Origin of the sequence: Streptomyces sp. NPDC047525 (assembly GCF_040643025.1) — a bacterium.
In the GTDB taxonomy this organism is placed as follows: Bacteria; Actinomycetota; Actinomycetes; order Streptomycetales; family Streptomycetaceae; genus Streptomyces; species Streptomyces durmitorensis.
Genome location: NZ_JBEYTL010000021.1, coordinates 57,672 through 113,277 on the forward strand (window position 1 = coordinate 57,672; position 55,606 = coordinate 113,277).

Consider the following 55,606-nt stretch of genomic DNA (forward strand, 5'->3'; position numbering starts at 1 on the left):
ACGACCACTCCGTAGTCGTTGTCCAGGCCCCACTGGAAGCCCGCGAGATAGGCCGCGCCGAGGCCTTCCTTGCCCTTGCGGTGCAGTACGTGGACGTGGTCGTCGTCGACCGCGAGCTCATCGGCGATCTTGCCGGTGCCGTCGGGGCTGTTGTCGTCGGCGACGAGGATGTGCGCCTCGGGCACGGCGACCCGGACACGGCCGACGATGGACTGGATGTTCTCCGCCTCGTTGTAGGTCGGAATGATCACCAAGGCCATGCCGAGCGGGCCGAACTGCCTCCCCTGGTCACCGGTTTCGGAGACCCCACCGCCGTCGTTCACTACTGCCCCTTCGTTCGTACGCAGAGGACCACCATAGTGGCCGCTTCCATCAGGGCCGCGGCGGCACGTGCGGTTGAGGGGAGTACTGCGGATCGGGGCCCGGCACCCTTCGGGCCGACCTGGGGCCCGCTGGCTGCGGGTCGACCGAGAGCCGTTGTCTACTGAGCGTCCGGGCCCCACCCGGGTCACACCTGCCGGCCCGGTGGAACGTTCCCTCGCATCCGCGGCGCGGGCGCTGGACCTGGCTCCCAGTGGCGGTGCGCCGGTGCGGCACACCACCACCCATGGCCCAGCGGCGTTCGACGGTTGCGTGGAGATTCTCCGGTCGGACGTCCTGTGGTGGACCCGGCCGAACCTACCGGCCGACGGCCGCGTTCTGTCAATAGCCGTTTGACCTGGGCCGATTCCAAAGAGCTCCAGGTCAGTGCCGAGGATACGCAGGTCGTGCGACGCGCCAACGGACCGCGATCGGCGGTACGCACCGCCGGGACATCACTCTTGTGGCCGTACGAAGACCGTCTTTCCGAAGACGACCGTGCGCAGGCAGACGGGGAGTTCGGCGCCGGGGGTCAGGTCGGGCAGCCCGGGCGTGCCGGAGCGCGGATCGGTCGACCAGCGCGCGACCCGGTCGTCGGGGGCCTGGACCACCAGATCCCCGGTCCGCCAGACGGCGTAGTCGGCGGGCGCCCCCGGCACCAGGACGCCCGCGTCGTCCCGCCCGATGGCCCGCCAGCCGCCCCGGGTGTGGGCGGTGAACGCGGCGCGCACCGACACGCGGTGATCGAGGTTCTGGTGGAACGCGGCGGCCCTGACCGTGCCCCAGGGGTCGAGCGGGGTGACCGGGCTGTCGGAGCCGAAGGCGAGCGGGACGCCGGTGCGCAGGAGGGCCGCGTACGGGTTCAGGGTGCGGGCCCGCTCGGCGCCCAGGCGCTGGGCGTACATGCCGTCGTCGCCGCCCCACAGGGCGTCGAAGGCGGGCTGCACGGAGGCGGTGAGGCCGAGTTCGGCGAAGGCGGCGATCGTCTCCGGGGTGAGCATCTCGGCGTGCTCGACGCGGTGCCTCGCGGCGCGCACGCGGGCCAGGCCGACCTTCTCCGAAGCCGCGCGGAAGCCGTCGACGACGGCGGTCACCGCGGCGTCGCCGATCGCGTGGAATCCCGCCTGGACGCCCGCCTCGGTGCAGGCGACCACGTGGGCGGTGACGGCGGCCGCGTCCAGATAGGCGGTGCCGGTGTGTCCGGAGTCGGCGTACGGCTCGTGCAGGCAGGCGGTGTGCGAGCCGAGGGCGCCGTCGACGAAGAGATCGCCCGCGGCGCCGATGGCACCCAGCTCCTTTGCACGGGCGACGCCTTCCTCGCCCTGCTGGGCCCAGTAGCCGACGACGCGGGGACCGGCCTCGTCGGCGGCGAGGCGAAGCAGCCCCGTGAGGTCGTCCTCACCGGAGATGTCAGGGCCCGCGCACTCGTGCACGGAGCCGATGCCGAGGGACGCGGCATGCTTGAGCGCCGCGCGCTGGGCCTCGGTGCGCTGCTGCGGGGTGAGGGCGCCGAGGGCGGCGGCGCGCACCGCGTGGTGGGCGTCGGCGGTCAGCGGCGCGTCCGCGTGGAAGCCGGTGCGCCCTGTGACGCCGGGGACGAGGTCGAGCAGCGCCGTGCTGACGACGGCCGAGTGGACGTCGATGCGGGAGAGATAGAGGGGACGTCCGCCGGACGCCTCGTCGAGCTCCGCGCGCGTGGGCGGACGGCCGCCCACCCAGCGGGCGGCGTCCCAGCCGTGGCCCAGGAGGACCCGGTCGTGCGGCCGGGCGGCGGCGTGTTCGCGCACGCGGACCAGCGCGTCGTCCAGGGAGCGGGAGCCCGTCAGATCGAGTCCCGTCAGGGCGAGTCCGGTCGCCGTGGTGTGCACATGCGCATCGGTGAACGCCGGGGTGACAAGAGCTCCTTCGAGGTCGACGACCTCGTCCACGCCGTCGGCGAACGCGTCGGCGGCGCCCTCGGATCCCACCCAGGCGACGTGCCCGCGTTCGACGACCATGGCCGTGGCGAACGGATCGGCGGGGCTGTGGACGTCTCCGCCGCGCAGCAGCACGGTGCGGTGGCCCTGAGGGCCGTTCTGGGGGGTGGTGCTCTCGCTCATGGGAACAGTCTGGCCCCTGCGGGTACGGGCCCCGCGCACGGGGCTGCCACGGGCGGCTCAGACCTGCGGGGGCCGGGCCTCGTAGGGCGTGGAGAGCACGACCGTCGTCCGCGTGGAGACGCCGGCGAGTGCGCGCAGGCGGCTCAGCAGGTGTTCGAGCTCCAGGGGGGTCGCGACGCGCACCTTGAGGATGTAGTTCTCGTCGCCCGCCACGCTGTGGCACGCCTCGATCTCCGGGACGCCCGCGAGGCGTTCGGCGATGTCGTCGGGTGCGCTGGGGTCGAACGGCTTCACCGAGATGAACGCCGTGAGCGGAAGGCCGACGGCCTCCGGGTCCACGACCGCGCCATAGCCGCGGATGACGCCCCGCTGCTCAAGGCGGCGCACCCGCTGGTGCACGGCCGATGTGGACAGGCCCGTGGCCTTGCCCAGGTCGGTGTAGCTCATCCGCCCGTCCTTGACGAGCAGCTGCACGATCTGTCGGTCCAGCTCCTCCATGCGCTGAACCTACAGGGCTCTTGATCCCTCCGGATACCTGTGGGCACGGCAGCGGCATCTTCTCCGGGCATGTGACGAACGCCACATACCTGTGACCGTGTCCAAAGGGATGCCACGATTACCTCTACGACGGGACGGGAAGTGCTTGCTGTGGTCGAGGCCGCAGCGCCTTCTCGGCCCACCCAAGGGGGAGAATCCCATGCAGAACTTGAAGCGCCCCGGTCGCCCTGCCCGCAGCAAGCAGCAGCGCTCCGACGAATTCGCGCCCGCACCCGTATCGGAGGGCGTCGAACCGGCCGAATCCGAGTTCGACGCGTACGACACCTTCGAGATGTACCGGGTGACGTGCCCCGACTGCGCGCAGCCGATCGCGCTCCTCGCCGACGAGGACGTCCTGCCCGAGCACGCGCTGTGCGCCACGCGGTGGAACCCGTTCGGGCTCACGGTGTGCCCCGGCACGGGCCGCGCCGCGGCCGACGCGGAGCCCGCGGACGAGACGATGGAGGCTCAGGAGCAGGACACCGCCCTGCTGTTGACGCTCCCTCAGGGACTCGACTGGCGGACGCAGCCCTTCTCGCACGTCGGCGGCCAGGGCTCGCGCCCGCGCCGCGTACCGGAGCAGGACGGGCGCTCCGCGGCCTGACGTCCACCCATAGCCGCTACCAATAGCTGCCCTGCACCATGGCCGCCAGGCTGGCGTGGTGCAGGATCAGCGTGTCCGGGTCATCGGGGACCGCCGCCTCGCCGAAGTGCACCTGGCGGTAGGCGACGCGCAGCATGACGACGGCGTGCCGCAGCGCCGCGTACAGCGTGTGGAATTCCATGGACCGCGGCGTGTGGCCCGTCAGCCGGGCGTAGCGCTCCTCGATGGCTTCACGGCGCAGGAAGCCGGGCAGTCCGTCCTGCCCGAAGCTCACCGTCAGGTCCTGGAAGAAGCGGTGCAGGTAGACCATCCAGCCGAGGTCGACCTCGCGGGGTGCCAGCGCCGCCATCTCCCAGTCCAGGACGGCCGCGGGGTCGAACCCGTCGTAGATGACGTTCCCTATGCGTGCGTCGCCCCAGTTGAGGACGGTCTCGCCCTCGTCGGCGGGCCACGACTCCTCCAGCCGGTCGAAGGCGCTCTCGATGAGGGGCGAGCGGGGCAGGCCGTCGACCACCCAGTGGTAGTAGGCGCGTTGGGCGTCGACGTGGCGGCGCAGCGGGCTGCCCTCGCCGGGGAGTGTCAGGAACTGGGCCTCCGCCACGGGCACTTGGTCGTGGAGGTGAGCGATCAGGCGGATCGAGGCCTCCTCCAGGTGCGCGCGTTCGGCGTCGCTCGCCGCATGGAGCCAATTCCCCTCGTACGTATAGGGCATGACGTCCGGCGGCACGCGCCCCTCGACCCGCTCCATGACGAAGAAGGGCGCGCCGAGCGGCCCCGGGTCGTCCTCGAGCCACAGCACGCGCGGCACGGGCAGATCGGTGGACTCGGCGACGAGCCGCATCGTGCGGTGCTGGCGCGGCAGGTCGTAGACCGGGAAGATCGTGTACGCGGCCGGGTCCGCCGCCACGCGCAACGCGCAGGCCCGCAGCGGTGGTTCAGGGTGCTCGATGTCGAAGAGCAGGGTCTCGCTCGACATGCCGTTGGACTCGGGGACCCGTACGCCGGTGGCCTTGGCGCCGGGCAGGCGCACGGCGAGCCAGGCCGTGAGCCTGCGGGCCAGCTCCTCCGGGTCGCGGGTGGTGGTGCGGGGACGCGGTGCTGTCGCCATCGCCGAGCTCCTCTCAGCTGTGGATCTCAGGGGGCCACGGAGTCGAAGCCGGTGAAGCCGCTCGGGTCGTGGCGGCCGAAGCTGCCGTGCTCGAAGATCCCGTACCCCGTCTGCCCGCCCAGGGTGAAGCGGGCCGCGTGGTCGATGACCCCGTAGGCGGCCCGGGGGTGCGCCGACGGATCCGACAGGTCGTAGTCACGGCGGTCGGTCCAGCCGCGCCCCTGCCAGGTGCCGTGCTGCCAGTCGTCCGCGGGCGGATAGCCGGCGCCGACGGCGAGCGGCAGGGAGGCGAGGACCTCGACGCCGAGCTCCAGGGACTTGCGGTCGTCGGGGTCGGTGAGGTGGATGACGGCGCGCTCGGGGTGGCGGGTGCCGGAGCGGTAGGTGATGTCGGCCTGGGGCCAGCCGAGTTGGCGATCACGCGCGCCGTTGCGTACGAGCGTCGCCTCGTTGAGGGAGCGGTGGCCGTCCGCGTCCTCCTGGGCGATGACCATCAGGAAGCGGTCGTCGAAGCGCACCGGGCTCCAGATCCAGTGGAAGCCCTCGGTGCCGAACTCCTCCTCCAGGCGCCCGCGTTCCTCGCCGGGGATCGGCCGCACACCCCAGCTGCGGTCGCGGGTGGCGGTCCACTCCCCCGCGGTCACCGGTATCTCCTCGCCGCCGACGCGGATCACCCCGGCACAGCCGCCCGCCTGGACGAAGCGGCGCCCTTCGAGGGAGAGCCGGTCGCCGCGCCGCTGGATGTGGTGCGGCTCCCAGAGGGCGGGGAAGTCCGCGGTCCACGCGATGTCGTACGAGAGTGAGTCGGGGTCGTGCGGGTCGGCGGCGCACCTCAGGCGCAGCCGCCGCAGCGGTTCCTCGACAGTGATGGTCAGCGGGCCGACGGAGAGGTTCATCCGGTCGTCGCCGAGCGCGTCCGACGCCCGTACGGCGTGGAGCGTATCCCCGATGCGCAAAGTGGCGTACGCATCGATGACACCGACGTTCGGGTAGACGCCGAGACCGAGGATGAGGAGCGCGCGGCCCTCGTGGTCGAAGAGGTGGAAGATGCAGCGGTCGTAGGCGTTGCGGTCGCCCGTCGCGACCTGCTTCATGGACAGCGGCACCTGATGGATCGGGTACTCGTCGAGCGGGACGGGACGGTCGTCTGCCACGGCAAACCTCCCTGGGTGCACGGCAGTTGGCTGGCACGGGGCGGAGACCGGGCCCCCGGCGCGGAGTTGACGGTACGTCAGACCGCGTGACGGAGCCAGACACGTGTCAGCCCGCGTTCGCCGCGCCGCGGACCCCGCACGGATCGCGCGGACACGGGGCGTCGCGGGGGGTCGCGGGCACGCCCCGGGCGGCCGCACGGGCAGGTCGCGAACTGACGCTCGAATTCCGTGAGCGGTGACCAGCTCCCCGCGGCGCGCGTTGGCCACGTATGACCACCCCCACGCCGATGCCCGCCACGCATCCGCCGACCGGCCGCCGCAGGCGCACCCTCCTGACGGCTCCCCCGCCGTCCGCAGAATCGGTTCCCCAGTACCCGCAGCACCAGCAGCACTCGCAGCCGCCGCAGCGCCCGCAACCGCCCCAGCAGCCACCGCCCCCGCCTCAGCCCCAGCAGCCGCACCTGCTGGATCCACCCATCTACCGCGCCCTCATCCGGAACTGGGCCGAGCGGGGCAAGACCCTGCCGGGGCGGCACGACCCGGAGTGGGTGCGACTCGCGGCGCCCGCGGTCAGGCTCGGGCAGTTCAGCGCGAGTCGGGACCCGCGAGGTGACGGGCGATGACCATCCGCTGGATCTGATTGGTGCCCTCGACGATCTGCAGCACCTTGGCCTCGCGCATGAAGCGCTCCACGGGGAAGTCCGCGGTGTAGCCATAGCCTCCGAGCACCTGAACGGCGTCCGTCGTGACCTTCATCGCGGCGTCCGTGCACAGCAGTTTGGCCATGGCCGCCTGCTTGGAGAACGGCCTGCCCGCGTCGCGCAGCCGCGCCGCCGAGAGGTAGAGCGCGCGGCCCGCCTCGATCTGCGTCGCCATATCCGCGAGCATGAACCGAAGGCCCTGGAAGTCCGCGATCGGCCGCCCGAACTGCCTCCGCTCGGTGGCGTATCGGAGCGCCTCGTCCAGCGCTGCCTGGGCCACGCCGACGGCGCAGGCCGCGATGCCGAGCCGCCCCGAGTCCAGCGCGGAGAGCGCGATCGCGAAGCCCTGGCCCTCCTCGCCGATGCGGCGGGCGTCGGAGACGCGCACCCCGTCGAAGTGGATCTGGGCGGTGGGTGAGCCCTTCATGCCCATCTTCTTCTCGGGCAGCGCCGCGTTCAGGCCCTCGGCGTCGCCCGGCACCAGGAACGCGGAGATGCCGCGGGCGCCGTCGCCGCCGGTGCGGGCCAGGACGGTGTAGAAGTCGGCGACTCCGCCGTGCGTGATCCACGCCTTCGTGCCGCTGATCACCCAGTCGTCGCCGTCGCGCACCGCCTTCGTGCTCAAGGAGGCCGCGTCCGAGCCCGATGCCGGCTCGGAGAGGCAGTACGCGCCGAGCAGTCCACCGCCGAGCATCGCGGGGAGGTGCTCCGCCTGCTGCTCCTTCGTGCCGTACCCCGCGAGCGCGTGGCAGGACAGGGAGTGGACGCTGACGCCGAGGCCGACGGTGAGCCGGGCGGCTGCGAGCTCTTCGAGGACCTGGAGATAGACCTCGTACGGCTGGTCGCCGCCGCCGAACTCCGAGGCGTACGGAAGGCCGAGCAGTCCGGACTCGGAGAGGAGGGAGAAGACCTCGCGGGGGAAGCGCCCCGCGTCCTCCTCCTCGGCCGCGCGGGGAGTGATCTCCCGCTGGACGAGTTCACGGACGAGCGAGAACAGATCCCGCGCCTCGTCCGTGGGCAACTGACGGTCCACGGACTGCTGCAAGGTTCGCTCAGGCATGGCGATCGCATCCTCCCTTTCGGCACTGCGGCGGACCCGCGGGGTAGTGCGGCGCCACCGTGTCTTCTCGGCCCGGCCGGTGGCGCCCTTCCGGGTCGCGGAAGGCGCTGTGACCAGCGGCTGTGGCGCGTTGAGTATGCCCGATCGGCGGCGGCCAGTCACTAGTTAACGACCGCTTACTCAAAAGATAGCCGACGGCCGCAAGAGGGGCGCGGGATTGGTCCGAACCATTGACCCCACTGGTCTAGTCCTCCTAGAGTCCAGCCGAGCGCCTTTCCGCGTTCATGCCAATTCAAGATTCACTGATGTCATCTGGCACCCGCAGGTCAACAGCACCATGTCCCCCCATGCGCCCTCTCCCCCCACGAGGAGAAACGATGCTCAGACCGCACCTCCCCCGCGCCCCCTTCCGGGCGCTCATCGCCACCGCGTGTTGTGCCGTACTCGGCGGAGGTCTGCTCGCCGGCGCGGGCACCGCCGCCGCCGGTCCTGACACCGGGTCCGACAAGGCCGCGAGCTCGCAGGCCGCGGCCGGTTCCAAGGTCGTCGGGTACTTCACCGAGTGGGGTGTCTACGACCGGAACTACCACGTCAAGAACATCGAGACGTCCGGCTCGGCCGACAAGCTCACGCACATCAACTACGCCTTCGGCAACGTCCAGGGCGGCAAGTGCACGACGGGCGACGCCTACGCGGCGACCGACAAGGCCTACACCGCCGACCAGTCCGTCGACGGCAAGGCCGACACCTGGGACCAGGAGCTGCGCGGCAACTTCAACCAGCTGCGCAAGCTCAAGAAGCTCCACCCCGACCTCAAGGTCCTGTGGTCCTTCGGCGGCTGGACCTGGTCCGGTGGCTTCACCGAGGCCGCCAAGAACCCCGCGGCCTTCGCCCAGTCCTGCTACGACCTGGTCGAGAACTCCAAGTGGGCCGATGTCTTCGACGGCATCGACATCGACTGGGAGTACCCCAATGCCTGCGGTCTGACCTGTGACACCAGCGGGCGCGCGGCATACAAGGACCTGATGTCCGCGGTGCGTTCGAAGTTCGGCGCCGACAACCTCGTCACCGCGGCCATCCCGGCCGACGCCGAGGAGGGCGGCAAGATCGACGCCGCCGACTACGCGGGCGCCGCCCAGTACGTCGACTGGTACAACCCGATGACGTACGACTACTTCGGCGCGTGGGAGGCGAAGGGCCCGACCGCCCCGCACTCGCCCCTGAAGGCGTACGAGGGCGCTCCCAAGGCGAGCTGGAACACCGACTCCACGATTCGGAAGCTCCAGGGGCTCGGTGTCCCGTCGGACAAGCTGCTGCTCGGCATCGGCTTCTACGGGCGCGGCTGGACGGGCGTCACGCAGAAGGAGCCCGGTGGCACCGCGACCGGGGCCGCCGCGGGCAAGTACGAGGCGGGCATCGACGACTACAAGGAACTCAAGACCAAGTGCCCGGCCAACGGCACGGTCGGCGGGACCGCGTACGCGCACTGCGGGACCAACTGGTGGAGCTATGACACCCCGGCCACCATCGCGGGGAAGATGGACTACAAGAACCAGGCCGGTCTGGGCGGCACCTTCTTCTGGGAGCTCAGCGGCGACACGGCGGACGGCGAGCTGATCAAGGCCATCAACTGATCGCTCCTCCGGACGAGTTGGGGGGCGGGAGCCACACGGCTCCCGCCCCTTCGTCATGGCCGCGGCGGGGCGGGGAAGGACGGCTCGAACTCCTCGATGACCCGCAGGGAGTCGCCGAGGGTCCGCACGAGGAGGTCGCAGACCGTCTCGCGCGCCAGACCCCGTTGGCCGATCCAGTCGAGGGTGACGCCCTCGACGCTGCACAGCCAGCCGAGCAGCGCCGTGCGCGCCAGCTCCGGGATGTCGCGGCGGCCGTACGCCCCGTCGGCGATCGCCCCGATCAGGGCCGCCCGCACACCGTCGCGTATGGCGTGCACCTCGGCGTCGAAGCCGACGCCGCCGCTGATGATGGTGCGGTACGCCGCCTGATGGTGCTCGGCATAGCGCAGATAGCCGTCGATGGTGGAGTGCACCCGCTCCACGGGCGGCAGGTCGTCGTGGCGTCCGGCGCGCGCGACCAGCTCCGCGACGGAGTCCTCGATGATCGCGAGGTAGTAGCCGCGCTTGGACTTGAAGTAGTAGTAGATCAGCCCCTTGGCGACGCTCGCCTGCTTGGCGATGTCGTCCATCGAGAGCGCGTCGTAGGACGTGTCGGCGAACAACCTCCGCCCGATGGTGATGAGTTCGGCGCGGCGCGCCACGGAGCGGTCGGTGCCGCGCGCCTGCGGGCGAGCGTCCACGGGACGGTCGATGCCGCGCTGTTGACTATTATTCAATTTCGGCCCTAGTCTCCAACTGCCTCGGGTATCCGCAGTATGGCAGAAGCACGCCACCTGCCGTTTCTGCGCCCGAAGGCGCGCATCCACGCACTCCCCCTACGCCCATGGACCGCCGTACGGGAGGAAGACTCATGAGCGCAGCGCGTACCCCATTACGTGAAGGCAGAACCTCCTGGAAGAAAACCGCGGTCGTGGCCCTGCCGGCCGTGCTGGCCGTCGGAGCGATGGCCTCCGTGATGGCCGAGGGGGCGCTCGCCGCCTCCTTCGCCGTCTCCGGGACGAGCTTCCAGGTGTCGTCCGGCAAGCTCACCAGCCAGGGCCTGTCCTCCTACGTACAGACCGACCGGGACATCGACGGCAAGGGGCACCCGGTGGCGCTCCTCGGGATCGGTGACGCGACCCTGTCCGACATCTGCCAGGCCGCCGAGGTCAAGACCCCGGTGGGCACCGTGGTGTTCAAGCTGACCGCGGGCGGCGCCGCGGGCGAGGTCACCGCGAGCAATCTCATCATCGACGGCGAGGACCTGGAGGGCGACGCCCGCTTCGGCACCGCCGAGATCGGCCGGGACGCCTCGACCCTCGACGAGGTGTCCGGGGTCAAGGGCGAGAAGGGGAAGTTCGGGCTGCAGGCCGGGGACATCACCGTCTCCGGGGTGAAGTCCCACGCCTGGTCGGCGACCGGCGGCAACTTCCGGCTCAAGGGCATGAAGCTCGACGTCAGCGTCGGCGGCAAGAAGTGCTTCTGACCGGCGGCCGAAGAGCCGGAGTCAGAGCGTGGGGCAGCAACGGCGGCGGGTGGCTGGACGAGCGCCTGCCGTTGCCGGAGGCACGCCGGGTGCTGCGCAGGTGGCGGCGCACCCGGCCGTTCTGGGGCGGCCTGCTGCTCGTCCTGGGCGGCGCCGAACTGCTCCTCGTGCCGCTCTCACCGCTGACGGTCCTGGTCAGCCTGGGGCTCGGCGGACTCGCGGCGATCGGCATCGGCCTCGCCCTGATCGCTGCCGGGATCTTCCTGTGGCTCCTGCCGCACGCCCACCACTATGTGAGCGTCAACGCCCTGATCCTGTCGGTGCTTTCGTTCGCGGCCACGAATCTCGGCGGGTTCCTGGTGGGCATGGCGCTCGGCATCGTGGGCAGCGCGATGGGCTTCGGCTGGACGCCGGTGCCCGAGGACCCCGAGGACCCCGAGAACTCCGTGGAGGATCCCGGGCGGCCGAAGGTGCGGGACGGGCAGGGCACGCGGACGCTCGGCATACTGCTTCCCGTCGTCATCGTCGGGGCGACACTCTGGGGCGGAACCCCGGCGAAGGCCGCCCCCGGCGACGCGATCGAGGCGGCGAGGACACCGCCGACGGTCACCACCACGCTCTTCTCGCCGCAGGGCTTCCTCCTGGCCGGCGTACGCGAGATCTCCACGGCCGACGGGCCGTTGAAGGTCATGGTCCTGAGGATGAAGGCCGCCTCGCTCACCGACTACCGGCTCACGACACGCGACGGGAGCGATGAACTCGCCCTGGGCGCCGACACCTTGGACCTCAGCGGCTCCGTCACGCTCTATCTGACCAAGTTCAAGGGCTGCCTCGAAGGGCTGCTCTGTCTGACCTTCACGCCCGACAAGCTGCCGGTGCCGCCCGTCGTGCCGCCGTTCGTCTTCATGACCGACGTCGAGGCCGAACAGGCCCTCGTCACATCGGACTCGATCGTCGCGGGCGGGCTCACCCTGAAGGCATCGGCATGATCCAGATTCAGTCCGCCCTCTTCTGGGCGTACGCGATCGGCGCCACGTTCGCGCTCTCCGCGGGACGACAGCTCCAGGTGTGGGAGCGGATCAACGCGGGTGAGGGGCCGCGCACGCGCAGCCGCGCCGCCAATCCGTATCTGGCGCTCACGGCGCTCTTCGCGGCGGTCCTGATGGTGCCGACGGGTCTCTTCCTGCTCTGGCAGAACCCGGCGTGGGCGACGATGCACGTCGCGGACGGGCACGACGGGGTGTGGGCGGGGTTCGTGCTCTTCTACGCGGGCGGGATCCCCGTCGCCGCGATCATCGGCTTCCTGGTGGCGCAGGCGCTCGTCCTGGTGGGGGCGGGCTACTGGGCCTATCTCCAGTGCGTGGGCGGGTACTTCCTGCTCTTCGGGACCCTGGTCCACGGCTGGGACGGCAGGGGGTACGAGCGCTTCTTCTCCCCCGACGCCGGGGACTTCGCCGACTGGCGGCGCGGCAGCGTGGTCAACCACGTGCTGGACTTCCTGACGTCCGGGACGTTCCTGGCGCTGCTCGTGTTCGGCGCGGCCGTGATCGGCACGATGCTGCTCACGGAGATCGGCTGGCTGATGGAGGGCTGGTCGCTGCCCGGCGCGGACGAGGACCGCAAGGTGCACCGGTTCCTGGCGATCGCCGTCGCGGCGGCCGGGGTCTACGGCCTGCCGTTCGCCGGCGCGCTGGTCGCCAGCGTCCTCGTCCGCCTCCTGGGCGGCTGGATCGGCCTGCCGCTGTTCGCGGTCGTCGCGGGGCTCACGCTGCTGTCCCGGCGCTCACCCGTGCGCTGGCTGTACGGCCTGGTGGGCGTCCCGGACCGGCACTGGCGGGCGGATCTCGACCAGGACAGGGAAAACTACGAGAGCGGGGTCACATCAGACCGGTCTGCGTGACGAGCATCGCCAGGACGACGACGAGCGTCCAGCCGAGGACATGCTCGAGCACCTTCGGGCCGTCTTCCTTGGGGCCGCCGGTGCGCGTGGTCGCACGCGTCGGTGCGGTGGCGGTGGCAGTGGTCGCGGTCATGGGCATCACTCGATACGTATGCGTCACGTCTCTCGGCGTGACGTCCGGCAGTGGACTCCCCCCACTGACCCATCCACCATGCCAGCAGGACCGGCTCGTGCGAGAGAGATGTTGGTCACCCACAACTGCGGCGGGATGCTGTGCGTCTAAGCCTGTACGTCCCTCAGGACGACCGTTCGCGCACCATCCAACCGAAAGGTTTCCGATGAGCACGTACCGGACGCCCCGCCGCAGAGCACGGCTCGCTCTCGCGGCCGCCGTCACCGTGACGGCCGCCCTCACCGGCACCGTGTCGCAGGCCGCGCCCTCCGCATCCGGGACACCTTCGCCCTCACCCGGCGCGGCAGGCCTGGGCGACCCGATGTTCCCGCTGGACGGGAACGGCGGGTACCGCGTCGACCGCTACACCCTGGACTTCGACTGGCAGGCCCCGAAGACGCCGTTCGAGGCGACCGCGACGATCAAGGCCACCGCCACCCAGTCGCTCTCCCGGTTCAACCTGGACTTCGGGGGCAACACCCTGCACGGCGTGAAGATCGACGGCTCGACGGCGCGCACGTCCCGCGCCGGTGACGAGCTGACGGTCACGCCCAAGTCCCCGCTTCCCAAGGGCCGTACGTTCACCGCCAAGGTCACGTACACCGCCGACCCGACGCAGACACGGCACCGCGACGACGCCATCGAGGACTACGGCTGGATTCCGACCGCCGACGGCACGGTGGTCTATCCGCAGCCGAACGGGGCCCGGCTGATCTTCCCGGCGAACGACCATCCCAGCCAGCGGGCGCCGATCACCTTCCGCATCACGACACCGAAGGACCTGACGGCGGTCGCCAACGGCAAGCTGGTCGACCGCACGGAGCGTCCGGGCGACCGGGTGCGCTGGACGTACGACTCCGAACAGCCGCTGTCCACGCAGCTGGTGCAGCTGGCGGTCGGCAAGTTCAAGCTGGTCGACGGCGAGGGTCCGGGCGGTCTGCCGCTGCGGGACGTCGTCCCGGACGCCCTGGTCGAGCCGACGGCGGAGTACCGCAAACTCACTCCCGACCACCTCGCCTGGCTCCAGGAGAAGCTCGGCCCTTACCCCTTCGACCGCTACGGCCTCCTGGTCGGCGACACGGACCTGGCCGTCGCCCTGGAGACCCAGACGCTCTCGCTCATCCCGAAGGCCGACCTGCTCGGCACGAAGGTCGACGCCGAGCGCAACATGGTGCACGAGCTGACCCACCAGTGGTTCGGCGACAGCGTCGCCCTGAAGAGCTGGTCCGACCTGTGGGTCAGCGAGGGGCACGCCCGCTTCTACGAGCGGATGTACTCCGAGGAGCACGGCGGCGACAGCTTCGAGGCCGCCATGAAGACGGCGTACGCCGCTCACGACCAGTGGCGCCACGACTTCGGCGCCCCCGCCGAACCGACCGAACCGAACCTCTTCAAGCGCATGCGGTACGACGGCTCGGCGCTGGTCCTGTACGCGCTGCGGGAGCAGGTGGGCGACGCGACGTTCCAGAAGATCGAGCGGGCGTGGGTGAGCGGCTTCCGGGGGAAGACCGCCAGTACGCAGCAGTTCATCGACCTGGCGTCGAAGGTCGCGGGCGAGGATCTGGAGGGCTTCCTGCGGCCGTGGCTGTACGGCTCGAAGACGCCGCCCATGCCGGGGCACCCGGACTGGGTGGTGGACCCGGTCCAGGGCTGAGGCCCATCCGTCGTCTGGCGGCGGCGTTCGTGTGAAGGGGGCTGTCGGACGCTTGTGCGGCCGGATCCCGGCATGATCCGGGGTACGTTGGCTGTCCCGTCGAGCTGGGAGGTCATATGTCGGACCACGAGCAGGAACGGACGCGACCCGCGTTGCTGGGCACGGAGATGCGGGAGGCGACGTTGCCCGACGGCACGCAGGCCGTGATCGTCGTGAAGGCCGGCACGTCCCAGGCCGAGGTGGACGAGAAGGCGGCCCGGCTGCGCCGGGGCACACCCGAGACGAAGTAGCCCGGTCCGGACGACGGCCCCCTCCCACGTGCGTGGGAGGGGGCCGTCGCGGTCCTGATCAGTGTCCTGTCAGTGAATCCCCACGTCGGCCAACGCCGCCTTCTGCTTGGCGGAGAGCTTCACCGGGAAGTACAGGTAGCAGACACCCCCGGTGCCGGAGACGACCTTGCCCGTGGAGTTGTAGCGCTTGGTCCTGAGCCAGATGTTCTCCCACTCGCGCCGCTTGTAGACCCGGCGCACCGCCGGATTGCTGGGCGAGGCCGGGTCGTTGGCGATCACGTCGCCCGTCGACGTGAAGCCGATCACCGTCATCAGGTGGCCCGCCGTGCCGTAACCGGCGCCCGTCAGCTCCTCCTTGAGGAACGACTGGGACGTTATGGCCGGGATGCCCGCGGCGATCAGCGACTCCAGTTCGGTGAGCGAGGCGAGGCGGGTGACGACGCCCTGGAGGTCCTTGTACGTCGACGCGTAGGCCGCGTTGAAGGGCCAGTTGCCGCAGCCCGCGTACTGGTAGTCGAAGACGTACCGCGCCGCGTGGCACACCTGGGGGTCGGCGTAGGAGGGGTCGACCCAGGCGAGGTCGTCGGCGGTCGGCTTGCGGCCCCAGAACTCGATGATCATCTGCGAGGAGGTGGGGCTGCACCAGGCCTCGCCGCCGTTGTCGTACTCCGGATACTGACCCGCGTGGATCTCCTGTGAGTAGCGCGGGACCTTCAGTTCCTTGGTGAGCCCCGGCTTGGACGCCGGGACGGTGAAGCGGTCGGGGACGGCGGAGGCCATCGCGCCGAGCCGCCACACCGTGGGCGTCGCCGTGGCGCCCGGCTTGCGGTACAGGGTCAGGCGCAGGCGGTACGAGACGAGACGCAGGCCCGTGGTCGTGTCGTCGATGGAGAAGGTGTCCGTCCAGATGCTCGACTTGCCGTCGCTCTGGTCGTCGACCGACGTACGGCGGATGTCCTTCTCCTTGTCGTCGCCCGAGGTCCAGCGGCCGAGGACGTACCAAGGAGTCTTCTTCTTGTCCGAGTACGTGCCCTGGAGCTCGACCTGGAGCCACGTCCCGGTGGGCGTGCGGGCGTTCCAGGAGGCGACCACCTCCGTCGCGGGGACGGCGGGGCGGTGCACCGGCGAGGTCCACCGGGCGTACTCCCAGGTGGCGGTCTTGCCGGTGTGCGGATCGGCGTAGTCGGTTTGGCCCGCGGCCTCGGCGATCTCCACCGCAGGGCGGGCTCCGGAGACGGCACGGGTGCCGTTGGCGGTGCCGGCGCTCCAGTCCGCGTGCGAGGTCCAGAAGCGGTTACTCACCGGACGCTTCGCGCGCGGGGCGCCGCGCAGGCCGCCCGCCGCGAGCGCGGGACTCGCGGTCGCGGCCACCGCGGCCACGGCGGCTGCCGCGGCGAGGACGGTTCTACGGGACATGTCATCAGCTCGGTCCATGGCGGGACCCCCAGTCGACGTGGGCTCCGGACGGATCCGGAAGGGGCAGGTCAAGTGCACGGCGGTAGGCCAACTATGGCTGCTCCACGCCGACTTCTGCCAGCGCTTGGACCACCACCGCGTCCGCCAATATTGGCCTCGACCACTGGCGTGAGCTGCGACGGCGCGCGGAACCGAGCATTCCGCACCCGTACGCTGGTAGACGATGACCGCACAGCCGCACTCCACGCCCGCTCCCCTCGCCCGCCTCGCGCGCACCCTGATCCGGCTGCCGCCCTCCTGCGGCCCCGTCCGCCTCGTGGCCGTCGACGGGCACGCGGGCTCCGGCAAGTCGACCTTCGCCGACCGCCTCGCGCAGGCCCTGGGCGGTGCGCCCGTCCTGCACCTCGACGACATCGCGAGCCATGACGCCCTCTTCGGCTGGACGGAGAGGCTGCGGCGGGAGGTCATCACACCGCTCTCGCGCGGCGAGACGGCGCGCTACGAGACGTACGACTGGCACGCGCGCCGCTTCGGCCCCGAGGTCCGCACCCTGCCGCCGGCGCCCGTGGTCCTCGTCGAGGGGGTCGGCGCGGGACGCCGCGCGCTGCGCCCGTTCCTGGCGCGGCTGCTGTGGATGGAGTTGCCCCGCGATGAAGCCTGGGGCCGGGGGCGCCACCGGGACGGAACGGTTCAGAGCGACTTCTGGGACGGGTGGGAGCCCGCGGAGCGCCGGCACTTCGCGGAAGACCCTTCGCGCCCCTTTGCTCAGTCTTTGGTGCGACAGTGGCGCGAGGGATATGAGGTGCTGCAGGGCCCGAATGAGACTGCTGCGCCGAGTCAAATCGTCACGCAGGGTGAGGGACCAGAGGCGGTGCGCTGAACCCGCGGAAAGTGCCTTCCGGAAGTCCTCACGAGTTTCCATGAGTGCCCCAACTCGGCTTGACCGAGGGCCCTTACAGGACTTACGTTCTGAATGTGCGGTCTTCCGAGGCCGCCCGCAGACGCGAAGCCCCCGGTTGTTCCCCCGTGATCGGGGGCTTCGTTCTGCCCTTCGACCTCGCATTCCGGGCGCTGCGAGCCGCCTTTCGCTCACCCTCGGTGACGAAGCGATCCCCCTCTCCAGCCCGATCCCGCGCTGCGGCACCCTACGGCCGAGCACTCCCCCGCAGGTACGATGCCTTTCGGTGCGACTTACGGACGGCTGCTCGGCGCACCGGTTCAACGTCCGTCCGCAGCACGGCGGTTCAGCGAAGTTGCCGACGGGCACCGGTCCGGCGGTACACAAACGGGGGCACGGTTTGTGGGGGACGTGATGGACTTCGACGCGGTGGGCTCACCCGCCCCGGCCGACCTCGCCTGGCTGAGGGGCGTCGACGCCTACACGATGGGCGCCTATCCGCAGGCGGAGGAGGAGTTCCGGGCGGCGGTGCGGATGGATCCCGGGATGGCCGACGGCTGGCTCGGACTGCACGCGCTGCGCATCGACACGACGACGGCGCTCCTTCGGATGTTCCAGCACCGGGACAGGTTCGGAGAGCAGCGCACACGGCACGGGCGCACACTCAACTCCTGGTACTGGCTGGGCTGGTGGGTCCAGCCCGTCCTGGAGAGCACGCGCGACCTGCTGCTCGCGCACGCCTCGCACTGGCTCGACGGACGTCATGTCCCCGAGCTCGACCGGGCGTTGGCGGGTCTTCCGCCGGTCGACGCGGATCCGCAGGTGCGGTTTCTGCACGCGTGCCGGTCCTATCTGGTCAAGGACTGGGAGCAGTTGGTCCGGCACACGGACTCGCTGATCGACGACGCGATGCTGGGCATCGAGGCCGGCCTCTTCGGCGGCATGGCCCGCGTACGCCTGGAAATGTTCGGCCACGCCGAGCCGCTCCTGTCCTCCGCCCTGATGCGCTGCCGCAGCGAGCAGCCGCAGCGCAAGGAGCTGCGGTACTGGCTGGCCCGCGCGCACGAGGGCACGGGCCGCTCGGCGGCGGCCCTGCCGCTCTACCGCGCGGTGCACCGGGTGGATCCCTCCTTCATGGACACCTCGGCGCGGCTCGCGGCGATCTCGGAGGGCGACGGGTACGACGAGGTCACCGACCTGGCGGCCATCGCCCTGACCGGCTTCGGGCAGGACGCGATGGACGGCCCCGACGGGATCGACCCGCTCTTCGGCACCGAGGGCCGCGATCTGAAGGTCACCGAGCCCGAGCTGCCCGCGGGCGGCGGTCCCGCGGAGACCGACGCGGTGCGCGAGAAGGCCGTGATCCCCATCCAGCCGGGGCTGCCGCAGCTGCCGCCGGGGCCCACCGACCCCGCGCTCCTGGAGGCGGCCCTCGCCGAGCTGGAGGGGATGGTCGGCCTCGAACCGGTGAAGCGGCAGGTCAAGGCGCTCTCGGCGCAGCTGAACATGGCCCGCCGGCGAGCCGCGCAGGGACTGCCCGTGCAGCCGCCGAAACGACACTTCGTCTTCTCGGGCCCCTCGGGCACCGGCAAGACCACGGTGGCCCGCATTCTGGGCAGGGCGTTCTACGCACTCGGTCTGCTCGGCGGCGACCATCTGGTGGAGGCGCAGCGCGCGGACCTGGTCGGCGAGTATCTGGGCCAGACCGCGGTGAAGGCCAATGAACTGATCGACTCGGCGATCGGCGGCGTCCTGTTCGTGGACGAGGCCTACTCCCTTTCCAACTCGGGCTACGGCAAGGGCGACGCGTACGGCGACGAGGCCCTCCAGGTCCTCCTCAAGCGCGCCGAGGACAACCGCGACCACCTGGTCGTGATCCTCGCGGGCTACCCCGAGGGCATGGACCGCCTCCTGGCCGCCAACCCCGGCCTCTCGTCCCGCTTCACCACCCGCGTGGACTTCCCCTCGTACCGCCCCCTGGAACTCACCTCCATCGGCGAGGTGCTCGCCGCCGAGAACGGCGACGTGTGGGACGAGGAGGCGCTGGACGAGCTGCGCTCCATCAGCGGGCACGTCGTCGACCAGTCGTGGATCGACGAGCTGGGCAACGGCCGCTTCCTGCGCACGCTCTACGAGAAGAGCTGCGCCTATCGGGACCTGCGGCTCTCCGGCTATCCCGGCGAGCCGAGCCGCGACGACCTGTCGACCCTGCGGCTCCCCGACCTGATGCAGGCGTACGGCGAGGTGCTCTCGGGGCGGGGGCCGCAGGACCCGCCGAGGGTCTGAAGGCCCCCGCCCCGGCCGCTCACACCAGGGCGCCGTCCCTGGACTCCTGGGGCTTGCGCGGCACGGAGACCCGGTGCGCCGGGTCGCGGACCTCGCCGACAAGGAGTTCCAGTACGTCCTCGAGGGCGACCAGGCCGAGCACCTTGCCCGACGCGTCGGCGACCTGAGCCAGATGCGTCGCGGCGCGGCGCATCACCGTCAGGGCGTCGTCCAGAGGGAGTTCGGCGCGCAGCGTCGTCATCGGGCGCCAGACCTGCTGCGGCACCGCGCGGTCCGTGTCGGCGCCCTCGGTGAGATCGAGTACGTCCTTCACGTGGAGGTAGCCCATGAAGGCGCCGTTCTCCGCGCAGACCGGGAAGCGGGAGTAGCCGGTGCGCCCGGTGAGCTCGATGACCTGGGACGGGGTGACCCCGGCGCCCACGGTCACCAGGGAGGCCCGGTCGAGCAGGACGTCCGTCACCTGGCGCGAGCCGAGCTCCAGGGCGTCCTCCAGGCGCTCCTGCTCCTCGGGTTCGAGCAGTCCCGCCTGGCCCGAGTCGCCGACGAGCCGGTTGAGCTGCTCGCTGGTGAAGACGGCCTCGACCTCGTCCTTGGGCTCGACCCCGAAGAGCTTCAGGACGAGCCTGGCGCACGCCCCGAGCGCCACCGTGACCGGACGGCAGAGGCGGGCGAAGGCGACGAGGCCGGGGCTGAACCAGAGCGCGGTCCTCTCCGGTGCGGCCATCGCGAGGTTCTTCGGGACCATCTCGCCGACGACGAGGTGCAGGAAGACGACCACGGCGAGCGCGATGGCGTACCCGAGCGGATGGATCGCCCCTTCGGGGATGTGCGCCGCCTCGAAGACGGGCTCCAGGAGGTGCGCGACGGTGGGCTCGGCGACCGCGCCGAGCGTCAACGAGCACATGGTGATGCCGAACTGGGCGGCCGCCATCATCTGCGGCAGATGTTCGAGGCCGTAGAGGACCTGGCGGGCCCGCTTGCCGCCCAGCGGCTCGATCTGGCTGCGGCGCACGGAGACGAGCGCGAACTCGGCCCCCACGAAGAAGCCGTTGGCGAGGACGAGGAGGAGGGCGAACAGGAGTTGGAGCATGCTCATCGGGCGGCCTCCGCCACGCTCATGGTCTCTGTGGCATCTGCGGCTTCCGGGGCTCCTGTGGTTTCCCGGGCTTCTGTAGCTTCTGTGGCTTCCCTGGCTTCTGTCGCTTCCGGGGCCCGTACGAGCCGTACCCGCTCGGCGCGGTAGTGGTCCACCTGGCGCACCGCGAGCCGCCAGCCCGGGAGTTCGGCCCGGTCACCGGGGGCCGGGATGCGGCCAAGCAGATCGGCGACGAGTCCGGCCACGGTCTCGTACGGTCCCTCGGGGACGTCGAGCCCTATCCGCTGGAGCGTGTCGACGCGGCAGCTGCCGTCGGCGTCCCACGCCGGGCGGCCGTCCTCGGCCGGCGCCACGGCGAGCTCGGGCAGGTCGTGGACGTCGTGCTCGTCGTGGACCTCGCCGACGAGCTCCTCGACGATGTCCTCCAGCGTGACCACACCGGCCGTGCCGCCGTACTCGTCGACGACGACGGCTATCGGCTGCTCGCTGCGCAGCTGCTCCAGGAGCTGCTGCACGGGCAGCGTCTCCGGAACCAGGAGCGGCGCCTGCGCGATGCGGCTCACGGGCGTTCTCAGGCGCTCGTGGGCCGGGACCGCGAGGGCGTCCTTGAGGTGCACCATGCCGACGATCTCGTCGATGCGCTCGCGGTACACGGGAAAGCGCGAGAGCCCGGTGGCGCGGGTCAGGTTCACCACGTCCTCGGCGGTCGCCGACGTCTGCAGCGCGCTGACCTTCACGCGCGGGGTCATGACGTGCTGCGCGGTCAGCTCGCCCAGGGAGAGCGTACGGACGAACAGGTCCGCGGTGTCCTGTTCGAGGGTGCCGGCCTGCGCCGAGTGCCGGGCGAGCGAGACCAGCTCGCCGGGGGTGCGGGCCGAGGCCAGCTCGTCGGCGGGCTCGACGCCGAACAGCCGCACGAGCCGGTTGGCCGTGGCGTTCAGAAGGGAGATCACGGGCCTGAAGAGGCGCGAGAACACATGCTGGGGACCCGCGACGAACCGCGCGACCTGGAGCGGCTTGGACACCGCCCAGTTCTTCGGGACCAGCTCGCCGATCACCATCTGCACGGCGGACGCGAGCAGCATCCCCACCACCACGGAGGCGCCCGGTACGGCGCCTGCCGGAAGGCCGGTCGCCGTGAAGGGGCCCGCCAGCAGATGCGCGAGCGCCGGTTCGGCGAGCATGCCGACCACGAGTGAGGTGATGGTGATGCCGAGCTGGGTGCCGGAGAGCTGGAAGGACAGCTCCTTGAGGGCGTCGACGACCGTACGGGCCCGTCGGTCGCCTTCGGCGGCGGCCTTCTCGGCGTCCGGGCGCTCGACGGTGACGAGTCCGAACTCGGCGGCCACGAAGAAGCCGTTGGCCAGGATCAGCAGGAATGCCGCCCCGAGAAGCAGCAGGGAAGTCGTCATGCCGCCGCCTCCCTGGTGTGTCCAGTCCCGGTATGTCGGGAGGGGGCGGCGCATGTACTACAGGACGAACCGTCCATCGCCGGAGGGAGTCACTCCTCGGGTAGCAGGAGCCCCTGTGGACCGGGCGGGCCCGACAGGGGCGGGGCGGCACACCATGCGTGCCCCGCCACCAGATTAATCAAGACCCGGCCACAAACGTCAGCCCTGCGGGCTGCGGGCGTCGGCGAGGGCACGCAACGCGCGGGCGTCGCTGATGGCCCGCTGCTTGGCGATGCCCGGCTGGATGCCCATGGCCGGGAGGCTCGTGCCGTCACTGAGGTTGAGGAACACCCAGGGGTCGCCGGGGCGCAGATTGACCTGGACGATCTCGGCCCAGTCCAGGTGCCTGCTGGTGGCGATGTTCACGACGGTCACACCGGACTCGTCGGCGACGACCTTGGGCCTGCTCAGGAGCATCAGCACGCCCCAGAGCAGCGCGCCGGTGAAGATGAAGCTGAGCCGCTCCCCCGAGCTGAGGGTCGGGATGAGCAGGGAGACCACCGTGAGGACCACGAAGATCGCGGCGCCCGCGGTGATCAGGACGGCCCGGGTCCGCTTCGGCCGGAAGGTGACGGGCAGGGTGGGGATGTCGGTCTGGTCGCTCATGGCCGGGGTCTCCTGCCGGGTCATCAGAGGCGGCAGGCGTGAATGGCCGTGGTCAGGATGGCCCGCGCCCCGATGGCGTACAGGTCGTCCATGATCCGCTGGGCCTCCTTGGCCGGGACCATGGAGCGGACGGCGACCCAGCCCTCGTTGTGCAGGGGCGAGATCGTCGGCGACTCGAGGCCCGGGGTGAGGGCGACGGCCTGCTCCAGGTGCTCGGCCCGGCAGTCGTAGTCCATCATCACGTAGGCGCGGGCGACCAGGACGCCCTGCAGGCGGCGCAGGAACTGCTCGACCTTGGGGTCGTCGGTCTCGGCGCCGGTGCGCCGGATGACGACCGCCTCGGACTTCATGATCGGCTCGCCGAACACCTCGAGGCCCGCGTTGCGCAGCGAGGTGCCGGTCTCCACGACGTCCGCGATGACCTGGGCGACGCCCAGCTCGATCGCGGTCTCGACGGCGCCGTCCAGGTGGACGACGGAGGCGTCGATGCCGCTGTCGGCGAGGTGCTTGGCGACGATGCCCTCGTACGAGGTCGCGACGGTCTTGCCCGCGAGGTCCGCGATGGTGCTCGCGGTGCCCGGCTTCGCGGCGAAGCGGAAGGTGGAGCGTGCGAAGCCCAGCGGCAGGATCGTCTCGGCGTTCGCGCCGGAGTCGATCAGGAGGTCCTGACCGGTGATGCCGATGTCGAGCTTGCCGGCCGAGACATAGATCGCGATGTCCTTGGGCCGCAGGTAGAAGAACTCCACCTCGTTGTCGGGATCGACGAGGACGAGCTCCTTGGACTCCTTGCGCTGCTGGTATCCGGCCTCATGGAGCATCGCCGACGCAGGTCCGGACAGTGAACCCTTGTTGGGGACGGCGATGCGCAGCATGAGGACGGATTCCTTTGCGTTCAGGGGGAGTTGAGTGGAGGAGGGCGTACGGCTCAGAGGTGCGCGTACACGTCGTCGAGGGAGATGCCGCGGGCGACCATCATCACCTGCACGTGGTAGAGGAGCTGCGAGATCTCCTCGGCCGCGGCTTCCTTGCCCTCGTGCTCGGCGGCCATCCAGACTTCGGCGGCCTCCTCGACGACCTTCTTGCCGATGGCATGGACGCCCTTGTCGACCAGCTCGGCGGTGCGCGACGTGGCGGGGTCGCCGTTGGCGGCCTTGTGCTGGAGCTCGGTGAAGAGCTCCTCGAAAGTCTTCTTGGACATGATGTCGCTTACTTTACGCGGCTCCTCGCCCCCGCTCACCGCCAGGGTTCGGAGATCGTACGCAGCGTGGTCGCGGTGGCGACGGCGGCGGTGACCGCTTCGTGCCCCTTGTCCTCGCGGGAGCCCTCGATGCCCGCCCGGTCCAGGGCCTGCTCCTCGGTGTCGCAGGTGAGGACGCCGAAGCCGACGGGCACCCCGGTGTCCACCGTGACCTGGGTCAGGCCCAGGGTGACTCCCTGGCACACGTACTCGAAGTGCGGGGTTCCGCCGCGGATGACGACGCCGAGCGCCACGATCGCGTCGTAGCCGCGGCCCGCGAGGACCTTGGCGACGACCGGCAGCTCGAAGCTGCCGGGCACGCGCAGGACGGTCGGCTCGTCGATGCCGAGCTCGTGCAGGGCGCGCAGCGCGCCGTCGACGAGGCCGTCCATGACCTTCTCGTGCCACTGGGCGGCGATCACCGCGACCCGCAGGTCTCCGCAGTTCTTCACGCTCAGTTCGGGTGCACCCTTGCCGCTCACGCGCTTCTCCTGGTTGTCGTCTGTTCTCGTATGCCGGTACTTACTGATTGCCGCAGGCGGACACCTCAGGGGTGTCGAGCCAGGGCAGGTCGTGCCCCATCCGGTCCCGCTTGGTGCGCAGGTACCGGAGGTTGTGCTCACCCGCCTGGACCGCCATCGGCTCGCGTCCGGTGACCTTCAGGCCGTGCCGGATCACCGCGTCGGTCTTGTCGGGGTTGTTCGTCATCAGGCGCACGCTGCGGATGCCGAGGTCGTCCAGGATCCGCGCGCCCGCTCCGTAGTCCCTGGCGTCGGCGGGCAGGCCGAGCTCCAGGTTGGCGTCCAGGGTGTCGCTGCCGCGCTCCTGGAGCTCGTAGGCGCGCAGCTTGGAGAGCAGGCCGATGCCGCGCCCCTCGTGGCCGCGGAGGTAGACCACGACGCCGCGTCCCTCGTCCGTGATCCGCTGCATGGATGCCTCCAGCTGCGGGCCGCAGTCGCAGCGAAGGGAGTGGAAGACGTCGCCGGTCAGGCACTCGGAGTGGATGCGGACCAGGACGTCCTCGCCCTCGCCGACCTCGCCGTGGACGAGGGCGACGTGCTCGACGCCGTCGACGGTGGAGCGGTAGCCGTACGCCGTGAAGTCGCCGAAGGCGGTGGGCAGGCGGACCTCGGCCTCGCGGCGGACCTTCGGCTCGGAGCTGCTGCGGTAGGCGATCAGGTCCTCGATGGAGATGATCGTCAGGCCGTGCTTGCGGGCGAACGGGATCAGCTCCGGCAGGCGGAGCATCGTGCCGTCCTCGCCCGCGATCTCGACGATCGCGCCGGCCGGGCGCAGGCCCGCGAGCCGGGCCAGGTCGACCGCGGCCTCGGTGTGGCCGTTGCGGACCAGGACGCCGCCGGACTTGGCGCGCAGCGGGAAGATGTGGCCGGGGCGCACGAAGTCGGTCGGCTCGAAGGTGCCCGCGGCGAGCATCTGGAGCGTGGTGGCGCGGTCGGCGGCCGAGATGCCGGTGGTGACGCCGTGCGCGGCGCTCGCGTCGACGGAGACGGTGAAGGCCGTCCGCATCGACTCGGTGTTGTTCTCGACCATCTGCGGGAGCTGGAGGCGGTCCAGCTCGTCGCCCTCCATGGGCGCGCAGATCAGGCCGCGGCACTCGCTCATCATGAAGGCGATGATCTCGGGCGTCGCCTTCTCGGCCGCGATGACGAGATCGCCCTCGTTCTCGCGGTCCTCGTCGTCGACGACCACGACGGGCCGCCCGGCGGCGATGTCGCGGATGGCCGCCTCGACGGGGTCGAGGGCGAGGTCCGACGCGTCTTCTTCGTGACCCGTGCTGTACCAAACAGGTGCCGCAGTCATGCCGGGGCTCCTTCCATGACGGGCTGCGAGGACGCGGAGCGCGACCGCAGCCACCAGTCGCGCATGCCCCACAGGACAAGAGCGAGGTAGATGACGTACACGAGGCCGGAGAAGGCCAGGCCACTGCTGAACGCGAGCGGAACTCCGACCACGTCGACGAGGAGCCAGGCGAACCAGAACTCGACCAGGCCGCGGGCCTGGGCGACCATCGCGGCGAGGGTGCCGACGAAGATGTAGGCGTCGGGCCAGGGGTTCCAGGACAGGTCGGGCACGGCGGAGAACAGGGCGCCGACCGCGAGGGTGCCGACGGCCGTGCCGCCGAGCAGCACCCCGCGCTCCTTCCAGGTCGCGAACCGGACGGCGATGGAGCCGTCCTGCGCCTGCTGCTTGCCGTTGGTCCACAGGCGCCAGCCCCACAGGGCCACGCCGATCACGAGCAGCTGCTTGCCTACGCCGCCGGAGAGGTGGGCGGAGGCGTACGCGCCGACGAGGATGACGCCCGAAAGGAACTGGGCGGGCCAGGTCCAGATGGAGCGCCGCCAGCCGAGCGCGAGGGCGATCAGGCCGACGGTGTTGCCCACCATGTCGGACCAGATCACGTGCTGCCCGAAGGCCGTGAAGGCTTCGGAGTTGAGCCAGTTCACTTCGTGGCCTCCTGAGCGGGAGCGGGAGCGGCGGCGGATCCGGCGCGGTCGCCGAGCATCCGCTCGACGTACTTCGCGATGATGTCCACCTCGAGGTTGACCGGGTCGCCGGGCTGCTTGATGCCGAGCGTGGTCAGGGCGAGGGTGGTGGGGATGAGGCTGATGGTGAAGTAGTCGGGCCCGGCGTCGACCACCGTCAGGCTGACGCCGTCGACCGTGATGGAGCCCTTCTCGACCGCGTAGCGGGAGAGGTCCGCGGGGAGCGAGACCTTGACGATCTCCCAGTTCTCGGAGGGCTTGCGCTCGACGATCTCGCCGGTGCCGTCGACGTGACCCTGGACGATGTGGCCGCCGAGGCGGTCACCGACCGCGGTGGGCCGCTCCAGGTTGACCCGCGAACCTGCCACGAGGGCTCCCAGGCTGGAGCGGTTCAGGGTCTCGGCCATCACGTCGGCGGTGAACTCGTCGCCCTCGTGCTCCACGACCGTCAGACAGACGCCGTTGACCGCGATGGAGTCGCCGTGCTTCGCGCCCTCGGTGACGACGGGGCCACGGACACGGAAGCGCGATGCGTCGTCCAGGTTCTCGACGGCGGTGATCTCGCCCAGCTCTTCGACGATTCCGGTGAACACTTCAGTGCTCCTTCGTTACGAGGGTCGCGGTGACGCGCAGATCGGGACCGATGCGGACGGTCTCGCTCACGTCGAGCCGCAACGCTTCGGTGATGGTCGTGATTCCGCCGCCGGCGAGGGCGGCGGGGCCCGCGCCGAGCAGGACGGGGGCGAGATAGGCGACGACGCGGTCGACGGCGCCCGCGGCGACGAAGGCCCCGGCGAGCGTCGGCCCGCCTTCGAGGAGGACGGAGCGCACGCCGCGCGCGTGGAGTTCGTCGAGGAGGGCCCAGATGTCCAACCCGCCGTCCGCGCGCGGGAGTCGCACCGTCTCGGCCTCGCCGTCGGCGGTCACGTTTTCGGCGGTCACGTTCTCGGCGACCGCGACGAGCGTGGGCGCCGCGTCGTCCAGGACGCGGGCGCCGGGCGCCACGGCGGTGCCGTTCGTGTCGACGACGACGCGCAGCGGCTGGACGGCGCCTTCGATGCCCCGCACGGCGAGGTGCGGGTCGTCGGCGCGCTGGGTGCCGGAGCCGACGACGACCGCGTCGCACTCGGCGCGCAGCCGGTGGACGTCGGCGCGGGCCTCGGCGGAGGTGATCCAGCGGCTGCTGCCGTCGGCGGCGGCGATGCGGCCGTCGAGCGACGCGGCGTACTTCCAGGTGATGTGCGGGCGGCCGAGGCGCACGGACGTCAGCCAGGCGGCGTTCCCCGCGGCGGCCTCGGCCTCCAGGAGGCCCGACTCCACGTCGACCCCGGCGGTACGCAGTCGCTGCGCTCCCCCGGTCGCGGCGGGGTTCGGGTCGCCGACGGCGTAGACGACGCGGGCGATCCCGGCGTCGATGAGCGCCTGGGCGCAGGGGCCGGTGCGTCCGGTGTGGTTGCAGGGTTCGAGGGTGACCAGGGCGGTGGCGCCGCGGGCCTGTTCGCCGGCCGCGCGCAGGGCGTGGACCTCGGCGTGGGGGCCGCCCGCACGCTGGTGGTGGCCCTCGCCGACGGTCTCTCCGGAGGCGTCGATGATGACGCATCCGACGACGGGGTTCGGGCTGGTGGAGCCGAGTCCGAGGGCGGCGAGCTCGATGGCGCGGCGCATGGCGGCACGCTCGTGCTCATTCGCTGTGACTGCGGCTGCGGTGGCCACCGGGTCCTCCTGCCTCATAGGGCACGGACTCCGGGGCCTGTCGATGACGACAGAATGTACGGACTGCGGCATCGGGAGCGACGCCGGAAACGAGACCTCTCCCTGGGAACCCGAAGAGACGGGTATCCCAAAAACAAGCCACTCGGCGACGTGCACGAATGCCCGCCCGCCGCGCACTGCCTCCCATCCGGACTTTCACCGTCGGTCCAGGAGTTTCACCTGGTCAACCGACCGCTGGAGGCGGCCGGGTCGCGGACTATAACCGCCGGTTCGGAATTACACCGACCCCGGAGTGCGCTGCTTTTGGTACGTAGCCAGTGTGCCACGCCTGATCGACGCCCATACGGGCGAACCCCTGTGGCCTGGCTCACAGCAGCCCGTGACAGGCCCCTGACCGGCGGTGACGGCCGCCGCTCCCGCCCGCTGAACGCGTGAAGACCGCTGCACTGGCCGGAGGTCGTCACGAACCTCTGTCTGAACAGGCTGACTTCGGCGCGTGCGCGGCGCGAGGAGTAGGTGGGCCCCTGGCTGCTGCTGCTCGCTGCTGGGCCAGGGCCTAGGGACGCGGGCCGAACAGCTCGTCCTGCGCCGAGTCCCTGGCGGCGAGCAGCGCGCCGCGCAGCACCGCGGAGCCGCCGAGCACGCTCGCGCGTACCTCGGTGCGCAGCGGTGACATGGCGGCGACGCGCTCCGCCACGCGGGTGGCGAGCGGGTCGCCGCCCGCACGGCCGATCTCGCCGCCCAGGACCACGCAGCCGGGGTCCAGGATCGCGGCCATGGCGGCGGCGCCGACGGCGATCCGGTCGGCGGCCGCGTCGAGGTAGGCCCCGTGGCCGGTCTCGGCAGCGCGGCGCACCACGTCGGCGGCGCTCGCACCCGGCTTCAGGAGCCCGTGCTCGGCGCCGAGGTCACGGAGCGCGGCGGCGCAGGCCAGCGAGTGGAAGCCGCCCTCGCAGCCGGTGGCGGAGGGCAGTACGTCCGTGCCGGGCACCGGCAGGAAGCCGATCTCCCCGGTGCCGCCCGACGCGCCGCGGCGCAGGCTTCCGTCGAGCACGACGGCGGCGCCGACGCCTTCGCCTAGCCACAGGAGCACAAAGGTGTCGCGGTCGTGGGCGGCGCCGTCGCGCTGTTCGGCGCGGGCGGCGAGGTTGGTCTCGTTCTCCACGAGCACGCGCACGGGGAACCGCTCCTGGAGGGCGCCCGCCAGGCGCCGGTGCCAGGCGGGCAGCGAGGTGGTGTCGCGCAGTTCGCCGGTGGCGGGGTCGATGAGGCCGGGAGCACCGATCGCCACGGTGTGCAGCCGCTGGACGCCACCGTCCAGCGCGGTGCTCTCCACGAGGGCGACCGCGCGCTCGACGGCGGCCCCGGTGCCGGTGTCGCCGCCGATGGGCGCGGAGGCTTCGGCGAGCACCACGCCGAGCAGGTCGGTGACGACCACGGAGACGCCACCGGTGCGTACGTCGAGCGCGGCGAGATGCGCCCGGTCGGCGACGATCCCGTACAGCCGGGCATTGGGTCCCCGGCGCTGGGCACCCGCCTCCCCCACGACCGCGATCAGGCCGGAGCCCTGGAGGCGCTCGACCAGGTCGGCGACCGAGGGCCTCGACAGGCCGGTCAGCTGCTTCAACTGGTTGGCCGTCAGCGGTCCTTCGCGCTGCAGGAGCCCCAGGGCGAGCCGGTCGTTGATGGCCCGGGCGGTGCTCGGTGATGCGGGCATGCCGGGGATCCTTCCATAAAGCTGCTATTTATCAGGCAGGGTTCCTGATAGTTTACGTCGCCGTAGCGGGGAGGCACCTTGGGAGGGACGGGGCAACGATGAGTGAAGTGGTCCACGACGTACGTCAGTTGAAGCGGGCGCGGTATGCCGTGGCCGCCGTCTTCTGCGTGCACGGCGCCGTCACCGGCTCCTTCGCGACGCGCGTGCCCTGGATCCAGGAGCACGCCGACCTCAGCGCCGGGCTTCTCGGCCTCGCGCTCGCCTTCCCGGCGATCGGCGCCTCCGTGGCGATGCCGCTCGCGGGCTGGGTCAGCCACCGCTTCGGCGCCAGGACGGCGCTGCGCGGGCTGCTCGCCCTGTGGACGATGGCCCTGATCCTGCCCTCGCTCGCGCCGAATCTGCTCACGCTCTGCGTGGCCCTGTTCGTGTACGGGGCAACGGCGGGCATGTCGGACGTGGCGATGAACGCCCTGGGCGTCGAGGTCGAGACCCGCATGAAGAAGTCGATCATGTCGGGCCTGCACGGCATGTGGAGCGTCGGCGCCCTGATCGGCTCCGCGGCCGGCACGGTCGCCGCCCACATCGGCGCGGACGCCCGGCTGCACCACGCCCTTGCCGCCGTGGCGCTCACCGCGATCGGCCTCGTCGCCTGCCAGGGCGTGCTCGACCTGCAGGCCGCCCCCGAGGAGGCGGCGCCGCCGCGCTTCTCGCTGCCGCCCAAGTCGGCGCTCCTCATCGGCGCCGTCGGCTTCTGCGCGGTCTTCGCGGAGGGCGCGAGCCTGGACTGGTCGGCGGTCTATCTGCGCGACGTCCTGGACAGCTCGGCCGGTGTCGCCGCCGCGTCCACCACCGGATTCACGCTGACCATGGCGATCGCGCGGCTCGCGGGCGACGCCGTGGTGGACCGCTTCGGCTCGGTCCGCACGGTGCGCGTGGGCGGCGTGGTCGCGGCGCTCGGCGGGCTTCTGGTCGTGGTGGCGCCGCATCCGGCGGTCGCCATGTGCGGGTTCGCGCTGCTCGGGCTCGGCATCGCGGTCGTGGTGCCCCTCGCGTTCGCCGCTGCCGGGCGCAGCGGCCCGAACCCGAGCCAGGCCATCGCGGGCGTCGCCACCATCACGTACACATCGGGCCTGATCGCCCCGTCCGCGATCGGCACGCTCGCCGACGCGACGAGCCTGGTGGTCTCCTTCGGCCTGGTGACGGTGCTCGCCTGCGGGCTCGCGGTCTTCGCGGGAGTCCTGCGCACGGACAGCCGCGAGGCCACGCCGAGCGCTCCGGTGGACGCGAAGGTTCCCGGCCCGAAGTCCTGAACCAGCGGTTCCGCGGGGCGGGGCGGGACGCCCCGCGAGTGGCCGGTGTGAAACCAGGGAACTTATGCCGGATTAACATTGCGCTGACTCATTCAGGTCTTGACAAAGTCGGGCGCACAGAAGGCGGAACAGAACCATGGATCTCGGCGTGCGCTGGAGGCTTCACGGCGACGGGCGCACCCCCGCGCCCGGAGCCGTCGTCCGTCCCGACGAGCGGCTCTCGTGGCCGCGCACCTTCGGGCTCGGCGCCCAGCACGTCGTCGCCATGTTCGGCGCGTCGTTCGTGGCGCCCGTCCTGATGGGCCTCGACCCGAACCTCGCGATCATGATGTCGGGCGTCGCGACCGTCATCTTCCTGCTCGCCACGCGCGGCAGGGTGCCCAGCTACCTGGGCTGTTCGCTCTCCTTCGTGGGCGTGGCCGCGGTCATCCGCGCACAGGGCGGCTCCTCCGCGACCGTGACGGGCGCGGTCTTCGTGGTCGGCGCGGCGCTGTTCCTGGTGGGCCTCGCCGTCCAGAAGTTCGGGGCGCGGATCATCCATGCCGCGATGCCGCCGATCGTCACCGGCGCCGTCGTCATGCTGATCGGCTTCAATCTGGCGCCGGTCACCGCCTCCACGTACTGGCCGCAGGACCAGTGGACGGCGCTCCTGGTGATGCTGTTCACCGGTCTGGCCGTGGTGTGCCTGCGCGGATTCTGGTCACGTGTCGCGATCTTCCTGGGGCTGATCTTCGGATACGCCCTGTCCTGGGCCCTCGACCTGGTCTTCGGCAAGATCCACTCGGCGGACGGCTCGGGCAAGGTCGTCGACCACTGGCGTCTGGACCTCTCCGCCGTCGGCAACGCCGACTGGATCGGCCTGCCGTCCTTCCACGCGCCGAGCTTCGAGTGGTCGGCGATCCTCGTCGCCCTGCCCGTGGTCATCGCGCTCGTCGCCGAGAACGCCGGGCACGTCAAGGCGGTCGGCGAGATGACCGGCGACAACCTGGACGACAAGCTCGGCACGGCGATCTCCGCCGACGGCGCCGCCTCCATGCTCTCCACGGCGGTCGGCGGCCCGCCCAACACGACGTACTCCGAGAACATCGGCGTGATGGCCGCGACCCGCGTCTACTCCACGGCCGCGTACTGGGCCGCCGCGTGCTTCGCCCTGCTCTTCGGCCTCTGCCCCAAGTTCGGCGCGGTCGTGGCGGCCATTCCGGGCGGCGTGCTCGGCGGCATCACCGTCATCCTCTACGGCATGATCGGACTGCTCGGCGCCCAGATCTGGATCAACGCCGGGGTGGATCTGCGCAATCCGCTGAACCTCGTCCCGGCCGCGGCGGGCATCATCATCGGCGTCGGCGGCGTCTCGCTGAAGATCAGCGACAACTTCGAGCTGAGCGGCATCGCGCTCGGCACGATCGTCGTCATCACCGGCTATCACGTCCTGCGCGCCTTCGCCCCGCCGCACCTCAAGTCGCAGGAACCGCTGCTCGATTCGGGCACGTCCACGTACGACGAAGGCGACGGGTCCCCGGAAGCGGGCGCCGACGGCTCTCAGCCGCGCGCCAAGTCGTAGGCGTAGCCGGGCGTGAACGTCCCCGGTGCGCCCTTGCAGCCGTCGGACTCGCCCGGCAGTTTGATCCACAGATAGGCGTCGACACGGGCCACGCCGGTCCGCAGCGTCGGGCTCGGTCCGAGCCCCCGTCCCGCCGGGTCGCACCACTCGCCGTCAGCGGGGGCGCCGTTGCCGTTGCGGCTCGTGTCGATGACGGCGCCCAGGCCGGGCGGGCCGCCGAGCGCGGACAGGACCTTGCGGGCATAGGCGGCCTCGTCGCCGGTGCGGTGGAAGTTCGAGACGTTCGTGAAGATGCCGTCGGACGACGCGGCCGAAGCGGCGCCCGCCGCACGCAGCCGCCCGGCCTGCTTGGCCGCGGCGTTCCAGCCCGAGTGCCCTGCGTCGAAGTAGACCCTGGCCCTGGGGTTGGCGGCCTTGAGGGTGCGCCCCGCGCGGGCGAGCGAGGCGTAGCGCGCGGTGCGCTGCTTCGCCGAGAGGCATTCGGAGAGCGCGATCGCGTCCGGTTCGAGGATGACGATGACCTCGCCGGAGCCGAGGCCCGCGGCGAACTTCCCGATCCACGCGTCGTACGCCGCGAGGTCCGGCGCACCGCCCTGCGACGCGCCCCCGCAGTCGCGGTCCGGTATCGCGTACGGCACGACGACGGGCACCCGGCTCCCGGCGCCCGACGACACCGCGCGCACCCGCGAGGTGATGGTCCCCGGCGCGTACTCCGCGAACCACACGGCGGCGGGGCGGTCGGCGATCCGGGACTCGATCAGCGGGCGGCGCGGATCACCCCGGTGCGCCCTGACCCAGTCGATGACCTGCGAATCACCGTGCCGGTAGAGGGAGTTGGCCGAGGGGTCGGCGGTGGTCCTCTTCGGACGCGGGGTCGAAGGCTTCGGCTTGGGCTTCGGTACCGGCGACGCGGAGGACTTCACGGGCGACGGCTCCGCCGATGACGCCGACGCGGACGGCGTCGGCACCGCGGGCAGCGGTTCGAGCGTCGGTGACTTCGTCACCTTCGGGCGCGCCCGGTCCTTGCCGCCGCCCTCGTCCAGGGCGGAGACCATTCCGGCGACGGTGCCCACCGCGGCCACGACCGAAGCCGCCGCGACCATGACCCCATGGCGGGCGGCGCGCCTTCGTCCGGCCCGCCGTTCGGCGCGATATCGCGCGCGGTTGCCTGACACGATGCTGCCCCTCCCCTCCCCCGTGTCCCCCTGACACGGCGCGCCGGCTCCCCTCCCCAGGGGCACACACGGTCGCCGTTCCCTCGTTCTGGGGAAGCGGCCGGTGCGGCGGCATTCCGGCCAGCCTAGGACTGGGACCCTGCCACCATGGCGCAGTTGGAGCGGTTCGCGGAGTTCACAGGCTCGGCACACGGGGTTGACGGCGTGGTGACGCGGATGCGCGCGCTGGGCGCCGGCTTCCCCTCGGGCGACGGGGTCGGGGTCTTCAACCGGGTCTATCTCGCGGTCACCGAAGAGGTCGGCCGGCACGTCGACAGGGGGCGATTCCCGGACACCGGAGCCGCGATCACGCTGGACGTCCTGTTCGCCGAGCGCTATCTGACGGCGGTCGAGACGGTGGCCGCCGACCGCAGACCGCCCGCGTGCTGGCGTCCGCTGTTCCAGCTGCGGCGCCATCCCGGCGTACGCCCCCTGCAGTTCGCTCTCGCGGGCATCAATGCGCACATCGGGCACGACCTTCCGCTGGCCGTCATGGACGCCTGTCGTACGCTCGGCTGCGAACCGGCGGACCTGGAGGACGAGTTCGACCGCGTGGGCGACATCCTCGTCTCGCTGGAGGAGCGCATCCGCGAAGAGCTGATGCCGGGTCCCGACCTCTTCCAGATCGCCGACCCGCTGACCCACCTGCTGGGTTCCTGGAGCCTGGAGCGGGCCAGGGACAGCGCGTGGGCGACGGCGCTCGCGCTGCGGGCCCTGCGCGAACTGCCCTCAGTCGCCGAGGAGTTCCAGGGCCGCCTCGACGGAGCGGTCGGCCTGGTGGGCCGGATGCTGCTGACGCCCCTGCCCGACTGATCCGGCCGCCCCGCGTCCGCCGCCGAGGAACTCCCCGGCGATAGCTGTACGTTGAATGCAGTGACCCCGGATGCGAAGGAGCACCAGCATGGCCACACGACTCGGACTCGGCCTCCCGCAGGGCCGGCAGTATCACATCGGCCGTGACGTCCCGGCCGTGGCCCGCGCGGCCGAGGAGATCGGGTACGAGAGCCTGTGGGTCTATGAACGCGTCCTGTTCCCCGAGCCCGCGACCCAGGGTCTGTACGGCATCGAGGGCCTGCCCTGGCCCGACACGTACCGCTCGGTGGCCGACCCGCTGATCACGCTGACGCTCGCCGCCGCGGCCACCGAGCGGGCCCGCCTGGGCACCAGCGTGCTGGTCGCCCCGCTGCACGTGCCGTTCCAACTGGCGCGCTCCCTCGCCACGTTGGACGCGGCGAGCGGCGGCCGCGTCGTCGCGGGCCTCGGCACGGGCTGGTCGCACGACGAGTACGCGGCCGCGGGAGTGGCCCCCTTCAACCGGCGCGGCAAGGTCCTGGACGAGCTGATCGACGTCTGCCACGCGGTGTGGGGCCCGGACCCGGTGTCGTACGAAGGGGAGCTGACGACGATCGCGCCCTCGGTGGTCGGCCCCAAGCCCGCGCGCCCCATCCCGATCCTGCTGCCCGCCAACAGCCCGCGCGCCCTGCGCAGGCTCGTCGACCGCGCCGACGGCTGGATGCCGATCGGCACGGGCGCCGCGCAGCTTGCCGAGCAGGCCCAGACGCTGAAGGACCTGGCCGCCGAGCGGGGCCGTACGGAACCGGTCCAGAGCGTCCTGCGGGTCAACGCCCGGTACACGCCGACCGCGTACGAGGGCGAGAAGCGCGCCCCCTTCCGGGGCAACGTCGCGCAGATCGTCGAGGACATCGAGGCGCACGCCTCGGTGGGCGCGGTGGAGGAGATCCTCATCGAGCTCGCGGGCAGCGCGCGGGACGCGGAGGAGCTGAAGGATCTGGCGGCGGAGGTGTACGAGGCGGCGAGGGCAGCCGGGGTATAGGGGGGCGGGCCCCGAAGGGGCGCACCCCAGGGGCGCGGGGAACTGCGCGACCAGCCACGACGGCCGGGCAGATTCCCACGCGCCCAGGCGAAACGGCGCTGCCGATCAGTCCTCGGGCAGCTCGACGGGAGCGATCTCGTCGTACACGTCCCCGGGACCAGGGTTGGTCCCGTCCGTGGCCCCGCCGAGGTGATGCATGACGCCCCACACGGCGTTCAGGGCGGTCGTCACGGCGCCTTCGGCCCACCCGGCCGTCCAGGAGATGTCGTCACCGGCGAGGAAGATCCCCCGCTTGTCCTCGGGCAACGAGCCCTGCATGAAGTGCGTGAACAGACGCCGCTGATAGCGGTAGTGGCCCGGCAGGTTCGCCTTGAAGGCGCCCATGAAGTAGGGCTCGTTCTCCCACGACACCGTCACCGGGTTGCCGATGATGTGCTTGCGGATGTCGACCTTGGGATAGATCTCGCCGAGCGACTTGAGCATGACCTCCATGCGCTCGTTCGCCGACAGCGGCAGCCACTTCAGGCTGTCGTCGCACCAGGTGTAGGAGAGGCAGATGGTCGCGGGCTTGTCCGGGCCGTCGTCCAGGAGGTAGGTGCCGCGCGTCATGCGGTCGGTGAGCGTCATCGACATGACGTCACGGCCGGTCTCCTCGTCCTTGTCCAGCCAGAACGGCCGGTCGACCGGGACGAAGAGCTTGGAGGACTCCATGTAGTGGGTGCGCTCCATCGCCGTCCAGTGGTCGATGGGGAAGAGCGTGTCGTCACACGCGATCTTGGAGAGCAGCATCCAGGACTGGGCGGTGAAGATCACCGCCTGGTAGGTGCGGATGTCGCCCGAGGAGTCGGTGACGGTGACGCGGTTGCCCGCGGTGCGGTCCAGACGGGTCACGGCGGGCTTGGGCACACCGCCCTCGTGCAGCGAGCTCAGGGACGTGCCGGGCTCCCAGTGCACGATCTTCTGCGGCTCGCGGTCCCACATGCGCAGCGGCAGCTGCTGGCTGCCGCCGACGATGCCGCGGTGGTGGTCGTCAGCCTCGGTGTAGACGACGCGCAGGATCTCCAGGATGGAGTTCGGGAAGTCGGTGTCCCAGCCGCCCGTGCCGAAGCCGACCTGGCCGAAGATCTCGCGGTGCCGGAAGGACTTGAAGGCCTCGGACTCGCAGAGGAAGCCGTAGAAGGTCTGGTTGTCGAGCTTCTCGACGAGCTTGGACCAGATCTCGCGGATCTTCGGCACGTCGCGCTCGCGCAGGGCGCGGTTCATGTCGGAGAAGTCGGCGCCCTCCTCCAGGCAGGAGTTCCAGGCGTTCATCACGTCGCGGTAGACCTGGGGCAGGTCGTCGACGGACGTCGCGTAGTGGGACTCGCCCTTGAGGTCGACGACCGTCGAGGGGGTCGACTCCGCGAGCGGGTTGGGGAAGGGCTGGGTCTTGAGGCCCACCAGGTCGATGTAGTGCTGGAGCGCCGTCGAGGACGGCGGGAAGCGCATCGCGCCCATCTCGGCGGTCAGGTCGCCGTCACAGCCCTCGAACCCGACGGTGCGCAGCCGGCCGCCGATCTGGTCGGCCTCGTAGACGACGGGCTTGAGGCCCATCTTCATCAGTTCGTACGCCGCCACGATGCCGGACAGACCGCCGCCGATGACCGCGACCTCCGTGCCGTGCTCGGTCGCGGGTATCTGGCCAAGGCCCGCCGGGTGCGCGAGGAAATCGTCGTACGCGTAAGGGAAGTCCGGACCGAACATGGTGATCGGCGGCTGCGCGTCGGTGTGCTGGACGGCGGTGGGCACCGTGGACGTCATGAGGTACGGACTCCTTGCGGGAACGGCAGAACAGAAGAAGAAGGGCAGGCTCGGGGGGAGGTGGGGGGAGGCTCAGATCAGGGACGCGTACAGACCCGGGCGGCGGTCTCGCAGATAGGGGTTGGCCTCGCGCGACGCGGCGAGGAAGGCCGGGTCGGCGTCGGCGAACACCAGCTGCTCGTCGCGTCCGGCGCGGGTGCGCGCGACTCCGTCGGGACCGGCCAGCGTGGAGAGCCCGACGAACTCGAACTCCCCTTCCTTGCCGACCCGGTTGACGTACGCGACGTACATCTGGTTCTCGAAGGCCCGCACCGGCACGACGGACTCGGCGACGAACTGGAAGGGGTGCATCTGGGCCGTGGGCACGAGCAGCAGGTCGGTGCCCGCGAGGGCGTGCGCGCGGACGTTCTCCGGGAACTCCACGTCGTAGCAGATCATCAGGCCGATCCGCAGACCGCCCAGCTCCGCCTGTACGACGGCCTGTTCACCGGGCGTGAAGGAGTCGCGCTCGAAGCAGCCGAAGAGGTGGGTCTTGCGGTAGTTCGCAAGCCGCGCGCCGTCGGGGCCGATCAGCTGGACGGAGTTGAAGACCTGCTCGCCGTCCCGCTCCGGGTAGCCGTAGGCGACCGCGACGCCGTGGCGTACGGCGGTCTCGGCGATCGCGGCGGCGGACGCCCCGTCGGCGGGCTCGGCGAGGCGTGCCACGTCGTCGCCGATCGCGTACCCGGTGAGGTACATCTCCGGGGCCACCAGGAGACCCGCGCCCGCCGCGGCGGCACGGGCAGCGGCCTCGTCGAGCGCCTTCAGATTGGCGGCGACGGAGCCGGGGCGGCCCGAGCTCTGGAGCAGGGCGGTGCGCAGCGGGGGCATGGCGGGACCTCGGGGCATGCGAAGGGACGGACGGACTGGTGGGGACCGTTAGACCGTACGGTCGGCGGGCCCGGCCGGACAAGGCGCGAGCGTTGCGGGCAGCCGCTCGATCCGTTGCGCGTGCGGGGCCCTGAACGGCGATTCGTTGCGCGGCGCCGTGCGCCTCGGGTATCGGGGGTGTCCACCTCCAGGCGCAGAGGTCCGCCTCGGGCCCCCGCCGCGCGGCGGAAGCGGGGTCCCGCCCATGGCCGGACGTGCCATACCCCCCTTCCGCGAGAGCGTGATCTCACCCGGAAACGCCGGGTGAACGGCCTCGAAGACGGAGGGCTCCCATGAGCCGCACGACCTCGCCCCGCCACCGCAACCACCCCCGCGCCATCGCCGTGGGCGCCGCGCTGCTGCTGACCGCCGGGGCGGCGGGCGTGGCCGTCGCATCCGGCGACGACGCGGCGCGCCCCAGCACTGCGCACACCGGCACCGCGCACCCCGGCACGGGCACAGCGCGCTCCGCGTCACACACCGACGCCCAGGCCAAGCCCCGTGAGGCGGCCGCGCTCACCGGCAAGGCGAAGATGTACCGCAAGACCACCGAGGACGTGACGTTCACCTTCGACGCGCACCTGGCGGCGAAGAACAACGGTGACCCGACCAAGGCGACCGGCACCTTCAGCTTCGTCCACCTGGACAAGCCGGGCGGCGAGGGCGGCTGGGCGAAGGGCCGCATCGACTGCCTGATGACCGGCGGCAAGGTCGCCACGGCGACCGGCATCATCACGGACACGAACCTGAAGCAGATCAAGGGCGGCCGCGTCGGCTTCACCGTCCACGACCAGGGCGAGCAGGACCGCGTGGGGTACAGCTGGGCCGCGACGGGCGCCCCCGACAACACCAAGAAGCTGACCAAGTGCACGAGCTCCGCGCCGCACGAGAAGGTCAAGAAGGGCACCGGCGACTTCGACGTCGTGCCGTGGAAGGTGCCGTACCCGACGAACTGACGCCCGGCCGCGACAGCCACGGAGCCGGGGAGCCACCCGTACAGGGTGGGGGAGCGCCCCGAAGGGGCGCGGGGAACTGTGCGACCAGCCACGAACGACCCGCAGTGTCCGGACCGCCCATCCAGCGGAGCGCTTACGCAGGCGACCCCGAAGAGAATCTCCGCATCAGAGGCGAAAGCACCAGCACGGACTTCGTGCGCTCCACGAAATGCTCCCCCGCGATCCGCTCCAGCACGCGCTCGAAATGCCGCATGTCGGCCGCGAAGACCTGGACGACGGCGTCCGCCTCCCCAGTGACGGTGGAGGCGGACGCGATCTCCGGATAACGCTCGAGCCCCCGCCGGATCGCCTCCGGCGAGGTGTTGCGGCGACAGTAGATCTCGATGAACCCCTCGGTCTCCCAGCCGAGCGCGGCCGGGTCGACCCGCACGGTGAATCCCGTGATCGCCCCGGTCTCCCGGAGCCGGTCCACGCGCCGCTTCACGGCGGGCGCGGAGAGCCCGACCAGCTGGCCGATGTCGGCGTAGGAACGGCGGGCGTCCTCGGCGAGGGCGTGCACGATGCGTTCGTCGAGATCGTTCAGTCGCACTGGGGGTGGATCACTTCTCTGCGGAGGCCAATCGGGAGCGGCTCATGCCGTACAGGAAGTAGAACACGAGGCCGACGGCCATCCAGACACCGAAGACCGTCCAGGTGATGGAGTCGAGGCTGAACATGTTGTAGGCGCAGAAGCCGAAGCCGAGCACCGGGAAGAGCCAGCCCAGCGGCACCCGGAAGGTGCGGGGCATGTCCGGGCGGGTCCGGCGCAGCACGATCACCGCGATGTTGACCAGGCCGAAGGCGAAGAGCGTACCGATGCTGGTGGCGTCGACGAGCTTGCCGAGCGGGATGACCGAGGCGAGCGCGCCGCAGAACAGCGACACGATGACGGTGTTCACGCGGGGCGTGCCGGTCTTCTTGCTGACCTTGCCGAACACCTTGGGCACCAGGCCGTCGCGGGACATGGCGAACAGGACGCGGGTCTGGCCGTAGAGCACGGTCAGGACGACGGACGCGATGGAGATGACCGCGCCCGCGGCGAGGATCGTGCCCCACATGCTCTGACCGGTGACGTCGTTCATGATCGCGGCAAGCGTGGCCTCGGAGCCCTCGAAGTCCGTCCAGTTCCAGGCACCGACGGCGACCGCGGCGACCAGGACGTAGAGGGCCGTGACGATGATCAGCGAGAGCATGATCGCGCGGGGCAGGTCGCGCTGCGGGTTCTTCGCTTCCTCACCGGCGGTGGAGGCGGCGTCGAAGCCGATGTACGAGAAGAAGAGGCTCGCCGCCGCGGCGCTGACTCCGGCCGTGCCGAGCGGCATGAAGTCCGAGTAGTTGCCGGACTTGAAGCCCATGAAGCCGATGGTGCAGAAGAGCACGAGCGCGGCGATCTTCACGATGACCATGATCGTGTTGGCCGTCGCCGACTCCTTGGCGCCGCCGAGCAGGAACACCATGGCGAGCAGCACGACGATCAGGCCGGGCAGGTTGATGATGGCGCCGTCGACCTCACCGGGCGCCGCGGAGAGCGCGTCCGGGATCGTGACGCCGATGGTCCCGTCGAGCAGCTCGTTGAGGTATTCGCCCCAGCCGACGGCGACCGCCGCGACCGATACGCCGTACTCCAGGACCAGGCACCAGCCGCAGACCCAGGCGATGAGTTCACCCATCGTTGCGTACGCGTATGAGTACGAGGAACCCGCGACCGGTATGGAGCCCGCGAGCTCGGCATACGAGAGCGCGGAGAAGAGCGCGGTGAGTCCGGCGATCACGAAGGAGATCGTGACGGCGGGCCCGGCCTTGGGGACGCTCTCGCCGAGGACGACGAAGATGCCGGTGCCGAGCGTGGCGCCGATGCTGATCATGGTCAGCTGCCACATGCCGAGGGAGCGCCGCAGCGAGCCGCCCTCACCCTGGCCGCCCTCCGCGACCAGGAGTTCCACCGGCTTGCGCCGCATCAAGCGGCGGCCAAGTCCCGTGACCCCCGGGGGGCTTGGGCGGTTCTGCGGGGGTGCGCCTTGGTCGAGCACGCGTGGCTCCTTCATCGCTGCCGGTCAGGGCGGCGGGACCGGCGGCAGGCCCCACGCATGGATGGGGACCGCCGAGCAGGCGGTCCCCGCCACACCACGTACAGCGGATGACTCTATGAGGCGTTCTTCACGTACGTAATGCAGCAACCTTGCGCAGGCCCGCATGATCGTTGCGTACATCCCCTTCCTGCGGGTCTTCGTTGCGCGGTCCGTTTCGTCCGTTGCGCGCCGAGGCCCCCTGACGGTCATTGACACTTCGTCAGATCTCCCCCATCGTGCACCCCGGTCGAGAGGGAGGCAGCAGGCCATGGACCTCGATGTGCTGTACGAGATCGACGTACCGAAGCCCTGGAACGGACCCCATCCGCACGGGCAGCGCACCGCCGAGCAGCGCGCCTACCGCGAGGCCGTGGAGCAGATCCGGCTCGCGGACCGGGTCGGGTTCCGCACGGTGTGGGCCGTGGAGCACCACTTCCGCGAGGGCCGCTCGCACTGCCCGGCACCCGAGGTGCTCCTCGGCCATCTCGCGGCGCTCACCGAGCGGATACGCCTCGGCTTCGGCGTCACCCTCACCCCCTTCGGCTTCACTCCCCCGCAGCGGATCGCGGAGAAGGTGGCGGCGGTGGACGTGCTCTCGGAAGGGCGCGTGGAGTGGGGCACGGGCCGCTCGACTCCCATGGAGCAGACGGCCTTTGGGGTCGACAGGGAGCAGTCGCGGTCCGACTGGCGCGAGGCGATCGAGATCGTGACGGGCATGTGGCGCGAGGAGTACTTCGCCTACGAGTCCGAGCGGTTCTCCTTCCCCCGCCGGATGGTCACGCCGAAGCCGGTCCAGGACCCGCATCCGCCGTGCTGGATGGCGGCGACGTCACCCGGCTCGGCGGAGGTGGCGGGTGCGGCGGGCCTCGGCCTGCTCTCCTTCTCGATCATGCAGCCGCTCGACGCGATGGCCCGTCAGGTCGCCGCCTACCGCGCGGCGGCGCGCACGCCGTCCCCCCTCACGGACGTCACCACGGACCGCGTCAGCGCGTACACGCTGGTGCACGTGGCGGACCGCCCCTCGCGCAGGGTCTGGGACTCGGTGGCCTGGTGGTACCGCAACCTGGCCCAGTTCACGCTCGACTGGGAGCTGCCGCACCTGACCGCCGAGGAGCGCGAGCGGACCTTCCCCCTCCTCACCCCGATCATCGAAGGGAGCGTCCCCGTCGAGGAGTTCAACGACGGCGACATGATCCTCATCGGCGACGCGGAGACGATCGTCCGCAAGGCCAAGCACTACGCCGACCTCGGCATCGACCAGCTCATCTGCTACGTCCAGTGGGGCTATCTGGAGCACCGGGAGATCCTGCGCACGATCGAGATCCTGGGCAAGGAAGTCATCCCGGAACTGGCGTCGTACAGGCCCCGGCGGACGGCACCGTGAGCGAGCCCCTCGACACCTCGCCCGTCCCCGACTACGCCGCCCTCCACCGCCTGGACGACCGGGCCTTCGTCCTGCTCGGCGCGGGCAACGGCATCGGCCGCCAGACCGCCCACGCGCTCACGGCCGCGGGCGCGCGGGTCCTGTGCGTGGATCTCGACAAGAGCCGCGCCGAAGCGGTCGCGGCCGAGACGGGCGCCATCGCGTACGTCGCGGACGTGACGCGCCGCCACGAGGTACGGGAGCTCTTCGCTTACGCACGCCGGGAGTTGGGCGAGGTCGGCGGTGTCGTCGACATCGTGGGCATGGCCCGCTACACGCCCCTGGACGAGCTGGACGACGCGTCCTGGGACTGGCACTTCTCCCTCGTCCTGCGGCACGCCTGGCTCGCGGTCCAGTACGGCGGGCAGGCGCTGGCCGAAGCGGGCGGCGGCCCCCTCGTCTTCGTCGCGTCGGTGTCGGGCCTGACGGCGGCGCCCCTGCACGCCGCGTACGGCGCGGCCAAGGCGGGCCTGATCTCCCTGGTCCGCTCGGCGGCGGTGGAGTACGGCCCACGCGGTGTACGGGTCAACGCGGTGGCGCCCGGCGTCGTCTGGACGCCGCGCGTGGCCGCCCTGATCGGCGAGGAAGGCCGTGCGCGCAACGCCCGCAACGCCCCGCTCGGCCGGGTGGCCGAGACCTCGGACATCGCGTCCGCCCTGCTCTTCTTCGCCTCGCCGCTGTCCTCGTACGTCACCGGGCAGACGCTCGTCGTGGACGGCGGGGTGGGCGTGAAGTTCCCCTATCCGACCATCGGGGGTGCACGGTGAGGGAGTTCGTGCGGGGCGCGCCCTGGTGGACCGAGGACGGCCGGGTGGTGCGCGCCGACCCGGCTGACCGGGATCGGCTGCCCGCGGACACATGGGAGCGGGCGGGCGTCCCGGCCGGGGTCAGGCTGGAGTTCACCGCGCGGGGAGTGAGCGCGGTGGAGGTCGAGTACACCGCGTCGGAGCCCTCGCAGACGGACTCGTACCGTGACGTGCCCGCGGTGTTCACGCTTCTCGCGGGCGAGGACTGCGTGGACACCCCCGCGGCTCCCGGCGGACACCGGGCGCTGATCCATCTCCCTTGCCCCGACGGCGAGTTCACCCTGCATCTGCCGGAAGCCCTGCGGCCCGTCCTGCACGGCGTGCGCCCGGTCGACGGCACCCTGCGACCCGCCGACCGCCGGCCGCGCTGGCTGGTCTACGGGGACTCGATCGCGGAAGGCTGGTCGGCCTCGCGTCCCCATCTGGCGTGGCCCGCGCTCGCGGGCCGGGCACTCGGAGTGGAGACGGTGAACCTCGGGTACGCGGGCGCGGCACGCGGGGAGGTGGCGAGCGCCGAGCAACTCGCCTCGCTGGACGCCGACTTGATCACGGTCGCCTTCGGCACGAACTGCTGGTCGCGTACGCCGCATTCGGCGGGGCTGCTCCACGAGACGGTGCGGGCGTTCCTGGGCCTGGTGCGCAGGGGCCACCCGGACGTCCCTCTCCTGGTGGTCTCCCCCGTGGTCCGCCCGGACGCCGAGAGGACACCGAACGCACTCGGCGCCACGCTCCGGGACCTGCGGACCGCCGTGGAGCGGGCGGCCCTGGACGCGGGGACCGATCTGCTGCCGGGCGGCGAACTGCTGGACGCCGGGCACCTGGTGGACGGGGTGCATCCGGGCGACGAGGGCCACGCCCTGCTGGCGAAGGCTGTGGCGGCGACCAACGCCCCGTAAGGGGCGCGGGGAACTGCGCGACCAGCCACGGCGAATCCGCAGACGAACGACGCAGCTCCCCGCGCAGCGGTCAGCTCCAGGAGGCGTGCAGAGGCTTGCCCTCCGCATAGCCCGCGGCACTCTGCACACCCACGGTGGCCCGCTCCGCGAACTCCTCCAAGGACCCCGCGCCCGCGTACGTGCAGGAGGAACGGACACCCGCGATGATCGAGTCGATCAGGTCCTCGACACCGGGCCGCTCCGGGTCCAGGAACATCCGCGAGGTCGAGATGCCCTCCTCGAACAGCGCCTTGCGGGCGCGGTCGTAGGCCGACTCCTCGCTCGTGCGGTTCTTGACCGCGCGGGCCGACGCCATGCCGAACGACTCCTTGTACAGGCGGCCGTTGGCGTCCTGCTGCAGGTCGCCCGGGGACTCGTACGTCCCGGCGAACCACGAACCGATCATGACGTTCGACGCACCGGCGGCCAGCGCCATGGCGACGTCACGGGGGTGGCGGACACCGCCGTCGGCCCACACGTGCTTGCCGAACTTCTTGGCCTCGGCGGCGCATTCGAGCACCGCGGAGAACTGCGGGCGGCCGACGCCGGTCATCATGCGCGTGGTGCACATGGCGCCGGGGCCCACGCCCACCTTGATGATGTCGGCACCGGCCTCGATCAGGTCCCGCACGCCCTCGGCGGCCACGATGTTGCCCGCGACGATCGGCACCTGCGGGTCGAGCGCACGCACGGCCTTGACCGCGGCGATCATCGACTCCTGGTGGCCGTGCGCGGTGTCCACGACGAGCGTGTCCGCGCCCGCGTCCAGGAGCTGCTTGGCCTTGGCCGCCACGTCGCCGTTGATGCCGACGGCGGCGGCGATGCGCAGCTTGCCGTTGGCATCGACGGCGGGCGAGTAGAGCGTCGCGCGCAGGGCGCCCGTGCGGGTCAGGATGCCCGCGAGGCGGCCGTCCTTGTCCACGGCGGGGGCATAGCGGCGGTTCGCGTGGTCCAGCTTGTTGAAGGCGTCGCGCGGGTCGATGTCCGCGTCGAGGAGCACGAGGTCCCTGGACATGACCTCGGAGATCTGGGTGAAGCGGTCGACGCCGTTCAGGTCCGTGTCGGTGACGACGCCGATCGGCTTCTGGTCGGCGTCCACGACGACGCCCGCGTTGTGCGCGCGCTTGGACAGCAGGGCGAGCGCGTCGGCGACGGTCTGCGTGGGGGCCAGGACGATCGGGGTGTCCAGGACGTGGTGGCGCGTCTTGACCCAGGAGATGACCTCGGTGACGACCTCGATCGGAATGTCCTGCGGGATCACGACGAGGCCGCCGCGGCGGGCGACGGTCTCGGCCATGCGGCGTCCGGCGATCGCGGTCATGTTCGCGACGACCAGCGGGATCGTGGTGCCGGTGCCGTCCGGCGACGAGAGGTCCACGCCCTGGCGCGATCCGACGGCGGAGCGCCGCGGCACCATGAAGACGTCGTCGTACGTCAGGTCGTACGCAGGCTGGATGTCATTGAGGAAACGCACGTGCTGCTCATCCCAGTCGATCAGAGGTGGCCCCCGGACAGTTAGGCCGAGGGAAAAGCACGTACTTCAGTGTCCCATGTCCGGGGCGGTGCACCGCCTGGGATGATCACCCAGCCGGGGTGCGAGAGCCCTGGTCGGAACCTCCAAGTACCGGCCGCGACGGTCACCGTCCGCTCAGGCCCGGGTGCCGAGCGCGAGAACGATCTCCAGGCCCGTCCCGCGCCCCCTGGCGTACTCGACCGCGTCGGTGAACACCTCTTGGGCCACGATCCACTCCTGGGGCGCTGCCTCGGCGTACTCCTGCCAGCCGCTGACGACGAGCAGCCGTCCGGGTGCGGCGGGCGCCCATCCCAGGTCGGTGAGGCAGTCGGCGAGCGCGTCCCAGTTGCGCCCGAACCAGTCGGGCAGCTCGAGCGCGCGGGCGCAGCGGTCCATGAAGGCCGCCTTGTCGCTCACGCCGCTCAGGTCGAGCGAGACGGTGGCCATGCCGGCGGCGCGGACGGCCTCCAGTACGGGCTGCATCGGCTCGGACGTCATCTCAGTACCGCCTTGAAGGACGTGTAGTGGTCGTCGGTGTAGTAGGTCTCGCCGCCGCTCCCGGTGACGATCCGCCGTGCGCCCCGGTCGCGTTCGCCGGGGGTGCGCACGGTGTACTCGCGGTAGTAGCCGCGTTCGCGGCGCGGCAGCTCCCGCTCGAAGTTGCTGAAGACCGAGCCGTCCTTCTCGTACGGGAAGGGCCCGCCGTCATCGATGAGCCGCAAGGTCCGCCGGGCCTCGGCGGGCAGCCGGTCGACGGGGACGGTCGCCATGCCGCGGGCCCAGGCGGGGGCGGAGGCGGAGCTTTCCGCTTCGCCGCCACCACCCGAGGAACACCCCGTGACCAGGATCGCGAGACAGCACAGCAGCACACCCAGCACACGGGGGACAAAGCGGAGCACCATGGGGCAGATGCTGCCACAGCCGACCCTGCACGGCAGTGCCCCGAAGGGGCGCGGGGAACTGCGCGACCAGCCCCCCGCGGCCCGCGGACGACTCAGCTCCCGTCCGGGTCCGCCCGGTCCAGCGCGGGGTGCGGAGTGGCCCCCATGACAAGCAGCTGGTCTGCCGCGGCCGTGTCCGTGACGAGGCTGGTGACGAGCCCGGACCGCAGCACCGCGTCGATGGCGGCAGCCTTCCGCTGCCCGCCCGCGATGGCGACGACCTCAGGAATCCGTCGGAGCCGGTCGGCTTCGACCGTGATGCACCGCTCCCCGAGGTCACGCCCGACCCGACGCCCCTCGGCGTCGAAGAGGTGCGCGGACATCTCGGCGGCCACACCCAGCGAGGCGTAGTGCGCGCGCTCCTCGTCGCTGAGCATGTCGTGGACGGTGGAGATGCCGGGCTCCCAGGAGCCGATCGAGACGGCGGCGACGGTGACCTTGTCGAAGTACTCAAACGCCCGCGCGATCCCGGTCTGGTTCCGCAGCGCGGCAGCCGTGGCCGGGTCCGGCAGGAGCATCGGCGCGTAGATGGGGTGGGCCTCGCCGCCGGAGACCTGCGCGGCACGCCGCACGGCCTCGACCGAACCGCGTTCGGCGGTCCCGGCGTCGTACACACCCGTCAGCTGCACGACCGTGCACGGCGGCAGCTGGTCGAGGGCCGCGGCCATGTGGATGGTCGAGCGCCCCCACGCCAGGCCGAGCACATCGCCCTCGGTCACCAGTTCGCCGAGCAGATCGGCCGCGACCTCGCCGAGGTTCTCGGGGTCGGGCGACTCCTCGACCTCGTCGGCGGAGGACGGCGACTCGACGACGACCGCGTGCCGCAGGCCGTAGCGGGCACGGAGCGCGTCCGAGCGCTCCGCGTCCAGCTCGGCGGGCACACGGATCTCGATCCGTACGAGATCGCGCTCGAGAGCCGTCTCAAGGACCCTGGCCACCTTGAAGCGGCTCACGCCGAACTCCTCGGCGATCTGGATCTTGGACTTGCCCTCGAGATAGAAGCGGCGGGCCATGGCCGCCGCCTGCACCAGCTCCGCGGGTCCCATCCGCATGGCTGACCGGCCGCCCGTCGACACGACGATCTCCTCACTGTCATTTCAAGCAACTGTCGTTCACGCATTCACACCCATTGGTGCGGCTTCGCGCGCATTGCCACGACTTCACGCGCATTGCCGCAGCGCAACTGGGTTCGTCGTTCATCCTTGCAGATCCGACGTACTTGATCAGCCCTGAAGGACTGCGTTCACGTATCCGTGGCTCAGTGGCCGCATGCCCATGCCGCCGTGGACATCGCCCCGGACGCCTGGCTGCGCAGTGCACGTACCGCCGCCGCGGGGTCGTTCGCCCCGTACACGGCCGAGCCCGCCACGAAGACGTCGGCGCCTGCCTCGGCGCAGCGCTCGATGGTCGCGGCCGAGACACCGCCGTCGACCTGGAGCCAGAGCTCGAGGCCGTGCTTGCTGATCAACTCGCGGGTGCGGCGAATCTTCGGGAGCATGATGTCGAGGAACGCCTGGCCGCCGAACCCCGGCTCGACGGTCATGATCAGCAGCATGTCGAGCTCTGAGAGCAGATCCTCGTAGGGCTCGATGGGCGTCGCGGGCTTCAGCGCCATGGAGGCGCGGGCGCCCTGGGCGCGGATCTCGCGGGCCAGGCGGACGGGTGCGGCGGCCGCCTCCACGTGGAAGGTGACGGACCCGGCGCCCGCTTCGACGTACTGCGGAGCCCAGCGATCGACGTCCTCGATCATCAGATGGCAGTCCAGCGGCGTGTCCGTCGCTCGGGCCAGGGACTCTACGACCGGCACCCCAAGGGTGAGGTTAGGGACGAAGTGGTTGTCCATGACGTCGACATGGAGCCAGTCGGCACCTTCGACCGCCGTTGCCTCCTCGGCAAGACGGGCGAAATCCGCGGACAGGATGCTGGGGTTGATCTGCACGGCCATGCCCCAAGACTGCCATGCCCTGCGCCGGTTGCCTTCCGCGGTCCGCAGCGTGAGCCAACCGGCTCCTTTGACCATGGACCGCGTGCCATGCTGGGCGGTCCACCGGCACCACGTGGGGCAGCGGGGGTAAGCCATGCCAGACGATCGGTCGGACGGAAAGCGCCGGACGGGCCGCGGCGTGGCCTGGCTGGTGTGCGGGCGGCGCACCAAGTGGCTCGTGGTGCTGTTCTGGCTGGTGGCGATCGTGGTCGCCGCGCCACTCGCCCAGAAGCTCACGGACGCCCAGGACAACCAGGCGTCGTCCTGGCTGCCCGGTTCCGCGGAGTCGACCCAAGTCCTGGACATCTCCGCGGAGTTCAGGCCCGAGCAGATTCCCGCGATCGTCGTGTACGCCCGCGAGAGCGGTCTCACCGCCGATGACCGGGCGCAGATCTCCGAGGACGCCGGCGAGCTCAAGGCCCTGAGCGCCCATGGCATCCGCGGCGCGGAGACCCGCGGGCCCGCCTTCGACACGAAGGATCCGGGGAACGCCAAGGCGGCGCAGATCTTCGTGCCCATCACGATGGACGAGAAGGGCTGGGAGCGGATCGCGCCCGCGGTCGACTCCATCCGGGAGACCGTGGGCCAGGGCACGGGCGGGCTCACGGTGCACGTCACCGGGCCCGGCGGTACGTCGGCGGACTTCTCCGAGGCCTTCGAGGGCATCGACTCGACGCTGCTCCTCTCGGCGGCCGGAGTCGTCGTCATCATCCTCCTGATCACCTACCGCAGCCCGGTCCTCCTGCTCGTCCCGCTGATCGCGGCGGTCGTCTCCCTCTTCACCGCGCAGGCGCTGATCTACCTCCTGGCGGAGCACGCCGGTCTGACGGTCAACGGCCAGAGCGCGGGCATCCTCACGGTCCTCGTCTTCGGCGCGGGGACGGACTATGCCCTGCTCCTGGTCGCCCGCTACCGCGAGGAGCTGCGCCGCCACGAGGACCGGCACGAGGCGATGCAGCTCGCCCTGCACCGGGCGGGCCCCGCGGTCATCGCGTCGGGCGCCACGGTCGTCGTCAGCATGCTGGTGCTCCTGACCGCCGACATGAACTCGACGCGGGGCCTGGGCCCTGTCTCCGCGATCGGCGTCGCGGTCGCCCTGCTCGTAATGCTGTCCCTGTTCCCCGCGCTCCTGGTGGTCTGCGGCCGGTGGCTCTTCTGGCCGCTGATCCCGCACAACGGCTCGGACGAGCCCACCGAGCACGGCGTGTGGGCCCGCATGGGCCGCCGCATCGCCCACCGCCCGCGCCTGACCTGGAGCATCACGGCGGTGGTCCTCGCGGCCCTGGCGCTCGGCCTGACGCAGCTGCGCGCCGAAGGGCTCAGCAACGCGGACTCGTTCACGGACAAGCCGGACTCGATCGTGGGCCAGGAGGTGCAGGCCGAGTACTTCCCCGCGGGCAGCGGCGACCCGCTGGTGATCGTGGCCAACGCCGGCCAGGGCGAGGAGGTCCGCGCTGTGGTCGCCCAGACGCGCGGCGTGGACCCGGCGAGCGTCGGCGTGCCGCCGGGGACGAAGGCGGAGGCCGGGGGCAAGGTCCTGTTCGAGGCGACGCCGACCGACCCCGCCGACAGCGAGGCGGCCAAGCAGACCGTGGAGCGGGTGCGCGACGCGGTGCACGCGGTGCCGGACGCGGACGCTCAGGTGGGCGGCGGCACGGCGGCCCTCCTGGACATGGACCGCGCCACGGCCCACGACAACAAGCTGGTGATCCCGCTCGTCCTGCTGGTCGTCCTGCTGATCCTCGCCGTGCTGCTGCGCGCCCTGGTCGCGCCGCTGCTCCTGATCGCGACGGTCGTGCTCTCCTTCTCCGCCGCGCTCGGCATCAGTGCGCTCGCCTTCCGCCACCTCTTCGACTACGCGGGCGAGTCCACGGACTTCCCGCTCTTCGTCTTCGTGTTCCTGGTGGCGCTCGGCATCGACTACAACATCTTCCTGTCGACCCGCATCCGTGAGGAGGCGGGCCGGCAGGGCACCCGTGCGGGCGTCGTGACCGGCCTCGCCGCGACCGGCGCGGTCATCACGTCCGCGGGTCTGGTCCTCGCGGGCACCTTCGCCGCGCTCGGCACGCTCCCGATGGTGGCGTTCGCCGAGATCGGCTTCGCGGTCGCGCTCGGCGTCCTGCTCGACACCTTCGTCGTACGGTCTGTCCTGGTCACGGCGTTGTTCCTGGACGTGGGGCCGAAGGTGTGGTGGCCGCACGCGCTGAGCAAGGACCCTGCGGTGCGTACGCCCGTCGGCGCCCGCTCGGGCGGCCCGCCGAGCGCGCCTCCGCCCGACGCGTAGGCGGGCCTACCTCACTCCGCCCCACGTCACCCCGCGCACAGCAGGTCCAGGGCCGACTGGCTCTCCTCGTCCGCGGCGCGGTAGATCACCAACCGCTGGTCCGGGTCCTCGATGGGCATCAGCACCTCGAATTGCACGGCGATCTCGCCGACCTCAGGATGCCGCATCACCTTGCTCCCGCGGCCGTTCACCTTGATGTCCCGCTCGGCCCACATACGCGCGAATTCCTCGTCGCCCGCGGTGAATTCGGTGATGAGATCGGTCAGCGCCCGGTCATCGGGATGCGCGGCCCACGCGGCACGCAGGTGCGCGATCCCCTCCCGCACGACGCGCTCCCGGTCGACATAGAACGCACGGATCTGCGGATGCATCAGGCACAGCCACATCGCATTGCGCCGCGCGGGCGGCAGAGTCCCGAAATCGATGAGCAGCCTCGCCATTTCGGGGTTCCAGGCCAGGATGTCGTAGCGGTGGTTCATCAGCATGGCCGGCAGCGGCGACAGGTCGGCGACCAGCCGGGCCAGCGGCGGCGCCGCGGTGGTGGCGAGCTTGTCGGCGTTGCGGGGCCGCTGCCGGGTCAGGTCGAAGAGGTAGGCGCGTTCGCCGGGGGCCAGGCGCAGCGCACCGGCCAGCGCCTCCACCACGTCCGCCGACGGCCGCAGCCCGCGGCCCTGTTCCAGCCGCACGACGTAGTCGACGCTGACCCCGGCCAGTTCGGCGACCTCTTCGCGGCGCAGGCCCGGGGTCCGCCGGGCCTGCCGTCGCGCCGGCAGGCCGAAGTCGAGCGGGTCCAGGCGTTCGCGCCGGGTCCGCAGGAACGCGGCCAGCTCCTGTGTGGTGTCCACGGTGCGGGGCGTGCCCACAGTGCGGGTCGTCATGTCCACGGTGCGGGTCGTCATGGTCGGCCCAACAGCCAGGGTGGGACTGCTGTTCCCAGGAAGTGCCTTCCCTTATCCCCGGCTCGCGGCGGTCGCAGTCTTGTTCCCGGCAACGGATCACCAGCACAGGAGGACACGATGTCTCTCACCCTCGACACCTACCGGCTCCTTGGCCGCTCCGGGCTGCGGGTCTCACCGCTGGCTCTGGGCGCGGCGACCTTCGGCACCGAATGGGGCTGGGGCGCCGAGCAGGACGAGGCGCGCAAGCTGTTCGACCTCTACGTCGAGCACGGCGGCAATTTCATCGACACCGCCAACACCTATACGAATGGCAGCTCCGAGCGCCTCCTCGGCGAATTCGCCCGCGACAACCGGGAAAGCCTGGTCCTCGCGACGAAATACACGACGCTGCGCCGGCCCGGTGACCCGAATTCCGGCGGCCCGCACCGCAAGAGCCTGTTCGCATCGGTGGAATCCAGTCTGCGCCGGCTGAACACGGACTACATCGATCTGCTCCATCTCCACGTATGGGATTTCACGACACCGGTCGAGGAGATCCTGCGCGGCATGGACGATCTGGTCCGGCAGGGCAAGGTCTTGTACGTGGCGATCTCCAACGCACCGGCCTGGCAGGTGTCGCGCATGCAGGCGATCGCCGACCTGCGCGGCTGGTCGCCGCTGGTCGCGCTGCAGATCGAGTACAACCTGATCGAGCGCACCGGGGAACGTGACCTGATCCCCATGGCACGTGAGATGGGCCTTGGCGTGGTGCCGTACTCGCCGCTGGCAGGCGGAGTACTGACCGGCAAGTACGGCCGCGACGACCTGACGGCGACGAGCACCCCGGTCAACGACGGCACCCGCAAGGACTTCACCATCGCCAACGGCGGGCTCACCGAACGGAACCTGGACATCGCCGATGCCGTGCGGGAGGTCGCCACGGAGCTGGGCCGCACGACCGCCCAGGTCGGCCTCGCCTGGACCCTGCGGAACCCGGGCGTGACATCGTCCCTCATCGGCGCCCGCACGCTGCCACAGCTGCAGGACAATCTGGGCGCCCTGGAGGTCGACTTCACGGCCTCCCAACTGGCCCGCCTGGACGAGGCGAGCGCGATCGAGCTCGGCTTCCCGCACGCCATGCTCGCCGGCGACAGGATGCGCGCGGTGACCCAGGGCGACCTGAAGATCGAAGCCCGCCGCTGACGCCCGGCCGAGCCCCCGAGGGCGGCGGCAGTGCCGCCGCCCTGGGGGCGGCCCTGCGTCAGGCAGTCCGCCGGATCAGCGCCAGGTACATCGCGTCCGTGCCGTGCAGATGCGGCCACAGCTGCAGGTCGGGTCCGTCGCCCAGGGCCGGGACGCCGGGCAGCAGCGGGCGCGCGTCGATCAGTTCGGCGCCCTCGTGCTGCTTGAGCACGTCGTCGACGACGGCACGCGTCTCCGCGAGGTGCGGAGAACAGGTGGCGTACCCGACGACGCCCCCGACGCGCACGGACTCCAACGCGGTGCGCAGCAGCCCCCGCTGGAGCGGTGCGAAGCCGTCCAGGTCCTCCGGACGGCGGCGCCAGCGGGCCTCGGGGCGGCGGCGCAGGGCGCCGAGTCCCGTGCAGGGCACGTCCATCAGGACGCGGTCGAAGGTGCCTGGCTGCCACGGCGGCCGGGTGCCGTCGGCGGCGATGACCTCGTAGGGACCCGGATTGCCTCGCAGGGCCTGCGCGACCAGACGGGCCCGGTGCGGCTGCTTCTCGGCGGCGAGGAGGGCGGCGCCGCGCTGGGCGGCGAGACCGGCGAGCATGGCGGCCTTGCCGCCGGGCCCCGCGCATCCGTCGAGCCACTTCTCGTCGCGCCCCTCGATCGGAGCGTTCGCGAGTGCGATCGCGACGAGCTGGCTGCCCTCGTCCTGGACCCCGGCACGGCCCTCGCGCACGGCGTCGATCGATCCGGGTTCGCCGCCCTCGCTGAGCCGCACGGCATACGGCGACCAGCGCCCCGGCAGCGCGGACTCCTCGCCGACCGCGTCGAGGAGTTCATCGGCGGTGGTGCGGCCGGGGCGGGCCACGAGGGTGACCTCGGGCCGCTCGTTGTCGGCCTCCAGGAGGTCCTCGATGCCCGCACGGCCGCCGCCGAGCGCGTCCCAGAGCGCGGAGACGACCCAGCGGGGGTGCGAGTGGACGACGGCGAGGTGGTCCTCGGCGTCCTCGTCGTAGGACGGCGCGACCTTCGCCACCCACCCGTCCAGATCGTCGGCGGCGACCTTGCGCAGGACCGCGTTGACGAACTTGGCCCGCCCGTCACCGAGCACCACGCGCGCCAGCTCCACGGAGGCGGAGACGGCGGCGTGCGTCGGGATGCGCGTCCCGAGCAGCTGGTGCACGCCCATGTTGAGCACGTCCAGGACCGGCGGGTCGACCTCGCGCAGCGGCCGGTCGATGCAGGCGGCCACGATCGCGTCGTACGTCCCCTGCCTGCGCAGCGTCCCGTAGACCAGCTCGGTGGCGAGCGCCGCGTCACGCGCGTCGAAATCGCCCTTGTCACGGGCCTTGCGCAGCAGCGGCGGCAGGACGAGGTTCGCGTACGCGTCGCGCTCGTCCACGGCCCGCAGCGCCTCGAAGGCGAGGAAGCGGACGGGGTCCTTCTTGGGGCGGCGGTGGGGCTTGCCGGGCTTGCCCTGCTTCTGGGGTCGCCGGCTTGGCTGGTCGTTCAAAGGTGCTCCGCTATTGGGTGGGGGCCGAACCTGTTCAGCCTACGTCGGTTGCCCCGAGCCGCTCGCCGGGGGCGATCCGCACGCCGCGCGCCCAGTCGGCGCCGCGCATCGGCTTCTTGCCCTGCGGCTGGACCCAGAGCAGCTCCACGGCGTGCGAGCCGCTGCCGACGTACACATTGTTCTTGGCGGCGGCGAGCTCGCCGGGCGCCAGGTCGGTGCGGTCCGGGACGAGTGCGGCCTGGATGATCTTCAGGCGCTCCCCGCGGAACACGGACCAGGCACCGGGAGCCGGGGTGCAGCCGCGCACGACGCGGTCGACACGGAGGGCCGGGGCGGCCCAGTCCACCTGTGCGTCCTCGACGGTGATCTTCGGGGCGAGCGTGATGCCGTCGGCGGGCTGCGGTACGGCCTTCAGGGAGCCGTCCTCGATGCCGTCCATGGTGGCGGCGAGCAGCCCGGAGCCCGCGAAGGCGAGACGGGTGAGCAGGTCACCGCTGGTGTCGGTGGGTCGGACGACCTCGGTGACGGTGCCGTACACCGGCCCGGAGTCGAGCCCCTGCTCGATGAGGAAGGTGGAGGCACCGGTGATCTCGTCCCCCGCCATCACCGCGTGCTGGACGGGCGCGGCGCCGCGCCAGGCGGGAAGGAGAGAGAAGTGCAGGTTGACCCAGCCGCGGGCCGGGACGTCCAGGGCGACCTTGGGCAGCAGCGCGCCGTAGGCGACGACCGGGCAGCAGTCGGGCGCGATCTCGCGCAGCCGGGCCAGGAACTCCTCGTCGCGCGGCTT

General features: G+C 71.2%; 53 protein-coding genes and 1 riboswitch (2 of these 54 only partly in view). Of the genes, 20 read left to right on the plus strand and 33 right to left on the minus strand.

The window, feature by feature from the left end; all coding sequences use genetic code 11:
* The 3 genes from ABZ833_RS39260 to ABZ833_RS39270 all read right to left on the minus strand — a co-directional run.
* Positions 1-323, minus strand: partial view of a polyprenol monophosphomannose synthase gene (locus tag ABZ833_RS39260; RefSeq protein WP_361057661.1) — the 5' portion only. It extends 526 nt beyond the left edge of the window; the window shows 323 of its 849 coding nt (coding positions 1-323); the start codon lies at positions 321-323; its stop codon lies beyond the left edge, outside the window.
* 492 nt (positions 324-815) lie between these two features.
* Positions 816-2,459 carry an amidohydrolase gene (locus tag ABZ833_RS39265; RefSeq protein WP_361057663.1) on the minus strand — a complete coding sequence of 548 codons (1,644 nt, stop codon included), beginning with the start codon at positions 2,457-2,459 and terminating at the stop codon, positions 816-818.
* Between the two features lie 57 nt (positions 2,460-2,516).
* Positions 2,517-2,957: an Lrp/AsnC family transcriptional regulator gene (locus ABZ833_RS39270; protein WP_249591185.1), complete on the minus strand. Its 441-nt coding sequence runs from the start codon at positions 2,955-2,957 to the stop codon at positions 2,517-2,519.
* A 199-nt stretch (positions 2,958-3,156) separates the two neighbouring features.
* On the opposite strand from ABZ833_RS39270, the gene ABZ833_RS39275 reads away from it, so the two are divergent.
* Complete coding sequence (locus tag ABZ833_RS39275) at positions 3,157-3,600, plus strand: hypothetical protein (RefSeq protein WP_249591184.1); 444 nt, start codon at positions 3,157-3,159, stop codon at positions 3,598-3,600.
* A gap of 16 nt (positions 3,601-3,616) precedes the next feature.
* Here the strand turns inward: ABZ833_RS39275 and ABZ833_RS39280 are convergent, their stop codons facing one another.
* Entirely contained in the window at positions 3,617-4,708 is a 1,092-nt protein-coding gene (locus tag ABZ833_RS39280; RefSeq protein WP_361057665.1) for a phosphotransferase family protein, read from the minus strand.
* 26 nt (positions 4,709-4,734) lie between these two features.
* Complete coding sequence (locus ABZ833_RS39285) at positions 4,735-5,862, minus strand: hypothetical protein (RefSeq protein ID WP_361057667.1); 1,128 nt, start codon at positions 5,860-5,862, stop codon at positions 4,735-4,737.
* Between the two features lie 269 nt (positions 5,863-6,131).
* On the opposite strand from ABZ833_RS39285, the gene ABZ833_RS39290 reads away from it, so the two are divergent.
* Positions 6,132-6,485, plus strand: coding sequence for a hypothetical protein (locus ABZ833_RS39290; protein WP_361057805.1), 354 nt, complete (start codon positions 6,132-6,134; stop codon positions 6,483-6,485).
* Here ABZ833_RS39290 and ABZ833_RS39295 read toward each other — a convergent pair.
* Positions 6,448-7,623: an acyl-CoA dehydrogenase family protein gene (locus tag ABZ833_RS39295; RefSeq protein WP_249591181.1), complete on the minus strand. Its 1,176-nt coding sequence runs from the start codon at positions 7,621-7,623 to the stop codon at positions 6,448-6,450. The genes ABZ833_RS39290 and ABZ833_RS39295 overlap by 38 nt on opposite strands.
* Before the next feature lie 377 nt (positions 7,624-8,000).
* Between ABZ833_RS39295 and ABZ833_RS39300 the strand changes: the two genes are divergently transcribed.
* The gene (locus tag ABZ833_RS39300; RefSeq protein WP_361057669.1) at positions 8,001-9,257 is read left to right on the plus strand and encodes a glycoside hydrolase family 18 protein; all 1,257 of its coding nucleotides are present in this window, start codon (positions 8,001-8,003) and stop codon (positions 9,255-9,257) included.
* Between the two features lie 53 nt (positions 9,258-9,310).
* On the opposite strand, the gene ABZ833_RS39305 is transcribed toward ABZ833_RS39300, so the two are convergent.
* Complete coding sequence (locus ABZ833_RS39305) at positions 9,311-9,937, minus strand: TetR/AcrR family transcriptional regulator (protein ID WP_361057671.1); 627 nt, start codon at positions 9,935-9,937, stop codon at positions 9,311-9,313.
* 170 nt (positions 9,938-10,107) lie between these two features.
* On the opposite strand from ABZ833_RS39305, the gene ABZ833_RS39310 reads away from it, so the two are divergent.
* The 3 genes from ABZ833_RS39310 to ABZ833_RS39320 all read left to right on the plus strand — a co-directional run bounded on the left by ABZ833_RS39310 (position 10,108) and on the right by ABZ833_RS39320 (position 12,622).
* Positions 10,108-10,722: a DUF6230 family protein gene (locus ABZ833_RS39310; RefSeq protein ID WP_361057673.1), complete on the plus strand. Its 615-nt coding sequence runs from the start codon at positions 10,108-10,110 to the stop codon at positions 10,720-10,722.
* A 71-nt stretch (positions 10,723-10,793) separates the two neighbouring features.
* Positions 10,794-11,711 carry a DUF6114 domain-containing protein gene (locus ABZ833_RS39315; RefSeq protein ID WP_361057675.1) on the plus strand — a complete coding sequence of 306 codons (918 nt, stop codon included), beginning with the start codon at positions 10,794-10,796 and terminating at the stop codon, positions 11,709-11,711.
* A complete protein-coding gene (locus tag ABZ833_RS39320) occupies positions 11,708-12,622 on the plus strand; it encodes a hypothetical protein (RefSeq protein WP_361057677.1) in 915 nt (304 codons plus the stop codon). The genes ABZ833_RS39315 and ABZ833_RS39320 overlap by 4 nt, the downstream gene beginning before the upstream one ends.
* Here ABZ833_RS39320 and ABZ833_RS39325 read toward each other — a convergent pair.
* Positions 12,600-12,755 carry an SCO1431 family membrane protein gene (locus ABZ833_RS39325; protein ID WP_361057679.1) on the minus strand — a complete coding sequence of 52 codons (156 nt, stop codon included), beginning with the start codon at positions 12,753-12,755 and terminating at the stop codon, positions 12,600-12,602. The genes ABZ833_RS39320 and ABZ833_RS39325 overlap by 23 nt on opposite strands.
* Positions 12,756-12,960: 205 nt before the next feature.
* Here ABZ833_RS39325 and ABZ833_RS39330 point away from each other — a divergent pair, with 205 nt between their 5' ends.
* Together ABZ833_RS39330 and ABZ833_RS39335 are read left to right on the plus strand one after the other, a co-directional pair.
* Positions 12,961-14,448 (plus strand): M1 family metallopeptidase, encoded by a 1,488-nt coding sequence (locus tag ABZ833_RS39330; RefSeq protein ID WP_361057681.1) that lies wholly within the window; start codon positions 12,961-12,963, stop codon positions 14,446-14,448.
* Between the two features lie 116 nt (positions 14,449-14,564).
* Complete coding sequence (locus ABZ833_RS39335) at positions 14,565-14,738, plus strand: hypothetical protein (protein WP_361057683.1); 174 nt, start codon at positions 14,565-14,567, stop codon at positions 14,736-14,738.
* 69 nt (positions 14,739-14,807) lie between these two features.
* Here ABZ833_RS39335 and ABZ833_RS39340 read toward each other — a convergent pair whose 3' ends face one another.
* Positions 14,808-16,172 (minus strand): peptidase C39 family protein, encoded by a 1,365-nt coding sequence (locus ABZ833_RS39340; RefSeq protein WP_361057685.1) that lies wholly within the window; start codon positions 16,170-16,172, stop codon positions 14,808-14,810.
* A gap of 205 nt (positions 16,173-16,377) precedes the next feature.
* Here ABZ833_RS39340 and ABZ833_RS39345 point away from each other — a divergent pair, with 205 nt between their 5' ends.
* On the plus strand, positions 16,378-17,034 hold the full coding sequence (locus ABZ833_RS39345) for a hypothetical protein (RefSeq protein WP_361057687.1): 657 nt from the start codon (positions 16,378-16,380) through the stop codon (positions 17,032-17,034).
* A gap of 432 nt (positions 17,035-17,466) precedes the next feature.
* Entirely contained in the window at positions 17,467-19,338 is a 1,872-nt protein-coding gene (locus tag ABZ833_RS39350) for an AAA family ATPase (protein WP_361057689.1), read from the plus strand.
* A 19-nt stretch (positions 19,339-19,357) separates the two neighbouring features.
* Here ABZ833_RS39350 and ABZ833_RS39355 read toward each other — a convergent pair whose 3' ends face one another.
* The 11 genes from ABZ833_RS39355 to ABZ833_RS39405 all read right to left on the minus strand — a co-directional run bounded on the left by ABZ833_RS39355 (position 19,358) and on the right by ABZ833_RS39405 (position 29,662).
* Complete coding sequence (locus ABZ833_RS39355) at positions 19,358-20,434, minus strand: hemolysin family protein (protein WP_361057691.1); 1,077 nt, start codon at positions 20,432-20,434, stop codon at positions 19,358-19,360.
* Complete coding sequence (locus ABZ833_RS39360) at positions 20,431-21,846, minus strand: hemolysin family protein (protein WP_361057693.1); 1,416 nt, start codon at positions 21,844-21,846, stop codon at positions 20,431-20,433. The genes ABZ833_RS39355 and ABZ833_RS39360 overlap by 4 nt, the downstream gene beginning before the upstream one ends.
* Positions 21,847-22,044: 198 nt before the next feature.
* Complete coding sequence (locus ABZ833_RS39365) at positions 22,045-22,491, minus strand: PH domain-containing protein (protein WP_361057695.1); 447 nt, start codon at positions 22,489-22,491, stop codon at positions 22,045-22,047.
* Between the two features lie 23 nt (positions 22,492-22,514).
* Positions 22,515-23,363: an ATP phosphoribosyltransferase gene (hisG, locus tag ABZ833_RS39370; protein ID WP_160503730.1), complete on the minus strand. Its 849-nt coding sequence runs from the start codon at positions 23,361-23,363 to the stop codon at positions 22,515-22,517.
* A 53-nt stretch (positions 23,364-23,416) separates the two neighbouring features.
* Positions 23,417-23,689: a phosphoribosyl-ATP diphosphatase gene (locus ABZ833_RS39375; RefSeq protein WP_055564821.1), complete on the minus strand. Its 273-nt coding sequence runs from the start codon at positions 23,687-23,689 to the stop codon at positions 23,417-23,419.
* Positions 23,690-23,724: 35 nt separating this feature from the next.
* Positions 23,725-24,210 carry a 6,7-dimethyl-8-ribityllumazine synthase gene (gene ribH, locus ABZ833_RS39380; protein WP_249591166.1) on the minus strand — a complete coding sequence of 162 codons (486 nt, stop codon included), beginning with the start codon at positions 24,208-24,210 and terminating at the stop codon, positions 23,725-23,727.
* Between the two features lie 40 nt (positions 24,211-24,250).
* Positions 24,251-25,549, minus strand: coding sequence for a bifunctional 3,4-dihydroxy-2-butanone-4-phosphate synthase/GTP cyclohydrolase II (locus ABZ833_RS39385; protein ID WP_361057699.1), 1,299 nt, complete (start codon positions 25,547-25,549; stop codon positions 24,251-24,253).
* Positions 25,546-26,133 (minus strand): nicotinamide mononucleotide transporter family protein, encoded by a 588-nt coding sequence (locus ABZ833_RS39390; protein WP_361057795.1) that lies wholly within the window; start codon positions 26,131-26,133, stop codon positions 25,546-25,548. Before ABZ833_RS39390 ends, ABZ833_RS39385 begins: the two co-directional genes overlap by 4 nt.
* Positions 26,134-26,189: 56 nt before the next feature.
* The gene (locus ABZ833_RS39395) at positions 26,190-26,825 is read right to left on the minus strand and encodes a riboflavin synthase (protein ID WP_361057701.1); all 636 of its coding nucleotides are present in this window, start codon (positions 26,823-26,825) and stop codon (positions 26,190-26,192) included.
* Position 26,826: 1 nt separating this feature from the next.
* On the minus strand, positions 26,827-27,963 hold the full coding sequence (gene ribD, locus ABZ833_RS39400; RefSeq protein ID WP_361057703.1) for a bifunctional diaminohydroxyphosphoribosylaminopyrimidine deaminase/5-amino-6-(5-phosphoribosylamino)uracil reductase RibD: 1,137 nt from the start codon (positions 27,961-27,963) through the stop codon (positions 26,827-26,829).
* A gap of 151 nt (positions 27,964-28,114) precedes the next feature.
* Positions 28,115-28,245: riboswitch (FMN riboswitch) on the minus strand.
* Positions 28,246-28,501: 256 nt separating this feature from the next.
* The gene (locus tag ABZ833_RS39405) at positions 28,502-29,662 is read right to left on the minus strand and encodes an ROK family transcriptional regulator (RefSeq protein WP_361057705.1); all 1,161 of its coding nucleotides are present in this window, start codon (positions 29,660-29,662) and stop codon (positions 28,502-28,504) included.
* A gap of 98 nt (positions 29,663-29,760) precedes the next feature.
* Here ABZ833_RS39405 and ABZ833_RS39410 point away from each other — a divergent pair, with 98 nt between their 5' ends.
* The gene (locus tag ABZ833_RS39410) at positions 29,761-30,972 is read left to right on the plus strand and encodes an MFS transporter (RefSeq protein WP_361057707.1); all 1,212 of its coding nucleotides are present in this window, start codon (positions 29,761-29,763) and stop codon (positions 30,970-30,972) included.
* 136 nt (positions 30,973-31,108) lie between these two features.
* Positions 31,109-32,533, plus strand: a complete 1,425-nt coding sequence (locus tag ABZ833_RS39415; protein ID WP_361057709.1) for a solute carrier family 23 protein — start codon at positions 31,109-31,111, stop codon at positions 32,531-32,533.
* On the opposite strand, the gene ABZ833_RS39420 is transcribed toward ABZ833_RS39415, so the two are convergent.
* Positions 32,512-33,636, minus strand: a complete 1,125-nt coding sequence (locus ABZ833_RS39420) for a glycoside hydrolase family 6 protein (RefSeq protein ID WP_361057797.1) — start codon at positions 33,634-33,636, stop codon at positions 32,512-32,514. The two genes, ABZ833_RS39415 and ABZ833_RS39420, sit on opposite strands and share 22 nt — an antisense overlap.
* 219 nt (positions 33,637-33,855) lie before the next feature.
* Here ABZ833_RS39420 and ABZ833_RS39425 point away from each other — a divergent pair, with 219 nt between their 5' ends.
* Together ABZ833_RS39425 and ABZ833_RS39430 are read left to right on the plus strand one after the other, a co-directional pair.
* Positions 33,856-34,560, plus strand: coding sequence for a DUF5995 family protein (locus ABZ833_RS39425; protein ID WP_361057711.1), 705 nt, complete (start codon positions 33,856-33,858; stop codon positions 34,558-34,560).
* An 88-nt stretch (positions 34,561-34,648) separates the two neighbouring features.
* The gene (locus ABZ833_RS39430; protein ID WP_361057713.1) at positions 34,649-35,581 is read left to right on the plus strand and encodes an LLM class F420-dependent oxidoreductase; all 933 of its coding nucleotides are present in this window, start codon (positions 34,649-34,651) and stop codon (positions 35,579-35,581) included.
* A 105-nt stretch (positions 35,582-35,686) separates the two neighbouring features.
* Here ABZ833_RS39430 and ABZ833_RS39435 read toward each other — a convergent pair whose 3' ends face one another.
* Positions 35,687-37,381, minus strand: coding sequence for an NAD(P)/FAD-dependent oxidoreductase (locus ABZ833_RS39435; RefSeq protein WP_361057715.1), 1,695 nt, complete (start codon positions 37,379-37,381; stop codon positions 35,687-35,689).
* 72 nt (positions 37,382-37,453) lie between these two features.
* The gene (locus tag ABZ833_RS39440; protein ID WP_361057799.1) at positions 37,454-38,242 is read right to left on the minus strand and encodes a carbon-nitrogen hydrolase family protein; all 789 of its coding nucleotides are present in this window, start codon (positions 38,240-38,242) and stop codon (positions 37,454-37,456) included.
* A 341-nt stretch (positions 38,243-38,583) separates the two neighbouring features.
* Between ABZ833_RS39440 and ABZ833_RS39445 the strand changes: the two genes are divergently transcribed.
* Positions 38,584-39,246: a Repetin gene (locus ABZ833_RS39445; protein WP_361057717.1), complete on the plus strand. Its 663-nt coding sequence runs from the start codon at positions 38,584-38,586 to the stop codon at positions 39,244-39,246.
* A gap of 133 nt (positions 39,247-39,379) precedes the next feature.
* On the opposite strand, the gene ABZ833_RS39450 is transcribed toward ABZ833_RS39445, so the two are convergent.
* Positions 39,380-39,835: an Lrp/AsnC family transcriptional regulator gene (locus tag ABZ833_RS39450; RefSeq protein ID WP_190084898.1), complete on the minus strand. Its 456-nt coding sequence runs from the start codon at positions 39,833-39,835 to the stop codon at positions 39,380-39,382.
* 10 nt (positions 39,836-39,845) lie between these two features.
* The gene (locus ABZ833_RS39455) at positions 39,846-41,315 is read right to left on the minus strand and encodes an amino acid permease (RefSeq protein ID WP_361057719.1); all 1,470 of its coding nucleotides are present in this window, start codon (positions 41,313-41,315) and stop codon (positions 39,846-39,848) included.
* Between the two features lie 307 nt (positions 41,316-41,622).
* On the opposite strand from ABZ833_RS39455, the gene ABZ833_RS39460 reads away from it, so the two are divergent.
* Genes ABZ833_RS39460 through ABZ833_RS39470 form a run of 3 tightly spaced genes read left to right on the plus strand, consistent with a single transcriptional unit; the run spans position 41,623 to position 44,479 of the window.
* Complete coding sequence (locus ABZ833_RS39460) at positions 41,623-42,738, plus strand: LLM class flavin-dependent oxidoreductase (protein WP_361057721.1); 1,116 nt, start codon at positions 41,623-41,625, stop codon at positions 42,736-42,738.
* Positions 42,735-43,544 carry an SDR family oxidoreductase gene (locus tag ABZ833_RS39465; protein ID WP_361057723.1) on the plus strand — a complete coding sequence of 270 codons (810 nt, stop codon included), beginning with the start codon at positions 42,735-42,737 and terminating at the stop codon, positions 43,542-43,544. The genes ABZ833_RS39460 and ABZ833_RS39465 overlap by 4 nt, the downstream gene beginning before the upstream one ends.
* Positions 43,541-44,479, plus strand: a complete 939-nt coding sequence (locus tag ABZ833_RS39470; RefSeq protein WP_361057725.1) for a GDSL-type esterase/lipase family protein — start codon at positions 43,541-43,543, stop codon at positions 44,477-44,479. The genes ABZ833_RS39465 and ABZ833_RS39470 overlap by 4 nt, the downstream gene beginning before the upstream one ends.
* Positions 44,480-44,549: 70 nt before the next feature.
* Here the strand turns inward: ABZ833_RS39470 and ABZ833_RS39475 are convergent, their stop codons facing one another.
* From ABZ833_RS39475 to rpe, 5 genes are all read right to left on the minus strand, one after another.
* Positions 44,550-45,992: a GuaB1 family IMP dehydrogenase-related protein gene (locus tag ABZ833_RS39475; RefSeq protein WP_361057727.1), complete on the minus strand. Its 1,443-nt coding sequence runs from the start codon at positions 45,990-45,992 to the stop codon at positions 44,550-44,552.
* Between the two features lie 174 nt (positions 45,993-46,166).
* Positions 46,167-46,529 carry a barstar family protein gene (locus tag ABZ833_RS39480; protein WP_361057729.1) on the minus strand — a complete coding sequence of 121 codons (363 nt, stop codon included), beginning with the start codon at positions 46,527-46,529 and terminating at the stop codon, positions 46,167-46,169.
* Positions 46,526-46,933 (minus strand): ribonuclease domain-containing protein, encoded by a 408-nt coding sequence (locus tag ABZ833_RS39485; RefSeq protein ID WP_361057731.1) that lies wholly within the window; start codon positions 46,931-46,933, stop codon positions 46,526-46,528. Before ABZ833_RS39485 ends, ABZ833_RS39480 begins: the two co-directional genes overlap by 4 nt.
* A gap of 92 nt (positions 46,934-47,025) precedes the next feature.
* A complete protein-coding gene (locus tag ABZ833_RS39490; RefSeq protein ID WP_249593136.1) occupies positions 47,026-48,024 on the minus strand; it encodes a sugar-binding domain-containing protein in 999 nt (332 codons plus the stop codon).
* A 206-nt stretch (positions 48,025-48,230) separates the two neighbouring features.
* The gene (gene rpe, locus ABZ833_RS39495) at positions 48,231-48,917 is read right to left on the minus strand and encodes a ribulose-phosphate 3-epimerase (protein WP_249591149.1); all 687 of its coding nucleotides are present in this window, start codon (positions 48,915-48,917) and stop codon (positions 48,231-48,233) included.
* A gap of 133 nt (positions 48,918-49,050) precedes the next feature.
* Here rpe and ABZ833_RS39500 point away from each other — a divergent pair, with 133 nt between their 5' ends.
* On the plus strand, positions 49,051-51,240 hold the full coding sequence (locus ABZ833_RS39500) for an MMPL family transporter (protein ID WP_361057734.1): 2,190 nt from the start codon (positions 49,051-49,053) through the stop codon (positions 51,238-51,240).
* A gap of 26 nt (positions 51,241-51,266) precedes the next feature.
* On the opposite strand, the gene ABZ833_RS39505 is transcribed toward ABZ833_RS39500, so the two are convergent.
* Positions 51,267-52,118, minus strand: coding sequence for a helix-turn-helix transcriptional regulator (locus tag ABZ833_RS39505; RefSeq protein WP_361057736.1), 852 nt, complete (start codon positions 52,116-52,118; stop codon positions 51,267-51,269).
* Between the two features lie 138 nt (positions 52,119-52,256).
* Here ABZ833_RS39505 and ABZ833_RS39510 point away from each other — a divergent pair, with 138 nt between their 5' ends.
* Positions 52,257-53,321 carry an aldo/keto reductase gene (locus ABZ833_RS39510; RefSeq protein WP_361057738.1) on the plus strand — a complete coding sequence of 355 codons (1,065 nt, stop codon included), beginning with the start codon at positions 52,257-52,259 and terminating at the stop codon, positions 53,319-53,321.
* Positions 53,322-53,379: 58 nt separating this feature from the next.
* On the opposite strand, the gene ABZ833_RS39515 is transcribed toward ABZ833_RS39510, so the two are convergent.
* Positions 53,380-54,819, minus strand: a complete 1,440-nt coding sequence (locus tag ABZ833_RS39515; RefSeq protein WP_361057740.1) for a transcription antitermination factor NusB — start codon at positions 54,817-54,819, stop codon at positions 53,380-53,382.
* 34 nt (positions 54,820-54,853) lie between these two features.
* Positions 54,854-55,606: the 3' portion of a methionyl-tRNA formyltransferase gene (gene fmt / locus ABZ833_RS39520; RefSeq protein WP_249591145.1), read on the minus strand. Its footprint extends 192 nt past the window's final position; the window shows 753 of its 945 coding nt (coding positions 193-945); its start codon lies off the right edge, out of view; the stop codon is at positions 54,854-54,856.

Coding starts and splice junctions, on each gene's coding strand:
- ABZ833_RS39265 (WP_361057663.1), bottom strand. CDS start 2,459: ATGAGCGAGAGCACCACCCCCCAGAACGGCCCTCAGGGCCACCGCACC.
- ABZ833_RS39270 (WP_249591185.1), bottom strand. CDS start 2,957: ATGGAGGAGCTGGACCGACAGATCGTGCAGCTGCTCGTCAAGGACGGG.
- ABZ833_RS39275 (WP_249591184.1), top strand. CDS start 3,157: ATGCAGAACTTGAAGCGCCCCGGTCGCCCTGCCCGCAGCAAGCAGCAG.
- ABZ833_RS39280 (WP_361057665.1), bottom strand. CDS start 4,708: ATGGCGACAGCACCGCGTCCCCGCACCACCACCCGCGACCCGGAGGAG.
- ABZ833_RS39290 (WP_361057805.1), top strand. CDS start 6,132: ATGACCACCCCCACGCCGATGCCCGCCACGCATCCGCCGACCGGCCGC.
- ABZ833_RS39295 (WP_249591181.1), bottom strand. CDS start 7,623: ATGCCTGAGCGAACCTTGCAGCAGTCCGTGGACCGTCAGTTGCCCACG.
- ABZ833_RS39300 (WP_361057669.1), top strand. CDS start 8,001: ATGCTCAGACCGCACCTCCCCCGCGCCCCCTTCCGGGCGCTCATCGCC.
- ABZ833_RS39310 (WP_361057673.1), top strand. CDS start 10,108: ATGAGCGCAGCGCGTACCCCATTACGTGAAGGCAGAACCTCCTGGAAG.
- ABZ833_RS39320 (WP_361057677.1), top strand. CDS start 11,708: ATGATCCAGATTCAGTCCGCCCTCTTCTGGGCGTACGCGATCGGCGCC.
- ABZ833_RS39325 (WP_361057679.1), bottom strand. CDS start 12,755: ATGACCGCGACCACTGCCACCGCCACCGCACCGACGCGTGCGACCACG.
- ABZ833_RS39330 (WP_361057681.1), top strand. CDS start 12,961: ATGAGCACGTACCGGACGCCCCGCCGCAGAGCACGGCTCGCTCTCGCG.
- ABZ833_RS39335 (WP_361057683.1), top strand. CDS start 14,565: ATGTCGGACCACGAGCAGGAACGGACGCGACCCGCGTTGCTGGGCACG.
- ABZ833_RS39340 (WP_361057685.1), bottom strand. CDS start 16,172: ATGGACCGAGCTGATGACATGTCCCGTAGAACCGTCCTCGCCGCGGCA.
- ABZ833_RS39345 (WP_361057687.1), top strand. CDS start 16,378: ATGACCGCACAGCCGCACTCCACGCCCGCTCCCCTCGCCCGCCTCGCG.
- ABZ833_RS39350 (WP_361057689.1), top strand. CDS start 17,467: ATGGACTTCGACGCGGTGGGCTCACCCGCCCCGGCCGACCTCGCCTGG.
- ABZ833_RS39355 (WP_361057691.1), bottom strand. CDS start 20,434: ATGAGCATGCTCCAACTCCTGTTCGCCCTCCTCCTCGTCCTCGCCAAC.
- ABZ833_RS39360 (WP_361057693.1), bottom strand. CDS start 21,846: ATGACGACTTCCCTGCTGCTTCTCGGGGCGGCATTCCTGCTGATCCTG.
- ABZ833_RS39365 (WP_361057695.1), bottom strand. CDS start 22,491: ATGAGCGACCAGACCGACATCCCCACCCTGCCCGTCACCTTCCGGCCG.
- hisG (WP_160503730.1), bottom strand. CDS start 23,363: ATGCTGCGCATCGCCGTCCCCAACAAGGGTTCACTGTCCGGACCTGCG.
- ABZ833_RS39375 (WP_055564821.1), bottom strand. CDS start 23,689: ATGTCCAAGAAGACTTTCGAGGAGCTCTTCACCGAGCTCCAGCACAAG.
- ABZ833_RS39385 (WP_361057699.1), bottom strand. CDS start 25,549: ATGACTGCGGCACCTGTTTGGTACAGCACGGGTCACGAAGAAGACGCG.
- ABZ833_RS39390 (WP_361057795.1), bottom strand. CDS start 26,133: ATGGTGGGCAACACCGTCGGCCTGATCGCCCTCGCGCTCGGCTGGCGG.
- ribD (WP_361057703.1), bottom strand. CDS start 27,963: ATGAGGCAGGAGGACCCGGTGGCCACCGCAGCCGCAGTCACAGCGAAT.
- ABZ833_RS39405 (WP_361057705.1), bottom strand. CDS start 29,662: ATGCCCGCATCACCGAGCACCGCCCGGGCCATCAACGACCGGCTCGCC.
- ABZ833_RS39410 (WP_361057707.1), top strand. CDS start 29,761: ATGAGTGAAGTGGTCCACGACGTACGTCAGTTGAAGCGGGCGCGGTAT.
- ABZ833_RS39415 (WP_361057709.1), top strand. CDS start 31,109: ATGGATCTCGGCGTGCGCTGGAGGCTTCACGGCGACGGGCGCACCCCC.
- ABZ833_RS39420 (WP_361057797.1), bottom strand. CDS start 33,636: ATGGTCGCGGCGGCTTCGGTCGTGGCCGCGGTGGGCACCGTCGCCGGA.
- ABZ833_RS39425 (WP_361057711.1), top strand. CDS start 33,856: ATGGCGCAGTTGGAGCGGTTCGCGGAGTTCACAGGCTCGGCACACGGG.
- ABZ833_RS39430 (WP_361057713.1), top strand. CDS start 34,649: ATGGCCACACGACTCGGACTCGGCCTCCCGCAGGGCCGGCAGTATCAC.
- ABZ833_RS39435 (WP_361057715.1), bottom strand. CDS start 37,381: ATGACGTCCACGGTGCCCACCGCCGTCCAGCACACCGACGCGCAGCCG.
- ABZ833_RS39445 (WP_361057717.1), top strand. CDS start 38,584: ATGAGCCGCACGACCTCGCCCCGCCACCGCAACCACCCCCGCGCCATC.
- ABZ833_RS39460 (WP_361057721.1), top strand. CDS start 41,623: ATGGACCTCGATGTGCTGTACGAGATCGACGTACCGAAGCCCTGGAAC.
- ABZ833_RS39480 (WP_361057729.1), bottom strand. CDS start 46,529: ATGACGTCCGAGCCGATGCAGCCCGTACTGGAGGCCGTCCGCGCCGCC.
- ABZ833_RS39485 (WP_361057731.1), bottom strand. CDS start 46,933: ATGGTGCTCCGCTTTGTCCCCCGTGTGCTGGGTGTGCTGCTGTGCTGT.
- ABZ833_RS39490 (WP_249593136.1), bottom strand. CDS start 48,024: ATGCGGATGGGACCCGCGGAGCTGGTGCAGGCGGCGGCCATGGCCCGC.
- rpe (WP_249591149.1), bottom strand. CDS start 48,917: ATGGCCGTGCAGATCAACCCCAGCATCCTGTCCGCGGATTTCGCCCGT.
- ABZ833_RS39500 (WP_361057734.1), top strand. CDS start 49,051: ATGCCAGACGATCGGTCGGACGGAAAGCGCCGGACGGGCCGCGGCGTG.
- ABZ833_RS39505 (WP_361057736.1), bottom strand. CDS start 52,118: ATGACGACCCGCACTGTGGGCACGCCCCGCACCGTGGACACCACACAG.
- ABZ833_RS39510 (WP_361057738.1), top strand. CDS start 52,257: ATGTCTCTCACCCTCGACACCTACCGGCTCCTTGGCCGCTCCGGGCTG.